Source organism: Pseudomonas sp. MAFF 730105 (genome assembly GCF_055380705.1).
Genome location: NZ_AP018438.1, coordinates 461,374 through 519,044 on the forward strand (window position 1 = coordinate 461,374; position 57,671 = coordinate 519,044).

Here is a 57,671-nt window from a genome sequence, read left to right on the forward strand (position 1 = left end):
AGCGGCCGCCGAGGATGGTGGTGCTGGAGATTCTCGAGCGTCTGCAGCAATTGCCTCCCCGTTAATGCACCACGGGAAATGCGCTATCCTCGCCGTCTCGTCGTTATCCGTCGGGGCGTGGCACATGGCCGCCGAGTGGCGTCATGGCAGGCACCGTGGACTTTTCGTTAATTGCAGGCAGGACGCCTGATTCCATCTTCACCGTGGGGACACATGCAGACACTAAAGGTCGACCTGGGCGAGCGCAGCTACCCGATTCACATTGGCGAAGGCTTGCTGGACCAGCCGCAACTGCTGGCGCCACATATCGCCGGGCGGCAAGTGGCGATCATCTCCAACGAAACCGTCGCCCCTTTGTATCTGGAGCGCCTGACCCGCAGTCTGTCAGCCTTTTCGGTCATTTCCGTGGTGTTGCCCGATGGCGAGGCGTTCAAGAACTGGGAAACCCTGCAACTGATCTTCGACGGCCTGCTGACCGCACGGCATGACCGGCGCACCACGGTGGTGGCCCTGGGCGGTGGCGTGATCGGCGACATGGCCGGTTTTGCCGCAGCCTGCTACCAGCGCGGCGTCGACTTCATCCAGATCCCCACCACCTTGCTGTCCCAGGTCGACTCGTCGGTGGGCGGCAAGACCGGGATCAACCATCCGCTGGGCAAGAACATGGTCGGCGCTTTCTATCAGCCCAACGTGGTGCTGATCGATACCGCTACCCTCAATACCTTGCCGGCCCGTGAGCTGTCCGCAGGGCTGGCGGAAGTCATCAAGTACGGGCTGATCTGCGACGAGCCGTTCCTGGGGTGGCTTGAAGACAACGTCGACCGCCTGCGGGAACTGGACCAGGCTGCCCTGACCTACGCGATCGAGCGTTCCTGCGCAGCCAAGGCCGCAGTGGTCGGTGCCGATGAACGTGAGTCGGGTGTACGGGCCACGCTCAACCTGGGCCACACCTTTGGACACGCCATTGAGACCCACATGGGGTATGGTGTCTGGCTACATGGCGAGGCGGTAGCGGCCGGTACGGTCATGGCCCTGGAAATGTCCGCGCGCCTGGGCTGGATCAGCGAGCAGGAGCGTGATCGCGGCATTCGTCTCTTCCAGCGCGCCGGGCTACCGGTGGTGCCTCCCGAGGAAATGACCGAGGCCGATTTTCTCGAACACATGGCAATCGACAAGAAAGTGATCGATGGTCGTCTGCGTCTGGTGCTGCTGCGCCGCATGGGCGAAGCGGTGGTGACCGACGATTATCCGAAAGAGGTTCTACAGGCCACGCTGGGCGCGGATTACCGCGCCTTGGCTCAGCTTAAAGGTTAATAAGATTCCGATGACTAGTTTGCATGCCGACGAGGCTTTCCTCGGCCATTTCCAATTGAGTCACGACCCCTTCGCTCCACGGGTCCCCGGCTTCAAATTCTTTCCGGCCCAGCGCAAGCCGGTATTGGGTCAGTTGCATCACCTGGCGCGCTACAGCCAATTGCTGCTGGTAGTGACCGGTCCCCAGGGCAGTGGCAAGACCTTGCTGCGCCAGGCCCTGGTGGCCAGCACCAACAAACAGTCGGTGCAAAGCGTGGTGGTCTCGGCCCGGGGTGCCGGTGATGCCGCCGGTGTGTTGCGCCAGGTCGCCCAGGCGTTGAACCTGGCCCAGGCCGAAGTGGGTGCGATTCTCGACCAGATCGTCCAGTTGGCGCTGACCGGGCAGGAAGTCTATCTGCTGGTGGATGACGCCGAGCAGCTCGACGAGTCGGCCCTGGAAGCCCTGCTGGCGCTGGCGGCCGGTGCGCCGGAGGGGCGCCCCCATGTGTTCCTGTTTGGCGAGTCGTCGTTGATCGCCGATCTGGAGCAGTTGGAGCTCGAGGAGGAGCGCTTCCATATCATCGAGCTGGCGCCCTATACCGAAGAAGAAACGCGTGAATACCTGGATCAACGTCTTGAAGGCGCTGGCCGGGGTATCGAACTTTTTACCGCCGATCAGATCTCTGAGATTCACGAAGGCTCCGGCGGCTGGCCTGGCAACATCAACCAGGTCGCTCGGGATGCCTTGATCGAAGTCATGATTGCCAGCCGCTCAGCGGTGAAGCGTCCAACTATGGGGTTCAACATGCCGAAGAAACACGTATTGGCGATTTCCGCCGTCGTCGTGGTCGCGGTCGTCGCCGCCTGGCTGATGCCGGGTCGCAACAAGGCGCCGACGACCGGCGCGCCAGCCAACGAACAGGCACAACTGCCCCTCGGCCAAGGGGCGCCGAAACCCAATGGTGGCGCGCCGGCGGTGGAATTTGCCGGCAGCACCCAGCCGATGCCGTTACCGTTGGTCGGCCAGTCGCAACCGGTCATGCGCGGGCCCCTGGCTGAAGCTGCCGGCGGAATCACCGAGGGTGACGATGGCGCGGCACCACCGATCGACGATGGCGACACGCCGCCGACCGTGACCACCACGGCACCGCCTGCGGGCGTGCCTGCTGGCCCGGCTCCGACACCCGCCCCCGCACCTGCTCCGGCCGCCAAGCCGACTCCGGCTCCGACCCAGGTAGCAACGGCCAAGCCTGCCCCGGCGCCGGCCGCCAAGCCGACGCCTGCCCCGGCCGCCAAGCCTGCTGCACCGGCCAAGGCCGCAGGTGGCAACTGGTACGCCGGCCAGGCACCGAGTAACTACGTCGTACAGATTCTCGGCACCAGCTCCGAAGCCACCGCGCAGAACTTCGTCAAGGAGCAGGGCGGCGAGTATCGTTATTTCAAGAAAGTCCTCAACGGCAAGCCGCTGTATGTGATCACTTACGGCAGCTTTGCCAACCGTGATGCAGCTGTTTCCGCTATCAAGGCCTTGCCAGCGAAGGTTCAGGCTGGTAAACCTTGGCCTCGCACTGTCGCCAGCGTCCAACAGGAACTGGCTGCAACTCGCTGAAGATTCGGCGGCCTTACCCAGGCCGCCTCTCCCGGCAACCTCAACATTTCCGCAAGAGCGAGCGACCTGTCAGGCCGCGCGCCTTGTGGTGTCTGCGTCACAGTAGCGTTTGAGTCGTAGCGGTCGAACCCAAAAAAGTTTTGACTAGCACAGCATATAGCTTTAAACCTTTCACAAATGCGACATGAATTTGCGGCGTTTCGTCGTCAAATTTGTGAGCGTCTGTGTCGGCATGTACAATGACCTCCCTTTTGCCCCCGCAAAGCTGGCGTACGTTCAGCGTGGAGTGCAAGCGGTTGAATTGAAAAGAAATTTGCCTCGATAAGAGGCAGCCTGGTGAGAAAGTGTCTATGAAAGCAGGTCTGTACCAACCAGATGAATTCAAGGATAACTGTGGTTTTGGCCTGATAGCCCATATGCAGGGCGAGCCCAGCCATACCCTTTTACAAACGGCCATTGAGGCCCTGACCTGCATGACCCACCGTGGTGGGATCAACGCCGACGGCAAGACCGGCGACGGCTGTGGCTTGCTGATTCAAAAGCCTGATGAGTTCCTGCGTGCCATTGCCCAGGAAACGTTTGGCGTCACCCTGCCCAAGCAGTACGCCGTGGGTATGGTGTTCTTCAACCAGGACCCGGTGAAGGCCCAGGCCGCTCGCGAGAACATGGACCGCGAGATCCTGGCCGCCGGCCTGCAGCTCGTCGGCTGGCGCAAAGTGCCGATCGATACCAGTGTTCTCGGTAGCCTGGCCCTGGCGCGCCTGCCGCAGATCGAACAGGTGTTCATCGCCGGCGAAGGCCTGAGCGATCAGGAAATGGCGATCAAGCTGTTCAGTTCCCGTCGTCGCTCGTCCGTGGCCAACGCCGCCGACACCGACCACTACATCTGCAGCTTTTCCAACAAGACCATCATCTATAAAGGCCTGATGATGCCGGCGGACCTCACCGCCTTCTATCCAGACCTGAGCGACGAGCGCCTGAAGACCGCGATCTGCGTGTTCCACCAGCGCTTCTCCACCAATACCCTGCCGAAATGGCCGTTGGCCCAGCCATTCCGTTTCCTCGCCCACAACGGCGAGATCAACACCATCACCGGCAACCGCAACTGGGCCCTGGCCCGTCGCACCAAGTTCGCCAACGACCTGATGCCGGACCTCGAAGAGCTCGGCCCGCTGGTCAACCGCGTGGGCTCGGACTCTTCGAGCATGGATAACATGCTCGAACTGATGGTGACCGGTGGCATCGACCTGTTCCGTGGCGTGCGCATGCTGGTTCCGCCGGCGTGGCAGAACGTCGAGACCATGGACCCGGACCTGCGGGCGTTCTACGAATACAACTCCATGCACATGGAGCCGTGGGACGGCCCGGCCGGTATCGTCATGACCGACGGCCGCTACGCCGTGTGTCTGCTGGACCGTAACGGTCTGCGCCCGGCGCGCTGGGTCACCACCACCAACGGTTTCATCACCCTGGCTTCGGAAATCGGCGTCTGGAACTACCAGCCCGAAGACGTCATCGCCAAGGGCCGCGTAGGCCCGGGCCAGATCTTTGCCGTGGACACCGAAACCGGCCAGATCCTTGACACCGATGCCATCGACAACCGCCTCAAGTCCCGTCATCCATACAAGCAATGGCTGCGCAAGAATGCCCTGCGTATCCAGGCGACCATGGAAGACAACGACCACGGCTCGGCTTTCTACGACGTCGACCAGCTCAAGCAGTACATGAAGATGTACCAGGTGACGTTCGAAGAGCGTGACCAGGTGCTGCGTCCGTTGGGTGAGCAGGGCTACGAAGCGGTCGGCTCCATGGGCGACGACACGCCGATGGCTGTGCTGTCGCAGCGCGTGCGCACGCCATACGACTATTTCCGTCAGCAGTTCGCCCAGGTGACCAACCCGCCGATCGACCCGCTGCGCGAAGCGATCGTGATGTCGTTGGAAATCTGTCTGGGCGCCGAGCGCAACATTTTCCAGGAGTCGCCGGAGCACGCCTCGCGGGTGATCCTCAGCTCGCCGGTCATTTCCCCGGCCAAGTGGCGCTCGCTGACCAACCTCGACCGTCCGGGGTTCGCGCGTCAGGTCATCGACCTGAACTACGACGAAAGCGTCGGCCTGGAAGCGGCCATCCGCAATGTGGCCGATCAGGCTGAAGAAGCCGCGCGCGCCGGGCGTACCCAGATCGTGCTCAGCGACCGTCACATCGCGCCGGGCAAGTTGCCGATCCACGCGTCGCTGGCCACCGGTGCGGTGCACCATCGCCTGACCGAAAAAGGTCTGCGCTGCGATTCCAACATCCTTGTCGAAACCGCTACCGCCCGTGATCCGCATCACTTCGCGGTGCTGATCGGTTTCGGTGCCTCGGCGGTGTATCCGTTCCTGGCCTACGAAGTGCTCGGCGACCTGATCCGTACCGGTGAAGTGCTGGGCGATCTCTACGAGGTGTTCAAGAACTACCGCAGGGGCATCACCAAGGGCCTGCTCAAGATCCTCTCGAAGATGGGCATCTCGACCATCGCCTCGTATCGCGGTGCGCAACTGTTCGAGGCCATCGGCCTGTCCGAAGAAGTCTGCGAGCTGAGCTTCCGTGGCGTGCCGAGCCGCATCAAGGGTGCGCGTTTCGTCGACATCGAAGCCGAACAGAAAGCCCTGGCCGCCGAAGCCTGGAGTCCGCGCAAGCCGATCCAGCAAGGCGGCCTGTTGAAGTTCGTCCATGGCGGCGAATACCACGCCTACAACCCGGACGTGGTGAATACCCTGCAAGCCGCCGTGCAGCAGGGCGACTACGGCAAGTTCAAGGAATATACGGCACTGGTGGACAACCGCCCGGTGTCGATGATCCGCGACCTGCTCAAGGTCAAGACCCTGGACACGCCGCTGGACATCAGCGAAGTGGAACCCCTGGAATCGGTGCTCAAGCGCTTCGACTCCGCCGGTATTTCCCTGGGCGCCTTGTCCCCGGAAGCCCACGAAGCCCTGGCCGAAGCCATGAACCGCCTCGGTGCGCGTTCCAACTCCGGCGAAGGTGGCGAAGATCCGGCGCGCTACGGCACCATCAAGAGCTCGAAAATCAAGCAGGTGGCCACGGGCCGCTTCGGTGTGACGCCGGAGTACCTGGTCAACGCCGAGGTGCTGCAGATCAAGGTTGCCCAGGGCGCCAAGCCCGGTGAAGGCGGCCAGCTGCCCGGCGGCAAGGTCAACGGCCTGATCGCCAAGCTGCGCTACGCGGTTCCCGGCGTGACCCTGATTTCGCCACCGCCCCATCACGACATCTACTCGATCGAAGACTTGTCGCAACTGATCTTCGACCTCAAGCAGGTGAACCCGAAGGCACTGGTTTCGGTGAAGCTGGTCGCAGAGGCTGGCGTCGGCACCATCGCCGCCGGTGTGGCCAAGGCCTATGCCGACCTGATCACCATCTCCGGCTACGACGGCGGCACCGGTGCATCGCCGCTGACCTCGATCAAGTACGCCGGTGCGCCCTGGGAACTGGGCCTGGCTGAAACCCACCAGACCCTGCGCGGCAACGACTTGCGCGGCAAGGTCCGGGTGCAGACCGATGGTGGCCTGAAAACCGGCCTCGACGTGATCAAGGCGGCCATTCTCGGCGCCGAGAGCTTCGGTTTCGGCACCGCGCCGATGATCGCCCTGGGTTGCAAATACCTGCGCATCTGCCACCTGAACAACTGCGCCACCGGCGTGGCGACCCAGAACGAGAAGCTGCGCAAGGACCACTACATCGGTACTGTCGACATGGTGGTGAACTTCTTCACCTACGTGGCCGAAGAAACCCGTGAATGGCTGGCGAAACTGGGCGTGCGCTCGCTCGAAGCGCTGATCGGCCGTACCGATCTGCTGGACGTGATCGAGGGCCAGACCGCCAAGCAGCATCACCTGGACCTGACCCCGTTGCTGGGTAGCGATCTGATTCCGGCAGACAAGCCACAGTTCTGCCAGGTCGATCGCAACCCGCCGTTCGACAAGGGTGAGCTGGCCGAGAAGATGGTCGACATGGCCGCTTCGGCGATCAACGACCTGAGCGGGGCCGATTTCAGCCTGGATATCTGCAACTGCGACCGTTCCATCGGTGCGCGGATCTCCGGCGAAATCGCCCGCAAGCACGGCAACCAGGGCATGGCCCAGGCGCCGATCACGTTCCGCTTCAAGGGAACTGCCGGCCAGAGCTTCGGCGTCTGGAACGCTGGCGGCCTGAACATGTACCTGGAAGGCGATGCCAACGACTACGTGGGCAAAGGCATGACCGGCGGCAAGCTGGTCATCGTTCCGCCCAAGGGCAGCGTCTACAGGACCCAGGACAGTGCCATCATCGGCAACACCTGCCTCTACGGCGCCACGGGCGGCAAGCTGTTCGCCGCCGGCACCGCGGGCGAGCGTTTTGCCGTGCGTAACTCCGGGGCCCACACCGTGGTGGAAGGCACCGGGGATCACTGCTGCGAATACATGACCGGTGGTTTCGTCTGCGTATTGGGCAAGACCGGCTACAACTTCGGCTCTGGCATGACCGGTGGTTTCGCCTACGTGCTCGACCAGGACAACAGCTTCGTTGACCGGGTCAACCACGAGCTGGTGGAAATCCAGCGGATCAGCGGCGAGGCGATGGAAGCCTACCGCAGCCATCTGCAACGCGTGCTGAACGAGTACGTCGAGGAAACCGACAGCGAGTGGGGTCGTGAACTCGCGGAAAACCTCGATGACTACGTGCGTCGTTTCTGGCTGGTCAAGCCGAAGGCTGCCAACCTGAAGTCGTTGCTTTCCAGCACTCGTGCCAACCCGCAGTGATATGCGCCTGAAGAGTTTGATGAGGTTTTAACAATGGCTGAACGTCTGAATAACGACTTCCAGTTCATCGATGTCGGGCGCAAGGATCCGAAGAAGAAACTGTTGCGTCAACGCAAGAAAGAGTTCGTCGAGATCTACGAACCGTTCAAACCCCAGCAGTCGGCCGACCAGGCCCACCGCTGCCTGGGTTGCGGTAACCCGTACTGCGAATGGAAGTGCCCGGTGCACAACTTCATTCCCAACTGGCTGAAGCTGGTGGCCGAGGGCAACATCCTCCAGGCCGCCGAGCTGTCTCACCAGACCAATACCCTGCCGGAAGTCTGCGGCCGGGTGTGTCCGCAGGATCGCCTGTGCGAAGGCGCCTGCACCCTGAACGACGGTTTTGGCGCAGTGACCATCGGTTCGGTGGAGAAGTACATCACCGACACCGCGTTCGCCATGGGCTGGCGCCCGGACATGTCCAAGGTCAAGCCGACCGGCAAGCGGGTTGCCATCATCGGTGCCGGCCCGGCGGGCCTGGGCTGCGCCGACGTACTGGTGCGCGGCGGGGTGACCCCGGTGGTGTTCGACAAGAACCCGGAAATCGGTGGCCTGCTGACTTTCGGCATCCCCGAGTTCAAGTTGGAAAAGACCGTGCTGAGCAATCGTCGCGAAGTCTTCACCGGCATGGGCATCGAGTTCCGCCTGAACACCGAGGTGGGCAGGGACGTGACCATGGAGCAACTGCTTGAAGAATACGATGCCGTATTCATGGGCATGGGCACCTACACCTACATGAAGGGCGGCTTTGCCGGTGAGGATCTGCCGGGTGTTTACGACGCCCTGGATTTCCTGATCGCCAACGTCAATCGCAACCTGGGTTTTGAAAAGTCGCCGGAAGATTTCGTCGACATGAAGGGCAAGAAGGTGGTGGTGCTCGGCGGTGGCGACACGGCGATGGACTGCAACCGCACCTCGATCCGCCAGGGCGCCAAGTCGGTGACCTGTGCCTACCGTCGTGACGAAGCCAACATGCCCGGTTCGCGTAAAGAGGTGAAGAACGCCAAGGAAGAAGGCGTGAAGTTCCTCTACAACCGCCAGCCGATTGCCATCGTGGGTGAAGACAAGGTTGAAGGCGTGAAAGTGGTCGAGACCCGTCTCGGCGAGCCGGACGCCCGTGGCCGCCGCAGCCCCGAGCCGATTCCAGGCTCCGAAGAGATCATCCCGGCCGACGCCGTGGTCATCGCCTTCGGCTTCCGTCCAAGCCCGGCGCCCTGGTTCGAGCAGTTCAGCATCCAGACCGACAGCCAGGGCCGCGTCGTGGCCCCGGAACAAGGCCAGTACAAGCACCAGACCAGTAACCCGAAGATCTTCGCCGGTGGCGACATGGTCCGCGGTTCCGACCTGGTGGTGACGGCGATCTTCGAAGGCCGCAATGCGGCTGAAGGGATCCTGGATTACCTGCAAGTCTGACTGCCGTTGATCGTTCCCACGCTCCGCGTGGGAATGCCGCCCGCGACGCTCTGCGTCCCCTTTGGAACGCGGAGCGTCCCTTGAGGCATTCCCACGCAGAGCGTAGGAACGATCACTCAAACATTGCATGACTCCGCGACAAATTGCCCCGATAGATAAAAGGCACGGCTCTTGCCGTGCCTTTTGCGTCGAGCTCTGAGAAAATGCCCGCACTTTTTTTCCGGATGCCGACATGACTGCCCTGAAGAACGACCGTTTCCTTCGCGCCCTGCTCAAGCAACCCGTAGACGTTACCCCGGTATGGATGATGCGCCAGGCCGGCCGCTACCTGCCGGAGTACCGCGCCAGTCGCGCCAAGGCCGGCGACTTCATGAGCCTGTGCATGAACCCCCAGTTCGCCTGCGAAGTGACGATGCAGCCGCTGGATCGCTACCCGCAGCTGGACGCGGCCATCCTGTTCTCCGACATCCTCACCATTCCCGATGCCATGGGCCAGGGTCTGTACTTCGAGACCGGCGAAGGTCCGCGCTTCAAGAAAGTCGTCAGCACCCTGGCCGACATCGAAGCGCTGCCGATTCCCGACCCGCAGAAAGACCTGGGCTATGTCATGGACGCGGTCAGCACCATCCGCCGCGAGCTCAACGGCCGCGTGCCGCTGATCGGCTTCTCCGGTAGCCCTTGGACGCTGGCCACCTATATGGTCGAAGGCGGCTCGTCGAAGGACTTCCGCAAGACCAAGGCCATGCTCTACGACAACCCGCAAGCCATGCACCTGTTGCTGGACAAGCTGGCGCAGTCGGTGACGGCCTACCTCAACGGTCAGATCATGGCCGGTGCGCAAGCGGTGCAGATCTTCGATACCTGGGGCGGCAACCTGTCGGCGGCGGCGTACCAGGAGTTTTCCCTGGCCTACATGCGCAAGATTGTCAGCGGCCTGATCCGTGAACATGACGGGCGCCAGGTCCCGGTGATTCTGTTCACCAAGAACGGCGGCCTGTGGCTGGAAAGCATCGCCGATGCCGGTGCTGATGCCCTGGGCCTGGACTGGACCTGCGACATTGGCAACGCCCGCGAACGGGTCGGTCATAAGGTCGCGCTGCAAGGCAACATGGACCCGACCGTGCTCTACGCCAAACCCGAAGCCATCCGTACTGAAGTCGGGCGTATCCTCGCCAGCTATGGCAAGGGCAGCGGCCATGTGTTCAACCTCGGCCATGGCATTACCCCGGAAGTCGATCCGGAACATGCCGGTGCATTCCTGCGGGCGGTGCATGAGCTGTCGGCGCAATATCACGACTAGGGGCCTACGCGGATCCCACTAAAGCAGCCTGTCCGACCCCGCGTCGGACAGGCTTTTTTGTGTGCGCTGTTTATCTTTTCAACATCAACTAACCGGTTGTTTGGTCGGGCGTGTTTGTTGTTTATGTCGGCTAATGTCTTATGTGTAAGAGATTTCTTTCGTCATGTAAGAAAAATGGATTCAGAGATCCTTCCTTCTACCTAGAGAGATTTACCCTACATAGCAAATTTTAAGTTTTCGATAAGGTTCGGCGCTTGAGAGGTACGGCGCCGAGCACTCCTGCGTGCCTTTCAAGATGACGGTGATACGTCTTCCCCAATCTCGAATGACTAGCCTGGAACTTATATGAAAAACAACTTCAACAAGAGCACAGTATTGACGGGGTGTGCTTCCTCCTTAGTTCTCTTGTCGACCTTGATGGTGTCCCAGGGAACGCTTGCCCATGGCTTCCTTGAAGTACCGCCTTCGCGCGCTCTGTTGTGCCAGAGAGGTGAAAACAAGAATTGCGGTGGCGCGCAATTCGAGCCCCAGAGCACGGGTGAAACCTTCAAGGGGTTCCCAAACGGAGCGGGTGGTGCTCCCCTGCAAGGGCCCTTCGACGGAAAAATTGCCAGCGGTGGGCATCCGCTGTTTTCCGCCCTTGATGCGCAGTCAGCCACGCGCTGGCAGCTGACCGAGATCCGCGACCGCAACATCGCCTTCCAATGGCAATACACCGCCGTGCACCCGGCGACCCGGCATGAGTACTTCATTACCCGCGATGGCTGGAACCCGAACGAAGCGCTCAAGCGTGCTTCGTTCGACAGTACGCCGTTCTGCACCGTGGATGGCGGCAACCAGACCCCGAAACCGGGTGCCAGGCACAACTGCGTCATACCCGACAGCAAGACGGGACATCATGTGATCCTGGCGGTCTGGACGGTGGGTGACACCGACAATGCGTTCTACGACCCGGCGGATGTGAACATCCTGGCTGAAGCCGCGCTGCCGGGCGGTTGGTCGCCGGTGGGCAGTATTGCGTCGTCGACCCCGTTGCTGGTGGGGGACAAGGTCAAGGCGCGGGCGTTCTCCGCCACCGGCGAAAATCACCCCTACAGCGTGACTGTCGGCATTGACTCCGCCGAGGAAGGCAGGCCTGAGAACTGGTCGTTCAAACTGGCCGAAGCCATCAACAAGGCCCATCCCCTGATTCGCGCAGGTATTCGCGACGATGAGGGCAATATCACCCCGGTCCGCGGCAGCAACAACCTCTATGCCCAGAAAGAAAGCGGCGTGAGCCGGTATGAAGTGCAACTGGACATGCAGGAGGACGCTGGCGCGAGCATGACGATTGCTTCCCTGCAGCCGGAATATGTACTCGACAAGGGTCGCGTCAACATGACGTTCGCGGCGCAGACGAACCGCCGGATGAACCTTGAAGCCACATTGCTCGATGAGAAGAACAAGCCGGTCGGTGTCGTGAGCCAATCCGCAGGTGAAGGCAATATCGGGCTGAGCATGGACGTGCGCAGTGCCCCGGGCGCCCACACCCTGGCGCTGGTAGGCACCACCGAGGACGGGCGGACCACTCGCCAGGACACTCGCAGTGTCACCCTGACCGGTGAGGGCGCAGACGTCGAATACGATTTCGTGTTCCCTGAAAACCTCGGTGAATACAGCGCCGGTACGAAGGTGTTGCAGCCCAAGACCAACGAGGTCTTCGAGTGCAAGCCGTTCCCCGCGTCCGGCTATTGCAAGCAATACAGCCCGACGGCGAATGGCTTCGAGCCCGGTGTCGGTGCTTCCTGGCAAAGCGCCTGGGACAAGTTGTAAGTCCTGAGAGGACGGCGCCAGGCAATCCGTAGGGGTTGCCCGGCGTCTTCAAGCGAGAGCGCGGTGATGCATTCAAATTATTCCTTCGCACGGCACGTGGTGTGGCTCGTGCCGCTGCTGCATGGCGTATTTCTGGCCGGGCAGGAGTGGCGTTTTCGCCAGGCATTGGGCCGTGAAGTGCCGGTGGTTGCCGAGTCGCCGGCCGTTCCGGTTGACCGCTCGCCTAACGTCCAGGCCGTGGCGACCGTGCTCGGCCTCACGCCTGCAGGCGTCCAATCGCCCAGCGCCGAGCCGATGACCTTGCAAGCCAGTTTTGTCGTCGCCCAGGGCTTGTCGCGGGCGTTGCTGGCTGACGCTGCGGGCGCGCGCATTTACCGGGTGGGCGAGCGTTTGCCCAGTGGCAGCGTGCTGCGCCGGGTGGAAGCCGATCATGTGACGTTGTGGCGCAACGGGCGTGAAGAACGCCTGGCCCTGCAGCAAGAGGCAAAGCCCTGGCTGCGCCGGGTGGGCCTCGAAGATGAGCGCCCTGCGACGGCTCATTCCTCGCAATACATACGCCCGGTGGCCGGGCATTCAGAGTGATCGAATTCATGAACAGCGTTATCCGCAGCCGTGTATCCCACGCCTTGCTCTGTCTTTCCGTGTTCTGCCCACTGATGTTTGCCGACATGGCACGGGCCGAGGAGGCGCGTTGGCAACTGGCGATGAACAATGCCGAGTTGCGTGACGTGGTCGAAGAGATATCCGCGATCCTGGGCAAGACCGTGGTGCTCGATCCCAGGGTGTCGGGGCGGATCTCCGTCATGTCCCGCGAGGCGTTGGATCGTGAAGGCGTGCGTCGGTTGTTCTATTCGGTACTCGATGCCCACAACTTCACCGTGATCGATGAAGGCGAGCGGATCCTGATCACCCCGGTCGCCGATGCCAGGACCCGGGCCGGCGCCGGCGAGACCAGGGACCCAGCGCCATCACAGTTCGTAACCCGGGTCATCGACTTGCAGTCGAGCATTGCCGCTGATGTTGCAGGACTGATCCGCCCCCTGGTATCGAGTGGTGGCTACATCGGGCCTTCGGTTTCCTCCAACGCGCTGGTGGTGACCGACACGGCCGCCAATGTGCAGCGCATCAGCCGGGTCGCGCAACAGCTGGACTCGGGACACAACCGCAATCATGTGGTGGTGCAGTTGCGTCATGCCAGGGCCGGGGATATCGCGTCGATCCTGGAAGCATCCGGCAGCAAGCGCGAGGGCGACACTGCAGGCTCGGTGATCGCCGACACGCGGGGCAATCGCCTGGTGATCATCGGCGCACCGCGGGTGCGCCAACGCCTGGCCGAACTGGCCCGGACCCTGGACGTTCCGGCCTCCGCGGCCGAGGACAATGCACGGGTCATCCGCTTGCGCCACAGCGATGCCAAGCAACTGGCCGAGGTGCTGGAAGGCGTCGGGCAAGACAAGAAGGCCCCAGCGTCCCAGGCTGGCCTGCGGGAAAGCGCTTCCGCCAACACGTTCATGATCAAGGCCGACGAAAGCCAGAATGCCCTGGTGTTGGTCGCCGAGCCGGCCCAGGTCCGCACCATCGAAAATATCGTCCGGGAGCTGGACCAACCCCGGGCCCAGGTGCTCATCCACGCCGCCATCGTGGAAATTTCCGGAGACATTGCCGAAGCGCTGGGGGTGCAGTGGGGGATCAAGAGTGGCAGCGCGGCGGGGGTCATCAGTTTTTCGGGAACCAACACGCCGATCATCGGCGAGCTGAACCCCAAGGACGTCGATGGCGTGCTCCTACGGTTGGGCGGCGATCGCTTCAGTACGCTGATATCGGCCCTGGCGAGCAATACCCGCAGCAACCTGCTCTCCACTCCCAGCCTGCTGACTCTGGATAACCAGGAAGCGGAGATCATTGTCGGCAAGAACGTGCCGTTCAAGACCGGCTCCTACGCCACCAACAGCAGCGGCGCGGACAATCCCTTTACCACGGTGGAGCGCAAGGACGTCGGCATCAGCCTCAAGATCAAGCCCTACATCAACCAGGGTTCCTCCTTGCGCCTTGAGGTCCAGCAGGAAGTCTCGGACATTGCCCCGTCTGTTGCCGGCGTGGATTCCTCGGACCTGATCACCAACAAGCGTGCCCTGAAGAGCACGATCCTGGCGGACGACGGCGAGATCATCGTGATCGGCGGCCTGATCCGCGACGATGTCCGTTCCCAGGAAAGCGGTGTGCCGCTGTTACGCAGCATTCCGTACCTGGGCGCACTGTTTCGCTGGACCCGCGACACCCAGACCAAGAGCAACCTGATGGTGTTCCTGCGGCCCACCATCGTGCGTGGCAAGGAAGACCTGGCGGATGTCAGCCGCCAGCGCTACGACGCGCTCCGGGAGCTGAGCAAGCCGGGCTCGCGGCAGAACAATTCGCTGTTGCTGCCGCGAGACGCTCGCCAGTTGTTCGAGCCTTCCCTGGAGGCGTCGTCGGCAGATCCGTTGCCGCAGAATCGGGGTGACCTGTGAGCGAGTCCCTGGCCCCGTTGCCCTTCGGTTTTGCCCGGCGCCACGGCGTGCTGCTGGACGGCGAAGGGGCTGCCGTGAGCCTGGTGATGCGCTGCGATGCGCCGCTGACTGCGCTGGCGGAGGTTCGTCGCCTATGTGGCCGGGAACTGCCGATCCAGGTGCTGGAGCCGGCGCAATTCGCAACGCGTCTGGCCTGTGTCTATCGCCAGGGCCAGAGCGCGGCCGAACAGGTGGCTCAGGGTCTGGACGAGGAGCTGGACTTGCTCAGCCTGGCCGATCAACTGCCACAGACCGCCGACTTGCTGGAGCAGCAGGGCGATGCGCCGATCATCCGCTTGATCAATGCGTTGCTCAGCGAAGCGGTGCGCGAACAGGCGTCGGACGTGCACCTGGAAACGTACGAGCAATACCTGTCGGTCCGCATGCGGGTCGACGGCCAGCTGCGGGAAATGCTGCGTCCACGCCGTGAGCTGGCCAGCCTGCTGGTATCGCGGATCAAGGTCATGGCACACCTGGATATCGCTGAAAAACGAGTCCCCCAGGACGGTCGGATGGCGTTGCGGCTGGCCGGGCATGAAGTCGATGTGCGGGTCTCGACCCTGCCGTCGGCCCATGGCGAGCGAGTGGTGTTGCGCCTGCTCGACAAGCAGGCCGGGCGCCTGGATCTGCCGCGTCTGGGCCTGCCGGACGACACCCTGGCGAGTCTGCGTCGGTTGCTCGCCAAACCCCACGGTATCGTGTTGGTGACCGGCCCCACGGGCTCGGGGAAAACCACCAGCCTGTACGCGGCGCTCAGCAGCCTCAACGACCAGAGCCGCAACATCCTCACCGTCGAAGACCCGATCGAATATCACTTGCCGGGCATCGGCCAGATGCCGGTCAACCCGAAGGTCGACATGACCTTCGCCCGTGGCTTGCGAGCCATTTTGCGCCAGGACCCGGACGTGGTGATGGTGGGCGAGATCCGTGATCGCGAGACGGCTGAAATCGCAGTCCAGGCCTCCCTGACCGGTCACCTGGTGTTGTCGACCCTGCATACCAACAGCGCCGTCGGCGCGATCACGCGGTTGGTGGACATGGGCGTGGATGCCTATCTGCTGGCCTCGTCCCTGGCCGGCATCGTCGCGCAAAGGTTGTTGCGGGCCCTGTGTCCGTCCTGCAAGACCTCCTATGTAGCCGACGCCGCCACCTGTCGGCGGCTCGGGCTCGAGGCCGATGTCGGGCCCCGGCTGTTCAGGGCCCGGGGGTGCGATGAATGCCAGGCAGGTTACCGCGGGCGTTTCGGCATTTATGAGCTGGTCAGTGTCAGCAGCCCGCTGTCGCAACTGATTCATCAGGGGGCTACTGAACAGGTGCTGGCGTTCGAGGCGCGCAAGACCTCTCGCAGCCTGTTCCAGGACGGGCGTCAGCGGGTCCTGGAAGGCCTGACCAGTGTCGATGAACTGCTGCGCATCACCCAGGAGGATTAGTGCGATGCCGACTTTCGACTATCGGGCCGAAGACGCCCAAGGGCGGCGCTGCAAGGGGCGCGTGGAGGCCGACAGCGCCCGTCATGCCCGTCAGTTATTGCGCGAACGCGGATTGCTGCCTTGGGAGCTGCGCGAGGGCGAGGCGCAAGCCACCCTGGGTGCCCGCTTCGTCGGGGGGCGCCTGAGTCCGGCCGACCTGGCCTTGTTGACTTTGCAGCTCTCCACGCTGATCCAGGCTGGGCTCCCCCTCGAAGAATCCCTGCGGGCCGTGGCGCAACAGAGCCAGAAACGTCGCGTCGTCCACCTGCTGTCAGCGGTGCGCACTCGGGTCATGGAAGGTCACGCATTGGCCACGGCCCTGAAAGCGTTTCCCCAGGCATTCCCCGAACTGTTCTGCGCCACCGTCGCGGCGGGCGAACAGTCCGGTCACCTTGGCCAGGTGCTGGAGCAACTGGCGACTTACACCCAGGCGCGTCAGGCGTCTCGCCAACGCATTCAATTGGCGCTGGTGTACCCGCTGATCCTGCTGCTGGCCTGCGTTGCGATTGTCGCTTTCCTGCTGGGCTATGTGGTGCCGGATGTGGTGAAGATTTTCATCGACAGTGGCCAGCGGTTGCCCTGGCTCACCCAGGCGCTGATCGCGGTGAGCGATGGGGTGCGCCGCTATGGGGCGCTGATGCTCGTGGTCCTGGCCGGTGGGCTCGGGCTGTGGCGCTGGAGCCTGCGCCAGCCGCTGTGGCGCCTGCGCTGGCATCGCCTGCTGCTCAGGCTGCCGCTATTGGGCGACGTTTTGCGGGCGATGGAAGCCGCCCGATTCGCCAGCACCCTGGCGATTCTGAGCCAAAGCGCCGTGCCCCTGGTCGAGGCCCTGCACATCGCCGCGCAGGTCATCGGCAACCTGACCATCCGTGCCCGCATGGCCGATGTTGCCCGTTCGGTGCGCGAGGGCGGAACCCTGACCCGAGGCCTGGAACTGGGCGGCGATATTCCGCCGCTGATGTTGCACATGATCGCCAGCGGTGAACGGGTCGGCGAACTGGATCGCATGCTGGCCCGTGCCGCCGAACAACAGGAGGCCAGCCTCGCGGCGCGGATTGCGCTGGTGGTGAGCCTTTTCGAACCGGCCATGTTGGTGGTGATGGGCGGCGTTGTGCTGCTGATCGTCATGGCCATTCTCCTGCCTATCTTGAGCCTCAACCAATTGGTGAATTGATCGATGAAACTACAAAACAACCGGCCCGCACGCCTGCAACGCGGCTTTACGCTGATCGAAATCATGGTGGTGGTGGTCATCATCGGCGTGCTGGGGGCCATGGTGGTGCCGCAGTTCATGAGCCGCCCCGATCAAGCCAAGATCACGGCCGCCCGCACCGATATCCAGGCGATTTCCACGGCGCTGGAAATGTACCGGCTCGACAATTTCCACTACCCCTCGACCCGGCAGGGCCTCGATGCACTGAGTAAACGTCCGTCCGGCACACCTGCGGCAAGAAACTGGAACCCACAGGGCTATCTGAAAAGCCTGCCGATCGATCCCTGGGGCACGCCTTATCAGTATCTCAATCCTGGTCCCAAGACCGCCGATGGCAGCTACGACCTGTACTCGCTGGGTGCCGATGGCGAGCCGGGCGGTGACGGCACGGCGGCCGACATCGGCAACTGGGGCGAATGAGCATGGGCCGTCGCTGCAGGGGGTTCACGTTGCTTGAACTGATGGTCGTCATTGTCTTGATCGGGGTCTTGGTGGGTATGGTCAGCCTCGCCATCGGGCCGAGCCCGGCGCGTGAGGCCCGGCAGCAAGCCCAGGACTTCGTCCGTGTGGTGCAGCAGTTGCGCGAGCGGGCGGTGCTGGATGGGTTGGAATACGGTGTGCGGGTACAGCCTCGCGGCTATCAGGCCGTGCGACTCGACGTCGGCGATTGGACCGCGGTGGCGCCCATGCAGCGGTTACCTGAAGGCATCACGCTGGGGCTGGAGCAGGACGGTCATGCCTGGGGCCTCGACGAGACGCCAGGCGCACCGCAATTGCTGATGCTCAGCAGCGATGAGATAAGCCCGTTCAGGTTGCTGGTGAAAGTCGCCGGCCAGCGTATCGCGCGGGTGTCGAGCGATGGTCTGGCGGAGCCTTCGATTGATGAGTGAGTTGCGCAGACCGGCCGCTTGCAAGGGATTTACCTTGCTGGAGGTCATGATCGCCCTGACGATTTTTGCGACGGTGGCAGCGGCAGCGCTGTCGGCCAGCCAGTTCGTGCTCAGGCAAAGTGTCGCGCTCGAGGACCGCCTGTTCGGCGCCTGGCTGGCCGACAACCAGTTGAGCGAGCTGCGCCTGCAAGCCGCCGCTGCGCCGGGCCGCCAGCACCTGACCCGATCCATGGATCGTCGCGACTGGACCTTGCAACAGCGTATCGCCGCGGCCCGCGACCCGCGTCTGCTTCAAGTCGAGATCCAGGTCAGCCGCGCCGACGGCTCGTCCGCCCTACACCAAGTGACCGGGTGGATCCGCAACCGTCATGAATAGACAGTCGGGGTTCACCTTATTGGAACTGGTCATCGCCATCGCCCTCTTTGCGTTGCTCGGCCTCGCCGGTTGGCGCCTGTTCGACGCCGTCGTGCGTACTCAGCAAGGGACCGGTCAGCATGAGCGGGAAATCAGGGCCTTGCAGCGTGCCGTGGGCGTGATCGAGCGCGATGCGTGGCAAGCCGTGGCCGGGTCTGTCGTGCTCGCGCCGGGGCACCTGCAATTGCAGCGCAGCCACTGGCGCAATCCACTGGACCAGCCCCGCAGCGAACGACAGACGGTGAGTTATCGGCTCGAAGGTGCAGCGTTGTGGCGCGACAGCTTTGGCGAGGGAACGGCCACCCTGCAGCGGCAGCAACTGCTCGATGATGTCCGCAGCCTGAGTTGGCGCCTGTTTGATTCGCAACGGGGTTGGCACGGCGAAGCCGCGGGCGACGGCTGGCCGCTGGCATTGGAACTGAACGTGTCGACGGGGCGCTTCGAACAGATCCGTCGGGTCCTGCTGTTGCCGGGAGCGTTGCCATGACGCATCAACGCGGGGTGGCATTGATCAGTATGCTGCTGGTGTTGAGCCTGGCGTTGTTGCTGGTCGGTGGAATGTTGCGCAGCCATCGCCTGTTGTTGCACGGCAGCGCGCAGCAGCTGCAACAGGTCCAATTGCGTCAATTGGGCCTGGCCGCCGAGGCCTGGGCGCGCGCCGTGCTGGAAGACAGCGTGGATACCCAGGCCGGGCCCGTCGACCTGAGCCAGGACTGGGCCCGGCTGGCGCTTGCCCTGGCGCTGGATGACACCGGAATCGACGTTGATATCGAAGACCTGTCCGGGCGTCTGAACCTCAATCCATTGTTGGCCCGCGGGCAGATCGATCAAGTGACCTTGGGACGGTGGGCCCGGTTGCTCACCCTGCTGGATTTACCGGCGCTGTCGTTGCCCCAGGTCGGAGCCGTCCAGGAGTTGAGTCAGCTGCGTCTGTTGCCCGGTATCGACGGTCAGACCCTGCAACGCCTGGAACCGTGGGTGGCAGTGCTGCCCATGGACGCGCAACTGAATATCAACACCGCACCGCAGCGTGTCCTGATGGCCTTGGACGGCATGGACGGCGGCGCTGCAAACGCCGTGATAGCGCGGCGTGCCGACACCCCCTACGCCAGTGTCCAGGCGTTCACTGGCGACCCATTGTTGTCCGGCCTGGGCCTGAGCAGCCATGGCCTGGGCGTGAGCAGCCGCTGGTTCCGGATCACCGTGAACGTGACTCAAGCGAACCGCCACCTGCGCCTGGCCTCGGACATCGAACGTGATCCGGTGACTGGATTCTGGAGTGTTCGCCAGCGCCGTTTTTTACCCATCAGCCCCAGTGAGCTTCCTTGATGAAAACCTGGCTTTACCTGACCGCCGAAGGCATGGGTGCCCCGTGCGCCAATTGGCGTTGCTGTGTGTGGTCGCCCTCGGGTGAACGCCGCTGCCTGCCTTTGCACGAAGCCGCTCGCGAGTTGAGCGGGCGGGTCGTCGATGTGCTGTTGCCGATGGAAATGTGCAGCTGGATGCGTAGCGATCCCTGGCCCTCTCGACGCCAGCCCCGACCCCAGGCCTTGGCATTCGCCATCGAAGAGCAACTGAGCGAGAGCCTGGAGGCGCTGCACATCGGCATCGGTTTACGGGATCGTCAGCAGCGCTATCCGCTGCTGGTGATTCAGCGGGCCCGATTCCAGGCTCTGCTGGCGTTGCTCGACGCCCATGGCATTGATGCCCGGGCGATCCATGTCGATGCTGAGCTGATCGCTGAGGACAAGGCTTTCGGGGTGCGCTGGTTCGGTCGCTGGCTGCTGGGTGGAGCGCTACCGGCGCGGATGGCGCTGTCGGTCCAAGCCTTGGCAACGCTCAAGCCGAATCTGTCCGGGGACATCCACTGGCTGGACGAGGCGACTGACCGCCCCGGCATCGACGAGTGGTTGCTGAGCACCGAGGGACATCTCATCAACCTGTTGCAGGGGGAATTCCGGCGGCGGCGTCAGCGTCTACCCTGGCGCGGTTCGGCGATGGCCGTGCTGGGTGTGTTTGCGCTGACCTGGGCGTTCGATGAAGCCCGCATCGGTTTTCTGCACAGTGAAACCCGTCGCCTGTATGCGCAAGGCGAGCAGCAATTCAGGTCGCTCTATCCCGGGCAGGATCCCAGCGTTGACCTGGCGGCGCAGTTCCAGGCATTGCAGCAGCGTCGCAGTCAAAACCAGGTCACCCAGGTCGGTCGGCTGGCCCGCCTGACTGAACAGGTGGTTGGCGCCAGTCATGTCGAGGTGCAGCAGATCGAGTACCGAGAGCACGAAGGCTGGAAAATCCAACTGACCGCCAACAGCTTCATCGAGCTTGAGCAACTGCGTGAACGCGGGCAGCAAAACGGCCTGCCCATTACCTTGGGCAGCGCCAGCAAGCAGAACAACCGGGTACAGGCGACCCTCACCCTGGAGGACAGTTGATGAGTCTCAGTGGATGGACGCGCCTGAAGCAAGCCTGGGCAAGCATGTCTGGCCGCGAGCAATGGTTGTTGCTGGGCCTCGCCGGGGTGGTCCTGGTGGGGGTGGGTTATGCCTCGATCTGGCAACCTACCCGCCAACGCCTGGAGATAGCTGAGCGGCAGTATCGCCAACAGGCACAACTGAATGCACGGATCCAGCGCGCCGAACCCGACCGGGATACGAGCACCGCTCTGCGCCCGTTGTCGGTACGGGTCAACGACAGTGCGACGGCGGCGGGCCTGGAAATAGCCGAAATGGAGATCGAGGGCGATTCGTTACGGCTCACCGTCACTGGCGATGCCAATCCGCTGCTCCATTGGCTGGATCGCCACGAACGGGACGGTGCGGCTGTGCGATCGTTGGCCTTGGAAGCGCGCGATGGGATGTTGGAAGCGCGGGTGGTGTTGCATCAGTGATTGGCTGGACATGTGCCTGATGCCAGTCAGTTAGAAATCAAACGGCGCAAACCCTGTGGGAGCGAAGCTTGCTCGCGATGGGGCAGACCAACCGACATTGTTGCTGGCTGACTTACCGCAATCGCGAGCAAGCTTTACTCCCACAGGTGGTGTTCAGACCGGCATGTTTCCTGGCAACACCGGCAATTTCGCCAGTTTTACCGCCACCGACAACGCCACCAGCAGCAGCGCGCCAATGAACAGGCCGACACCGTTCCATCCACCCAGGTGCCAGGCCACGCCGCCGGCGGTGCCGGCCACGCTCGAACCGGCGTAATAGCTGAACAGATAGAGCGACGATGCCTGGCCCTTGGCGGTGAGGGCGCGGCGGCCGATCCAACTGCTGGCGACCGAGTGGGCCCCGAAGAAGCCGAACGTGAAGACCAGCATGCCAGGGATCACCAGCGTCAGGGGCGTCGCCATGGTCAGTGCGAGACCGGCCAGCATCAAGGCAATGGTGGCCCAGAGCATCTTGCGTCGACCGAGCTTGTCCGCCAGTGCGCCGACTTTGGCCGAGCTGTAGATGCCCGACAAGTACACCACCGACAGCAGTCCAACGAAGGCCTGATCCAGGTGATAAGGCTCGGCCAGCAGGCGGTAGCCGATGTAGTTGAACAGCGTCACGAAGGCGCCCATCAGCACGAAGGCTTCGAGAAACAGCAACGGCAAGCCAGCATCGCGAAAGTGCCGGGTGAAGCCGTCCAGCAAGCTGCGTGGATGCAGTGAGCGTGGGCGGAAGTTGCGCGACTCGGGCAGGATCCTCCAGAACACCGCCGCGGCGATCAGGGCGAGGCCGCCAATCACCAGCATCGCGGTGTGCCAGCTGACAAAGTCGATCAGCACGCCGGTGATCAAGCGCCCGCACATGCCACCGATGGCGTTGCCGGCGATGTACAGTCCCATCGCCAGGCCGATGTGCTTGGGATGGATCTCTTCACTCAGGTAGGTCATCGCGACGGCGGCCAATCCGCTCAACGACAGCCCCACCAGGGCCCGGAGCAGCAGTACGCCATGCCAGGTCGGCATCATGGCGCTGGCCACGGTGCACAGTGCGGCGGCGAACAGTGCGGTGACCATCACCGACTTGCGGCCGATGCGGTCGGAAATCGGCCCGGTGATCAACAGGCCGACGGCGAGCAGGCCGGTCGCCACCGACAGGATCAGGCTGCTTTGCGCCGCATTGACGGAAAATTCCCTGGACAGCAATGGCATCATCGGCTGCACGCAATACAACAGGGCAAAGGTTGCGAAGCCACCGCAGAACAGCGCCAGTACCGTGCGCATGAACATCGGCGTGCCTTTTTCTATGTAGATGTCCTTCAATTCGGTAACGACGGCGTCCTGCACGCGGGAGGGGATTTCATGGGCCAGTGGCGCGACAGCAGTTTTCACGATGGACCTCGCAAGAGCACGATCAGGCAGGCAATGAAAAAAAGCATATAGCTGACTAACGTTTCTATCCAATATATTGTTCGACCTGTTTAAGACGTTTAGCGACCTATTGGATGGCCCATGGAACTGCGTCACTTGCGTTACTTCATCGCCGTGGCCGAGGAACTGCATTTCGGCCGCGCCGCGCTGGCTTTGGGTATTTCCCAGCCGCCCCTGAGCCAGCAGATCCAGGCGCTGGAGCAGGAGATCGGCGCGCGCTTGTTCGAACGCACCAATCGTCGGGTCGAGTTGAGCGAAGCCGGGCGGCTGTTCCTCGAAGAGGCGCGGCGGGTACTGGCCCAGGTCGACAAGGCCGCCGACGTGGCGCGTCGCGCCCAACAAGGGGAACTGGGTGAACTGAAGATCGGCTTCACCTCTTCGGCGCCGTTCAACTCCACCATTCCCCAGGCGATCTTTTCGTTTCGCCAGCGGTTCCCGGCCGTGCACTTGAACCTGCGGGAGATGAGCAGTACCCAGGTGGCCGATGCGTTGCTGGACGAAACGATCGAGATCGGCATCATGCGGCCCCTGCCGCTGCCCGATGCCTTGAGCGAAATCGAGCTGAGCCGCGAACCGCTGGTGGCGGTGCTCAGTGCCAAGCACCCGCTGGCCCAGAGCAGTGACGAGGGATTGTTTCTCTCGGCACTGGCCCAGGAGCCGTTCGTGTTCTTCCCCCGTAGCTACGGCAGTGGCCTCTATGCACAACTGCTGAGCCTGGCCCGTGACGCCGGCTTCAGCCCCCACTTTGCCCAGGAAGCCGGCGAAGCCATGACCATCATCGGCCTGGTGGCGGCAGGGCTGGGGGTTTCGGTATTGCCGGCGTCTTACCAGCGGATACGGGTCGATGGCGTGGTCTACCGGCCATTGCTCGACCCGGCGGCGGTGTCGGCGGTGTGGTTGGTGCAGCGTAAGGACCAGCGTTCGCCGATGGCGAAGGCGTTTGTGGAGTTATTGGCTAAAAATACCGGTATTTCCGGTTCTGAAAGGACGGCTTGAAAAAGGCCGCCTTTGGGCTAATGCCGATCAGTTAAGCCACAACCCTGTGGGAGCAAGCTTTGCTCCCACAGAGTTTGTGCCGTTTGATCCTTAACTGACTGGCATTACGCCTCTCGGCGCCCTTTTTTCTTAGCCTTCCCAAACCGTCGCAGGGCCATTGGCGTGGTAGTCGTAGAACCCTCGGAGTATCCAGCTATCGCCCTCGCGTTCAAACGCGGCGCGCCATGCGCCTTTGCCACCGCCCGGGGTCAGTTGGGCCATGGTGTACCAGTAATATCGGTTGCTCTTCTTGGTGGTTACCCTTCCCGCGCGAATATCTTCGGTGATGACTCGGACCCTGGTTTTCGCCGCCTCAGAGAAGCTGGCGTAGGACATCTGGGCTTCGGCCAATGGGCTGGTGGTGACGGTGAACCTGTCCGGTGCCGGCGATGGAGTGGGTAGAACCGCAGGGGTGACGGTGGACGGTGTACCTTCCACTTTGTGGGTTCGAGCCTGGGTCACGATCTCGATATCGAACGGTTCGTAGTTGGCCAGTGTACGGCTGAAGTCCGTGATGTCTTCCCCAGTGAGCAGCATGACGTTGCGTTGTGTCCGCCCTTTGTTGGCAATGATATAGGGCACTCGATTGTTTCTGATTTCCGTCAGCAGTCCGGGTTTGTGCCTGCGCAGCTTCTCTTCCCGCAGGGCTGTAATCAACTCGTTATAGTATTCCTCCGAGGCCGTGTATTTTTCCCGGGCTGCCTTTGTTTCCGGATCATTTCCGGGGAATCGCGCCTGCGTCGTGGCATCCAGTCTGGCTTCCACGGCATCCAACATGTCCCGGGTGTCCTTGGCTATTTTGTTCATGGCCGCCTTCTTCCTCCCGCCTGGGGAGGTGAAGGCCATGAATACCGCGCCGGTAATGTTGTCCGTTATAACCGTTGTGTTGACCTTGATCCGGTCTTCGGTAAAGAACATGTTTCTGTGCGCGAGTATCGTGTCGTATATTTTTATTTTTTGCGTCTCGCTCAGGTCAATGTTGGACACGTTTGCTTCGATGTCTCGACTACTGAGGAGGACGATGCTCCATGTATTCATCTTGTCCAATAGTTGCATCTGAATGGCTTTGCGCCTGGACAAGTCGCCCCGCCCCCGGGTCAAGTCATCTATTCGTGCGCGGTAAGCGTTGATGTCGGCTGCACCGACATCCGCCATGCTCTCGCGCAGTATGCGTTCGGACAGTGCTTCAGGCATGGAGTCGAAGATGGCTTTTGCGGTGCTGATCGCTTCATAGGAGGGGTAGCGGTTCATCACCAGCACGCCCTCCACCAACGCATCGCAGGTGCGTTGTCGTGGGGTTTCCGGGGGGCGACTGAACAGGCTCTGGAGCGCGCCACCTCCGTGTAACCGATGTCGCTCCTCAATGCGCCAGCGGTCATTTTCCCACGTGACCGTTCGCTGGTTCGAGCGGTTGTCCGGCGCGTAGATGATCCGTTCGCCGACCTGGATCGCCGTTTTGTAATAGCCGTTCCCAAGCTTCAGGTAACCCTGCCCGTCGGCGCCCCTGTACCGGTGGCGTCCCTCGGCGATCAACCCATGCCCGTTGAAGCCTTTGAGCCGATAGTGTTCCAGCTCTGGATCCGGCATGCGGGGGAGGGAGGACAGGGCCGGGCGTGCCTGTTTCCGACGGCGTCCCGCGCGGGCCATGATCAGGTCCTGCCCGGCTTCGGCGATGACCTCTCCCAACCCGCCGATGAAATCAGTGGCCCATTGACGGACGCTGCCGCCCTCATCATCGATCGCTGATACCGCGGCACCGCCCGCCATGGTCGGCAGGATCGCGCGGCCCAATATGCCGCCCAACCGGCCCACCGGGAACATCGACATGGCGCCCGTGAGCAGCATGACGGCGTTTCGGCGCCCTTCCTGTGCGGACGCGCTGTCGCGTTCGGCATTGGTCACCGTGAGCATTTCCGCGGTTTTCATCCCGTGGGTGATCTGCGTTTCGTGCAGTACCTTGAACAGGTCCGCTTCCACCACCGGCGAGGCGATTTTCTTTGCGAAGTCATTTTGTGCCCGGTCCTTGGTCCAGGCGAAGACGGAACGCGTAACCTTCCTGATCTTCTCCTCGAGCGTCAGGTCCTCCGACATCGGCACCAGGCTGGCTAGCTGCTCGGCCTGTTCCAGCAGCGGCAGGTGCGAGATCAGCCAGCGAGCCATCTGCGGTGTGGCGGTGAGGGTCTGCACCAGGGCGGCTTCCAAGGTTCGGCTGCTGGCCGCATCCACGTCGCGAAACGTTTTGCCGTCCGGTGCCCCTGGTGTGTACAGCGTCAGCGAGGGGCGGCTCGCCAGGGCCTTGACCCCAAACGCCAGTATTTCTTTCAGTACGCTATTGCCCCAGTGCAGTTGACGAACCACCACTTCGTGCCCGCCAACCTTGACGCGTCCTGCCGCCACGGGGCTGTCCAGTGCCGCCAGTACCAGTTTCAGCCCGGTATTGTCGCGGTCGAGTCTCAGGTCGCCGGAGATATGGGCGGCCCAAACCTGGGCTCGCATCTGTTGTGCTTTCAAGGCCATCCATTGCGCCTGGGTTTGCCGGGCTACAACTTGCAGCTCGGTCGGCAACCGGGCGCCGACATTGGCCCTTTCGATGACCTCGACAATCTGCGCGAAACTCAGCGGCCCTTCTATGGCGGGCCGAGGGGCATTGCGTTCATCCAGGGTCAGGTTGGACATCGCCCACTCTGTCAGGGAGCGGCGGTCGTCGATGATCCCGCTGACGCTGCCTTGGGATATTCCGGACCCAAACGGTGACCCGCCCGTGGGGGCATGTGGATCGACCAATTGCTTCCTGATGCTCAGTGACACGTCTTCAGGATCGACCGGCGGGTATTTCTCGCGGATGACACCGGCCAACAAGGTGCGGGTCCGGGCATGCAGGGCATCCGGGGTGGCCAGCGTCACGGGGTCTGGTGCCGGGACCGTTTCCACCAGGGTTGTCTGCACCGCCTGGGTCGCCTCCCACCACGCCAGACGGTCGCCACCGGTGACGTGGGGGTTGGCGTGCAACCAGTCATCGAGTTTTTTCAGGCTAAGCCGCAGTTCACGTTCATCCAGGGCGGCAGCCAGATCCAGTCGATTGCCCAATTCCGCCATTGCATCCAGCCTGCTCATCCAGACGTCGATCTCCTCCGCTTCCGCAGGGCCATTGAGAAAAACGTTGCCGACGGCGTTCCTTTGCGCCGTCCGCAGTTCGCTGACCAGGCGGACGAGAAAGTGCTCGGCAATCGGTGCCGTTTCGATCTCGCCTCCGGGTTCGCTGTCTTCCAGCAGGCTGGCCTTGAGTGCTGCAAGGTCCTCGTGAATGTGCAGCGGTTCGCCCGGGCGGTACAGCACCGCGCCACCCGACTCGCTGACGTTGTCATGTTGGGTCAGCACCACGGCCATGGGAACTGGCACGCTGACAGCCCACCCTGGCGGGATCAGGCTCAGGCTATGGACGCCGGGCCGCTGGTATTCCGGGAATTGCCCACGAGACGCCGCGTCTGGCGCCAACAAGGCGCGCTCCACCAAGGCCTTGTGCATCGCCGGGCGCAACGTGCCGTCCAGCTTGTGGAGGTCCGCCTGGGCCTTGAGCTGTACGGCCCATTCATCGGCCAGCCAGATGCTGACGCTACGACCCTGACTGAAATCGGTGGGTTCGGCCCAGAAGTCGTCCAATGCCTGGGTCAACAGTTGTGTGCACGAGTCGGGCGTGATGCTGATCAGGCGCTTGAGGTTCTCCAGGGCTGCGGGCGTAGGCGCGGCGTAATACTGATCAGTGACGAAGTCTATGTTGCTCGACTCGTCGAAGAACGCCTGCGTATCCAACCGACCCGCGATCGCCTGAACAAAAAGCGTGTCGAGGCGCACCGTGGTCTTGGCCCCGTCCTGTTGTCTGCATACGAAGATGTCTTTGGCAGTGAGGTTGCCGGACAGGGCGGGGAAGGCGCTGCGAAATTCATTATCCAGATACCTTGCCAGCACCTTCGAGGCACGTGGGACGGCGTCGTTCAGGCGGATCATCTGTTGCTGCGAGGTTTCCAGCAGGCTGATCAGCGGGGTACTCGGGTTTGTCGGGCTATCAGTCCGTGAGGGGGTGTTTTCCAACATGTGCTCTTCCTGAGAAATTTTCGGAAGAACAACCTATTGAAGATGGACGATGACTGGGTGGTAGATAGATACCGCACGTGGCGGTGTCGGGCGGGGTAGGAGGGACAGTGGCCCCTCAAGAAACCTGTACCGGATACATATCCCTTGTGGGAGCCAAGCTTGCTCGCGATAGCGGTGGATCCGTTGGCATCGCTGTCGACTGTCCTGCCACCATCGCGAGCAGGCTCGCTCCCACGGTGGAATATCAGTGAGCCAAACGCCTGCGCCTGGCACAGAACCCTTGTGGGAGCGAGCCTGCTCGCGATGGCGGCGGGCCGGGCGGCATCAATGCCCGAGGGCTTATTGCACCTTCGACAGATCCCCCTTCAATGCAACGCCTGCCATGATCGCGCCGGCATGGCATTCATAGGTCGCAGGGTCTTTGCGCTCGTTGCTCTTGTAGAAGCTGACGATGTTGGTCACGGCGTTGGCGCCTGCATTCTTGGCTGCCTGGTGCAGGCTGATCAGCGCCGATTGCAGCACCCATTCGCAGGCTGCTTCGTCGGATTTGTTGAAGGCGTTGGTTTTCTTGTTAGTCACCGCACCGGGGCTGACCACGGTGACGTTACCGGCCGGTTTGTTGCCCGCCAGGTAGAATTTCACGCTGCCGTTGATCTTGCCGGTGCGGATGGCTTCGGCGACGACCTTGTCGAAAGGCAGGTACAGCGCGGTATCACGGGCCTGGCTGAGAGTCGGCAGGGTGCTGAGCAACAGGGCGGCGGTAACGGCGATTTTCTTCAGCGACATCAGGGTCTCCTTGACCAGAGGAACGGGCGTCAGTGCCAGCGACGGAAGATCAACGAAGTGTTGACCCCGCCAAAGGCGAAGTTGTTGTTCATCACGTACTCGTTGCTCATCGACCGAAACTCGTTGCGCAGATAATCGAGCTGGCCGCATTGAGGGTCGACTTCGTCGAGATTGCAGGTATGTACATACCGGTCGCGGTTCATCATCTCGATGCTGAACCAGGACTCCAGCGCCCCGCAGGCGCCCAAGGTATGGCCCAGGAAGCTTTTCTGCGAACTGATGGGCATGCGTTCACCGAACAGGCTGCTGGTGGCGAGGGTTTCGGCAATGTCGCCCTGTTCGGTGGCGGTGCCGTGCCCGTTGACGTAGCCGATGGCGGAGGGTTCGAGGCCCGCATCTTCCAGGGCCAGCTCCATGGCCCGGCGCATGGTGACCAGCTCGGGACGGGTAGCATGCTGGCCATCGGCGTTGCTGCCGAAGCCGACGATTTCGGCGTGGATTCGCGCACCGCGGGCCAGGGCATGTTCCAGCTCTTCAAGGACCAGCATGCCGGCACCTTCGCCGATCACCAGGCCATCACGGCCCTTGTCGTAAGGGCGTGGGCTGGTCTGTGGTGCATCGTTCTTCAGGCTGGTGGCGTAGAGCGCGTCGAAGACCATCGCTTCGGTCGGGCACAGTTCCTCCGCGCCACCGGCAATCATCAAAGGCAGGCGCCCGAACTTGATCGCCTCGTACGCGTAGCCGATGCCATGGCTGCCACTGGTGCAAGCGCTGGAGGTGGGAATCATCCGTCCGGTAAGGCCGAAGAAAATGCTGATATTGGCCGCCGTGGTATGGGGCATCATCCGCACATAGGAGTTGGCGTTCAGGCCTTCGGCCACGCTGTTGAGCAGCATGTTGCCGAACGCCTTGACCTCGTCGGTGCTGCCGGTCGACGAGCCGCAGGATACGCCCATGCGTCCGTCCTTGATCGACTCGTCGCCCAACAGGCCGGCGTCGGCCAGGGCCTGTTCCGCCGCGGCGACCGCCAGCCGCGAAACCCGGCCCATGCTGCGCAGTTGCTTGCGTGTCCAGTGGGCCGGGACCTTGAAATCATCGATGGGGCCGGCCAGGCGGGTGTTCAGCTCAGTGAATCGGTCCCACTCGTCCATGCGCCGGATGCCGCTGCGGTTGGCGGCGAAGTTGGCGGCGATGGTCTCCCAATCGCTGCCCACGGAGGTGATGCCGGCCATGCCGGTGACGACAACGCGCTTCATCAGCACAAGCCTCCGTTGACGGCCAGGACCTGCCGGGTGATATAGCCGGCTTCGGCGGACATCAGAAAGTTCACCGCGCTGGCCACTTCTTCCGGCGTGCCCATGCGCTGGGCGGGAATCATTTTCATCAGTTCTTCCACGGGGACGTTTTCATCGAGCATGGCGGTGTCGATCAGCCCTGGCGCGACGCAATTGACGGTAATCTTGCGCTTGCCGAGTTCGATTGCCAACGCCTTGGCCGCCCCGATCAGTCCGGCCTTCGAGGCGCTGTAATTGACCTGGCCACGGTTGCCGATCAACCCCGACACCGACGTGATGCAGACGATTCGTCCGGCGGCGCGACGACGGATCATCGGCATCATCACCGGATGCAGCACGTTGTAGAAACCGTCGAGGTTGGTGCGCATCACCGCGTCCCAGTCTTCTTCACTCAGGGCTGGAAACGCACCGTCGCGGGTCAGACCTGCATTGAGCACCACGCCATAGTAGGCGCCGTGGGTTTCGACGTCGGCCTCGAGAATGGCCTTGCAGGCGGCACGGTCGGACACGTCGAACTGCAGGACCCGGGCCTGGCGACCGAGGGCCTGGATCTCGGCCTGGACGGCATCGGCCTCAGCACGGCCGCTGCGGCAGTGCAGCACGATGTCATGCCCGGCCTGGGCCAGGCGCAGGGCGATGGCGCGGCCGATGCCACGGCTGGAGCCGGTGACCAATACGGATTCAGTCATGGCTGGTTTCCTGTTGCGGATGGTTCATGGAGGTAGTGGGCGGACTTGGGTGGACGGAACACGTTCAACCGGGCTGTGGCATGTATGCCGGGCGCTTCGATATGGCACTCGAACACACCCATGCCGTTGTCGTCTTCCAGCGAGCGCATACCGCGGATGTCCAGCTCGGTACCGACTGGAAAACAGTCGACGTTGCATTCGAACTTACGGGTGCCGAGCAAAAAACCCAGCTCAACGGCGTCGCCACGTCGGCGCGCATGGCAACCGGCAAACGCGGCGACGCTCTGGGCCATCAACTCGATGCCGACCCAGGCCGGCAGGCCACCGTCGTCACGGTTGAACAATCCCCCGGGTTTGACGATGGCGTGGGTATGGATCTGCTCGTCATCGAATGCCACGACGCGATCGATGAGAATCATGTCGCCTGCGTGGGGCAGCAGTTCGGCGAGTGGCCAGTCAATCATGGGGCATCTCCGATAATCAGGCTGACGTTGTTGCCGCCGAAGGCAAACGAATTGCTCATCAGGCGACGGGGGGCGGTCGGATTCAGGCGGCTGTCGGCGCGGGTCCAGGCCAAGGCCGGCAGGTCGGGATCGGCCTGACCGTCCCAGACATGAGGCGGCAGAGCCCCGGTGGGGTTTTCGGCGCTCAGGCTCAACCAGCAGAAGGCCGCTTCCAACGCTCCGGCCGCACCCAGGGTGTGGCCGGTCATGGGCTTGGTGGACGAACACGGCACCCCGTGCGGAAACAGGCCGGCCACCGCATGGCTTTCCATGGCGTCATTGTGTTGCGTGGCGGTGCCGTGCAGGTTCAGGTAGTCGATCTGGCTGGCCTCGAGACCCGCGCAGAGCAAGGCTTTTTCCATGGCTTGGCGGGCGCCGCGACCGCTGGGCTCCGGGGCGGAAATATGATGGGCATCGGAGCTGGCGCCATCGCCGAGCAAGGCAATCGGCGTTCCATTGCCTGGTGTCTTGCTCATCAGAAACAGCACGGCCGCCTCGCCGATGTTGATGCCGTTGCGGTTTACCGAAAACGGATTGCAGCGCTCGTTCGACACCGCTTCCAGCGCCGAAAAACCGTTGAGGGTCAGCTTGCACAGGCTGTCCACCCCGCCGCAGAGCACCGCATCGCACAAGCCCAGGTCGAGCAGGCGCCGGGCGCTCATCAAGGCACGGGCGCTGGAGGTGCAGGCGGTGGAAATCACATAGGACGGACCACTCAGGCCGAGCCAGTCGGAGAGGAAATTGGCCGGCGCGCTGAGTTCCTGCTGCTGGTAGTCGTAGCCGTCCGGGAAGCGCTGTTCGCGCAGGTAATGGGCGATGCCCTGACTGGCCTCGTCGATACCCGAGGTGCTGGTGCCCAGGACTATGCCGATGCGCGCACGGCCATAGGCCTGGATGGCCCGGTCGATCTCGGGCCGGATCTGCAACCCGGCCTCCAGCAGCAACTGATTGTTGCGGCTGCCATGGGCGGCCAGGGTCTCGGGGATGCGAGCCAGTTCACCTGTTACCGAAGCAACCGGCAAGGCGCGCTCGGCCACCCACCCGGCTTCGATACGCAGGCCCGAGCAATCGCCGGCGAACAGGTTGCGCGCCACTTCATGTTTATCGCGGCCCAGGGCACAGATCACGCCGAGGGCATTCAAATAGGCGGTCATGGAGTGCTCTCGGTCAGCGGCGTGATGCGGTAGTGGAGGCCTTGGGGCAGGCTCAGTTGGAAATCCAGCGGCTGCTTGTAGCGCACCTGCCAGCGGGAATCCAGGGTTCGTTGCGCGGTCTGTTGCCGGGCGGTCGGATAATTGCCGGACAGCTCGGTTTCAGGGGTCAGGGCGAACAGCAGCGCGGCGAACAGCTCCCGGGCTTCGGCGTTGGGGGGCAGCAGGCCGTCGGCTTGCCACTGGCCATCGACCAGGCGTTGGCGGGCCAGGGGAATACCCAGCGGGTCCATCATCGACCAGCGAATGCCGGCGTCTTCGCGCTGGATCACCAGCAGCCAGTCCTGGCGCTGCCCGGCCAGTTGTCGCTCGATGTGCAATTGCAGCGGCAGCGCCAGGGTGGGGGTGTGCTGGGGCAGTGGCGCATGACTGGCGCAGGCTCCGAGCAGCAACAGGCAGCCGACCAGCAGGCCATTGAGGCAGGCGCGGATCATTTGCCAACTCCTTCGACGGGCTTGCGGGCCACGACGTTGACCAGGGTTTCTTCCCGCTCGCCGAACGGCCTGGGGCGGCGCAGGCCAAAACGTTCCAACAGACCGAAGTCCCTGGCGCGGCTCCACCACAGATAGGGATAGGACACATTGTCGGCTTCGAAGCGGAACCCTTGCTGGCGGATCATCTCCAGGTATTGCGCGGCACTTTTCTGTACGTGCATGGGATGACGGAACAGCCAGCGGATGACCCAGGTATCGATGTAGGCCTCGGTGGATTCGGCGAACATCAGGTAGCCGCCGGGCTTGAGCACGCGATAGAACTCGGCCAGGGCCTTTTCCTGCTCCACCAGATGATGGAAGGTCTGGTGACAGAACAACAGGTCGACGCTGGCGTCCGGTACCGCCAAGGTTGCGCAATCGCTGCCGATCAGTTCCACGGTCATGCCCTGGCGGGCCGCTTCTTCGGCGCTCAACGCCAGGCTATGGGGATCGGCATCGACCCCGATCAACCGCTGTGGCGCGAACACCTGGCGCAGGTACTGGAACGATTTGCCCTGGCCGCAACCGGCGTCCAGCAGCACCGGGGCGGTGGGCAACGGCGTACTGAACAGGCTGCGCAGGTCGTTGATCGCCACGCGCAGCACATGGTGCTGCCAGGTGCGGCTGCGCAGGAACCAGAAGCCGAAGCGGGTTTCTTCGACGTAGTTGTCGCTCAGGTAGTTCTCACTCATGTGCCGGGCTCGCACAGATTTCCGAGAGCATGCGCAGGCGTCGCTTGGGTTCGCTGACGAACGGGTTGCGTTGATCCCAGGCATACCCTGCCAGGATCGAGCTGATCATGCGGCGGATGTCGGAAGAACCTTCGGTATAGAAGATCACGTCCTGGAAGGTGCCGGCGTACCAGCCCTCGACGTAGCAGCGGAAGGTGTCGACGCCACGCTTGAGCGGTTCGGCGAACTCGCTTTGCCAGTCCACGCTTTCACCTTGCAGCTGACGATGCAATACGCCGGCCGCCATGCTTGCCGAGCGCATGGCGATGGTCACGCCGGAGGAGAACACCGGGTCGAGAAATTCCGCGGCGTTGCCCAGCAGGGCGAAGCCTTGGCCATGCAAGGTTTTGACATTGGCCGAGTAGCCGCCGATGGTCCGTGCCGGGGTATCCCACACGGCGTTGTCCAACACTCGGGCGAGGCTTGGAGTCTCGTCGATGAACCCCCGCAGGCAGGCGTCGAGGTCGTCGGTGCGGCCGGCAAAATGCTCTGCCGCCGCGACCACACCAACCGAGCAGCGCCCGTCACTGAACGGAATGGTCCAGAACCAGATATCGCGTTGGGTCGGGTGGGTGGTGATGAGGATTTTCTCCCGGTCGAAGGCCGGGGTATCGATGCGGTCCTCGACATGGGTGAATACGGCCTGGCGCACCGGGAAGTTCGACGGTGCCTCAAGGTCCAGCAAGCGTGGCAGGACTCGACCATAGCCGCTGGCGTCGAGGACGAACTGGGCCTCGATCCGGTACTCGCTGCCATCCTCGCGCCGTACACCCAGTTGCGGTTTGGCGAGCTTGAAATCGACGCTGGCGATGGCTTCGCCATAACGGATCTCCACCCCTTGCAGGGCGGCTTGATCGGCCAGCAGCTTGTCGAAGTCGGCGCGCTGTACCTGGAAGGTGGTGGGCTTCCCTTCGCTGAAGGTGTCGCCGAAATCGAAGGCGCTATAGCGCTCACCCCAGGCGAAGGCCGCGCCGTTCTTGCGCTGGAAACCTGCGGCCTGCACCGCGTCGAGCATGCCGGCCTCTTCGACGAAGTCCAGGCAGTGGGACAGCAGGCTCTCGCCGATGGAGAACCGGGGAAAATGCTGGCGTTCGATGACCAGCACATCGTGCCCCTTGCGCTTGAGCAGCGCCGCCGCGATGGCGCCGGACGGCCCTGCGCCGATGATGACGACCTGGCGACGTTCCATTTCAATTGCAGACATTTGGACTCCTTGCCAAGGCAGCGATGTTCGAGTGAGAGTGGTGCGTAATCGTCATTGGGCGGGTTCCAGCACGGGTGGTGCATGCTCCTGGTGCCCGGCCCACGGCGCCAGCATGAAGCTGAACGCCAGCCCCAGGCTCACCGCCAGGCCAAAATTGCTCACTGCCGGCGTACTGGAAAGCGCCAGCAGGCCGAACGACAGCCAAGTAGTGACCGCCGCGAGCAGGGTGCCCAGCAGGCTCACCGCAGCACCGCCGATCTGCTCGCGCATCAGGATCGCGTAATCGACGCCGATGGCCGTCACCAGCAGCAGCCCGAACAGGCTGAACAGGGTCAACGGCTGCCCCAGCCAGCCCAGGCTCGCCAGGCTGCACAGCGCGGCGAGCAGCGGCAGGGCCACGATCCGCAGGGCTGCCCAGACGCCGAACGGCCAGATCAACAGCAGTACGATCAGCACGCAAGAGGCCAGTTTCAGCTCGGCGGCGCTGATCTGCGTGGCGGCGAACACCCGATTCAGATCGCCCAGGCGGTCCACCAACTGCACGCCGGGCAGATCCACCGCCTGCAAGCGCAGCAGCGCGGCGTCGTTCAAACCCTGCAAGCTGATCATGGCAGCCACGCCTTGCTCGGTCGGGCCGAGCCAGAGCATGCGATATGGCTCGGCCAACGGACCGGTCAGCGCGGCATCGATGTCTTCCACCGGCAAGGCCTGTAGTTGGGTCAGCTCTGCCTGCAAGGCGGCGACCGGCACGCCCAGGTCCAGCAGCGGTTGCCAGAACGCCGGGAGCCGGGCCAGGGCTTCACGGACTTTCTGCTGTTCGGCCGGCGGGCTGACCAGTTGGTTCAGTGACAGGTAGCCCTGGAGTTTTTCCAGGCCGACCAACTGGTCCAGCCGCTCGTTGAGAGCGGTCTGGCGTTCCAGCAGTTGGGATTGATTGTCGGCGCGAATCAGGAAGAACTGGCTGGTGGGTTGGAAACCGGTGATGCGCGCGATGTCGCGGGCCTCGTCGGTCAGATGCTGGGGCGTGCCGATCCATTGGCGGATGTCGTTTTTCGTGCTCAGGTGCCAAAGCCCTCCGGCGCAGAAGATCAGCAGCAGCGCCAGCAGGATTGGCGTGGGAACCCGCGCCAGCAGTGCTTCGCGGACCTTGAGCAGTTGTTCGCAGAAGCGCAGCGGCCACTGGGCAGGACGCAGGTCCGTGCCCTTGAGCAGCGCCGGCAGCAGGCAAACCGCGGTCAGGTAGGCGCCGACCAGCCCGGCGGCGGAAAATACCGCGATCTGGGTCAGGGCCGGGAAGGGTGTCCAGGCCAGGGCCAGGTAGCCGATGCAGGTGGTCGCCAGGCTCAGGCTCAGCCCCGGCAAGGTCAGGCGCAGGGCTGGCCAACTGCGCCACGGCTTGAGGCTCCAGCTCTTGGACAGGTAGTGCAGCGGATAGTCCACCGCTACGCCGATCAGGCTCGAGCCCAGCACCAGGGTCATGACATGCATGCGCCCGAACAGTGCCACGCAGGCCACCGCGCCAAACAGCATGCCGACCAGTACCGGCATGAACGCGAGCCATACCCGCAGGCGTCGGAAGGCCAGCAACAGCAGCAGCAGAATACCCACTGTCGCGCCACCGCCAACCCAGGTGATTTCCTTTGATGCCTGTTGCTGGCCGCTGGCGGCGTACAGCAAGCCACTGGCCGCTAACAGTTGCCCTTGGGCCTGGCCTGCCTGGTCGCGGCTGCGTTGCAGCAGATCGGCCACTTGCAGCGGCAGGTTCATGTCGAAGGCGTTGCCTTGGGTGCGGGCCCGTAGCATCACCCAGCTTTTGCCATCGGCATCGGCAATCAATGCACCGCTGCCTACGTCCAGCTGTATCGCGCCGCGTTGGGGCTGGCTGTTCTGGATACGCCCGGTCAGGCCCAGCCAGTCATCCTGGCTCGGTACCAGGCTGAAGCCGCTGAACGGGTCGAACAGCGCCTGTACCCGCTGCTGGATGAACGCCTGGGGCTGGTCGATCAATTGCTGGCGGTCCGTGGCCGAGAGCATCGCCAGCCGTCCGTTCAGCAGTTGCGTGCGCAGCGCCGGCAAATCGGCTTGCAGCGTCCACTGCACCTTATCGAACAGGCCACTGGCCTGCCATTGCTCGCCAAGGGTTTGCGCCAGGGCGATGGCTTGCTGACGGTCGGCGTGACCGACCAGCACCAGCACCTCGCGATTCAGCGGCTCCTGCATGCGTTGCTCAGCCACAAGCTCCAGGGCATCGGGGGACGTGCCCGGCACCAGTTCCATGAGGTTGACCGACAGTGGCGCACCGTTGCGCCATTGCCAACCGGCGAGCGCCAGCACCGCCAGCAGCAGTATCAGGAACAGCCGTGGCAACCTGCGTTCACTCGGCAAAGTCGTGTCGCTCCGCTTCGCTCAAGGGTTGCGTGGCGACGCTGTCCTGCATGCGCAGCACCGTGCTGTCGCCCTGGGTTTCAAGCAGCTCGATGCGCTGCACCAGTTCGCCACCGTCGATGTTGATCTGGTTGAACACCTGTTTGAGCAACACCGAGCGCGGGGTCAGGGTCAGCTTCCACCGCTGCGGCTCACCCGACAGGCTGAGCTCGAAATCCCGCAGCAGACCACTGCTGTCGCCCTGCAAGACGGCCAGGAACAACCGGTTCTGTTCGGCGCCGGCACTCTTGTTCGGTAGCATTTGCCAGGCGTTGCCGTCCCTTCGGGCGATGCCTTGGGCGGTAATGCGGTAGTCCTGTTGCAGCGGCGTCTGTAGCAGCCACAGCAGGCCTTGTTGTTTCGCCAGAACGAAATGCCCCTTGCTGATGAGCGGTTGGGGCAGGGCGCGCAGGTGCTTTTCCTGGATGAACTGGCCGTGGATGGCATCCGGGCGGGCCAGCTGTTCGCTCAGTTGCTGCAAGTCGAAGGCCTGGGCCAGGGGCGACAGGCAAAACAGCAGCAACCAGAGGGGCAGGCGTTTCATGACAGTTTCCTTTCGACGGCGTCGACAAACACCTTGGGCGAGGCCAGCAGCATCTCGCGGGTCGTGATGTCCACGGCCACCTGCACCGAGCTGGCGCGGGTCAGGCGTTCGCCGGTGAGCGTGTCGCTGATCAGGTAGTTGATCTTCAACCGGTTCTCCCACTCCACCAGACTGGCACGCACGGTCAGGGCCTGACCGAACACCGCGCTGCGCACGTAGCGCAGTTGCAGGTCGATCACCGGCCATGCGTACCCGGCGGCGAGCATGTCGTTGTAGTTGTGGCCGATCTCATCGAGCAGGGCGCAGCGGGCCATTTCCAGGTATTTGACGTAGTGGCCGTGCCAGACCACGTGCATCGAATCGACATCGAAAAACGGTACGACAATCTGCGTCTCGACATGCAGCACGCCCTGGCTACGCATGCAGCCTCCAGTGTTGCTCGGCGATGCGTTGCAGGCACAGGCGCAGTTCGCCTTCCAGGGCGCGGTCTTCGATGACCGGCGGGAAATCCCCGGCCAGTTGTTCGTGCATGGCGGCCAGGGCCGGCGGCAACGGTCGCGCGTCCTCGGCACGGCTGCGTAGCCACACGCCCTGGTTGGCCGCCAGCAGCGTCGCGGCGGCGACTTGTTCGGTCAGCTCCAGCACGCGGATCGCATCCCGGGCGGCGATGGTGCCCATGCTGACCTTGTCCTGGTTGTGGCACTCGGTGGAGCGCGAGAACACGCTGGCTGGCATCGTGTTTTTCAGGGCTTCGGCGGTCCAGGCGCTGGCGCCGATCTGCACGGCCTTGAAACCATGGTTGAGCATCGCCCGCTCGGCGCTGGCGCCGGACAGGTTGCTCGGCAGGCCATGGTTGTAGCGCTCGTCCACCAGCAGGGCGAGTTGCCGGTCGAGCAGATCGGCGACGTTGGCCACCAGGTTTTTCAGGCTGTCCATGGCGAAGGCGATGTGCCCACCATAGAAATGCCCGCCGTGCAGCACCCGCTCGGCTTCGGCATCGATGATCGGATTGTCGTTGGCGCTGTTGAGTTCGGTTTCGATGAACGCGCGCAACCAGTTCAGACTGTCGGCCAGCACGCCGAGCACATGGGGCGCGCAGCGCAGGGAATAGCGGTCCTGCAGGCGATGCAGCGGCGCGGTCGGTGCGTCGATCGCCAGGTCCTTGCGCAGCCACGCGGCGACCTGCATCTGCCCGGGGTGTGGCTTGGCGGCGAACAGGCGCTCGTCGAAGTGCTCGGGGTTGCCTTGTAGGGCGACGACGTTCAGCGCGGTGATGCGGGTCGCCAATTGCAGCAGGTAGTCGGCCCGGGCGAAGGCCAGGCAGGCGAGGCCAGTCATCACGGCGGTGCCGTTCATCAGGGCCAGGGCTTCCTTGGGCCTCAGCACCAGCGGGGTCCAGCCCAATTCGCGGTGTACGTCGGCGGCCAGCCGGCGTTCGCCACGGAACATCACCTCACGTTCGCCGGAGAGCGTCGCGGCCACATAGGACAACGGCGTCAGGTCGCCGCTGGCGCCCACCGAACCTTCTTCCGGAATCAGCGGCAGGATGTCGTGCTCGAGAAAAGCCTGGAGACGTTCGAGCAGTTCAACCCGTACTCCGGAGACGCCGTGGCACAACGACTGCAAGCGCGCGGCCAGCACCGAGCGGGTGGCCTGGGCATCCAGCAGCTTGCCCAGGCCGCAGCCGTGGAACGTATACAGGTGGCGCGGCAAGGCCTCGACGTGGTGCAACGGCACGGCTACCACGCAGGAATCGCCGTAACCGGTGGTCACGCCGTAGATCACCCCTTCCTTGTCCAGCAGGGAATCGAGAAATTGCGCACCCTTGGCAATGCGCTGGCGGAACGCCGGATCATCCTGCAGTTGCGTCGGCGCCTGACGGTTGGCCAGGGCCAGCACGTCTTCGATGCGCAGGGGGCGTTCGCCGAAGGTTACCGGCTCAAGAGTGGGCATCGTCATCGATCTTCCAGAAAGGGTAAAAGTTGAACCACTGTTGGGGCCCCTGGAGGCAGTACTGCGCCAGGCACTCGGCATAGCGACCGGCCCAGTGGGCGATCACTTGCTCGCGTTCGGTGCGTTTCCACACCACCGCGTCGGCGAAGGGCTCGAGGGTGACGCGATAGCGCCCCTCGTGCTTGAGGCACATCAGCAGGTTGACCGGGCATTTCAACAGGCCGGCCATCAGCCAGGGTCCCTGGGGAAACGCGGCCGGGTGGCCCATGAAGTCCACGGTCACGCTGCGTCCGCCGTGCAGCGGCACGCGGTCGCCGGCAATCGCCAGCCACTCGCCGCGCTCCAGGCGCTCGCTCAGTTGCAGCATCACCGCCGGATCCAGTTCGCTGACCTGGATCAGCCGCAGGTGCGTGGCGCCGGCTTCGCCCAGCAGGCGATTGAATTGTTCGGCGTGCTTGGTATGCACCAGCACATTCATGGTGACTTTTTCGCCCAGTTCGGCCAGGGCCCGGCACATTTCCAGGTTGCCCAGATGCGCTCCCACCAGCATCTGGCCGCGAGCGCCACGCAGATGATTGCGCAGCAATGCCGTATCGACGATTTCGATCTGGTCGATGCTCAGTTTGCCGTTCCACACGTCGAGTTTGTCCAGCAGCGAGTCGGCAAACGCCATGAACTGCCCGAAGACTTTGCCGTGGGTAGGGCGCAATTCGATGCGGCCGCTCCAGTCGGCCAGGCGCTGCTGATATTGCCAGGCTGCCCGGCGAGCGCTGCGACCGAAAATGAAGAAGTACAGGACGATGCCGTACAGCACCGGGCTCAGCAGGCGACGGCCCAACACCTTGGCAGCGAACGCCGTGAGTTTCATCAGCCAGAAACTGCCGCGCTCCTGGCGGTCGGCCCAATGCGTTTTGTCAGCCTGGAGACTCATGTCCGCCACCGTCGCCACAGAATCAGGGGAGCACGTACCAGCATGCCGAAGAACAAACGGGTGTGCATGCTGGAAATCAGCACGTTGTCGTGGAACAGACGGAAGTGCGAAACCCCGTCCTGGGGGTAGTGGACCCGGGTGCGCAGCCAGCACATCGGTTGGTTACGCCAGGCCAGTCGTACCAGGATGTCCGAATCGAAATCCATGCGCTTGCCAATGTTCGCCGAGTTGATCAGCGCCAGGGTCGCTGGCAGGGGGTAGACCCGAAAGCCGCACATGGAGTCGCGGATCTGCAAGGACAGGCTGTTGATCCAGACCATGACGTGGGTCAGGTAGCGAGCGTACAGGCGGCCTTTCGGCACGCTGGCGTCGTATTGCGGGTAGCCGCAGATCACCGCGTCCGGGTGGGCGCGGGACTGGTCGATGAAGGTTTTCACGTCGTCGAGGTCGTGCTGTCCATCGGCGTCCACCTGCAAGGCATGGCTGAAGCCCAGGCGCGAGGCTTCCCGCAGGCCGGTCATGACGGCGCCCCCCTTGCCCTGGTTGACCGCCAGCCTGACCAGGTGAACCCGCTCATCCACGGCCAGCCGCTCCAGCACCGCCGCGCAGGCCGGGCTGCTGGCGTCATCGACCAACACACAGGGCAGGCCATTGGCGAGCAATGCCTGGACCACAGTCGAGATGGCGGTTTCGTGGTTGTAGACGGGGATGACGGCGCAGGGGTTATGCATGTCTTTTGCCTTCCACCGAGCCCTTGTGGCGAGGGGATTCAGCGAAGCGTCGCACCGCCCCGCTGGGTTGCGCAGCGACCCCAAGTCCTGTGAAGCACCACAATTCGTTGGCGAGTGCTTCGCACTCGAGCGGGGATAAATCCCCTCGCCACAGGACGGTGTGAGCATTAGTCATGGGCTGCCCCCAGCACAATCCGCCCACTGGAGCACGCTGCCGTATCGTTGCGGTAGGCGAAGTACAGCTTGCCGCGCTCGCGCTCGAAGCGCAGGTGCAACTGGACTTCATCGCCGGGGCGTACCAGTTGCTGGAACTTCAGCACTTCCATCCCGACGAAGCGCGGCGGCAGGTCCAGCAGTTGCCGGCCCAGGTTCAGGGCCCAGTCGACCTGCACCACGCCGGGCAGTACCGGGGCGGTGGGAAAGTGGCCGCTGAAGTACGCCAGGTCCGGCGGCACGACCAATTGCAGGCTCCATTCGCCGTCGGTCTCGATCTGCTCCAGCACGTCGGGAGCCTTTGGGCGCGGGGCCGCCAGCAGGGCTTCGACCTCGGCCTGGGGCAGCTTGCCTTGAGCGTTGAGTGGCAACTGGCGCAGCCAGCGCCAGCGCCGTGGCAGGGCCAGTGTTTCGCAATGCCCGCTCAGGTGGCGACGCAAGGTTTCGGTCACGGCGCGACGACCCTGGTTACGTAATGCATGGAGGCCGGTTTCGCTCAGTACCAGCAGAGCGCCAAGGGATGCACGATTTTCCCGCACTACCCCCAGCCGCGCTTCGCTCACCCAGTCGTGGGCCACCAATGCCTGTTCCAGCATCGGCAGGGAGATGCGCTTTTCTTCGAGCTTGACGATGCGATCCAGGCGTCCGAGCAGTTCGAAGCGCCCATCGGCGTCAATCCGTGCGGCGTCGGCGGTATGTTCCACATGGGCGGGAGGCAGATAAGGCGAAGCGACCAGCAAGGCACCGTCGCTGTCCTGGCTCAGTTCGACACCGGCAAAGGGCTGCCACCGTTCATCACTCTGGCGCCAGGCGATACCGCCGGTTTCCGAACTGCCGAATATTTCCGTCGGCCATTGGCCCAGGCGCTGCTGCAGGCTTTGAGCGGCCTCGGCCGGCAAGGCGCCACCGGAGGAGAACACCCGGCGCACGCTGCTCAAGGCCGTCCAGTCGAGGTTGTCGCCCATGCGCTTGAGCAGTGCCGGGCTGGCGACCCAGGCGAAGACCGGGTGCTCGCGGCTGGCGCGTTGCAGGTCTTCGGGAAACGCCAATTGCCGACGCATGAACGGCCGCCCTGCGCACAGCGGCCACAGGACCCGGAACAGCAGGCCGTAGATGTGCTGGGCGGCGACGCTGCCAATCATGCAGGCGCGGCCCAGGTCGGCGCCCCATAATTGCTCCAGGGCCTGGACCTCGTTGCTCAACTGGCGCAGGTTTTTCTCGATGCGCTTGGGCTCGCCGCTGGAGCCGGAGGTGCACAGACTCAACCAGCATTGGTCAAGGTCCAGCTCGACAGGCTCCAGGGGAGCCTGTCGCAAGTCGCCTGGATGGGTGTCGCCAGGTTGGTCGGTCAGCCACAGGTCGACCTCGGCCGACCAGCGCTGGCGGGTCTGGGCCTGCAGGTCGGCGGGAAGCAGGACGCGCACCCCGGCACGCCAGGCACCGAGCAGGGCGACGGCCAGGTCGGCGGCGTCTTCCAGGTGCACGGCCATACGCTGTACACCGCGGGCGTGCAGGCCTGCGGCCAGGCACAGCGCTTCGTCCCGCAGTTGCGAATGACTGAGTGCCGGATCGACGGCGACTGCGCGCTCCGGCTGAGCCTTGAGCAACATCTGCTCAAGTTTTATCCAATTCATGGGCGGCCTCTTACCCTTTGTCGTATGAGCCATTCAATGGCAAACAGCAGCCCCATCAACCCGTAGGAAATCAGACCGGTGTACAACATCCACCAGCTCAGCGGCGCCCAGAGCGTCAGGACGGCGGCGAGCAAACCGTTACAGAGGAAAAACACACTCCAGACCACCGTGACCTGGCGGGTATAAACCACCGCTTTTGCCGGCAATTGCGGTTCACGCAGGCGGGCTATGCGCTCGATCATCGGCGGGCCGTATTTCAGGCTCAGGGTGAACATCCCGAGCATGAAGGCACTGATCAGTACCGGATACCAACGCAGCAGGAGCGGGTTATCGAACAGCGCGAGCAACCCGCAGAACACGATCGCCGCGACCGCCATCCACAGATTGCCAGGCTCACCTTTGCCGAGTCCTCGGTTAACGAGCAATGCCCGGGCCAGCCACAAGCTACCCAGCAGCAGGCCGAACTGCCAAGGGGCGAAGTGCTCCATGCCGAAATACACCGCAAAGGGGTACAGCAGGCCCGCCAATAGCAGGCCAAGGCCAATCAGCCGGCTCATGCGGCCGGTTGGACCAGTCGATAGACCGCCTCGACCACGTCGTTGACGGTGCGTACCGTCTTGAATTCTTCTGCGGCGATTTTCTTGCCGGTCTGGCGCTTGATGTGATCGATCAGGTCGACCGCGTCGATGCTGTCGATTTCCAGGTCCTGATACAGGTTCGATTCCAGCGTCACGCGCTCAGGGTCCAGTTCGAAAAGCTCCACCAGGGCATCGCGCAGGGTGTTGAAAATGTCGTCACGAGTTTGCATGGTCCGGTCTCAAGCGCGTTTTGCAGTGACGAAGGCCGCAAGGCTTGCCACATTGCTGAAATGGTTGCGGGTGTCCTTGGCGTCGGCATCTATTTTGATGCCGTACTGTTTCTGGATCGCCAGGCCAAGCTCCAGGGCATCCACCGAGTCCAGGCCCAGGCCTTCGCCGAACAGGGTCTGGTGGTCGCCGATGTCGTCTACCTCGATGTCCTCCAGGCCGAGGGCGTCGATGATCAGCTGTTTGATGTCACGGTGCAGATCGCTCATCTTCGGCGAGCTCCTTGATGAAATAGTGATGCAAAAAATCGTTGAGCCTGCGCGAAGCAAGAGGCGGGGGGCCGAGCGTGGCGAACGCCTTTGGATCTATATCGGCCCCCACATGGAAACTGAAGTGCACGCGGCGTTGGGGGATGCGATACCAGGGTTCGGCCTTGGTCAGGGTGGTCGGGCTGACCTTGATGGTCACGGGTGTGAGGATTTTCGCACCTCGCAGGGCGATAGCCGCAGCGCCCCGATGAAAGGCCGGCGCCTGGCCGGGCTGGGTACGCGTACCCTCGGGGAACACGATCAGGGTCTGGCCATCTTTCAGGGCATCGCTGGCGGCGTCGAGCATGTCCATGCTGCCGTCGTTGCTGATGTATTGGGTCGAGCGCAACGGGCCGCGGGTGAAGGGGTTGTCCCAGAGGCTTTGCTTGACCACGCAATTGGCATCGCGCACCAGCCCGATCAGAAACACCACGTCGATCAGCGACGGATGGTTGGCGATGATCATCTGTCCGGGCCGGCCAAGTTTTTCTGCGCCGTCGATCTGATAAGTGAGCACGCCGGTGCGGGCCATGAACCGGATGAAGAACCAGAACAGCCGTCCAACCGTGCGCCGGGCCCGTTGCCGATGGACCTGGGCATCGCCGGGCCACCAGGCCAGCAGCGGAAACACCAGCAACCGCAGGCACAGCCCGCCCAGCCCGAACAGGGCGAAGCTTGCAGCGGTCGCGAGCAGGCGCCAGTAATAGGCGTCGCGATGCTTGCCCGTCACCGGTTGCGTTGCCAGGTCCATACACGATTCTTCCAGGCATGTTGGCAGGTGGTTTCGTCGTTCAACAGCGTACGCAGCAGATCCAGGGCATGGGGCCAGTCGCTGCCGGACGGTTGAACCTGTGGGGTGGACAAGGCCAGTTGCCAGTCTTCGCCCCGGGTCAGCAGCAGCCCCATCGCATAGGGAAACGGCACGTCGTCAACCCAGGGTGCATAGACCTGGGGCGGTTGTTCTTCGGTGATGACCAGCAGCACCGCCGGTGCACCTTCATTCAACAGCGCGGCGGCTTCCAGGACACCATGCTCCAACCCGTCGCCCGTGGCGGCCAGGGCCGTCATTTCGCTGGTTTCGTTGCGCATGATCGACCACAGGCCGATCACTGCGTTGTGCACCGACAGGCTGAACTGGGTGGGCGACAACGGTTGGTCGGCTGCCAGGTCCTTGAGAATCTCAAATGTGCGTGGGGTTTCACCGTGGCGGGAAATAAAGACCAACGGCAGGTTCGGCCGGCCTTCGGCCAGGGGCCAGCCGACACTGAAGGCCATCCGCGCCAGGCGACTGAGGCGGCGGCGCTGCATGGCCGGCAGGAACGAGACATCAGGGGCGGCGTCGTTGGCGGGCAATATCACCGGCTGTTGGCTCCAGGCCTGCCAGTCGTCCACGCTTTCGAGCCCAGGGGCCCATGCGCGCCATTGGGCGATATTGAAATTGATCAAAAAATTCATCCCACCCCTGCGGGCTTTTTATTGTCACGGTTCAGTGGTTTGACCCGCGTCCAACCCAGCATGGCCTTGCGACCCAAATGGCGCGCATTATCCCGGTGCCGTTGGCTTGTAGCAAACAATGGTTACATTAAAACGGGAAAACCTGACGGTGGGTTCGTCCCGGCTCGGCCAGCTCATTATCGCGATTGTGACGAACCTGTCTGTCGGCTGCTTCCGTCATCCTTCGCGCGAATTGACGCTGCTTTACCGGAAAAAGCCACTAACGCTGTAGTCCATCCATGCTGAAGGTAGCGAAGCGGTGTCATCGCCTACTACACTCGGGAATCTTTGATACACGGAGGTTTTGACATGCGGCGCGTGGTATTCAATCAGAAAGGTGGGGTGGGCAAGTCCAGCATCGCCTGCAACCTGGCGGCGGTCAGCGCCAGCGAAGGGTATCGCACGTTGTTGGTGGACCTGGACGCACAGGCCAATTCCACTCAATACCTGACCGGTCTCACCGGCGACGACATCCCCATGGGCATTGCCGACTTCTTCAAGCAAACCCTGTCCTCCGGACCCTTCTCGAAGAAGAACAAGGTCGATATCTACGAAACGCCGTTCGATAACCTGCATGTCATCACCGCCACTGCCGAGCTGACGGATCTGCAGCCCAAGCTTGAGGCGAAGCACAAGATCAACAAGCTGCGCAAATTACTCGAAGAGCTGGACGAGGATTACGATCGGATCTACCTGGATACGCCACCAGCCCTGAATTTCTATGCGGTTTCAGCGCTGATTGCGGCTGATCGGGTGTTGATCCCTTTCGATTGCGACAGTTTTTCCCGCCAGGCGTTGTATGGCCTGCTGGCGGAAATAGAAGAGCTCAAGGAAGACCATAATGAGGGCCTGGAGATTGAAGGCATCGTGGTCAACCAGTTCCAGGCCCGGGCCAGCCTGCCGCAGCAGATGCTCGACGAACTGATCGCCGAGGGCTTGCCGGTACTGCCGGTGTACCTGAGCAGTTCGGTACGCATGCGTGAATCCCACCAGGCCAGCCTGCCGCTGATTCATCTGGATGCGCGGCACAAGTTGACCCTGCAGTTCGTGGAGTTGCATGGGTTGTTGGAAAACGCCTGACTGAGAGGTTGTTTCAGGCACCTATGTGGGAGCGAGCCTGCTCGCGATAGCGGACTGACAGGCACATCGATGTTGAATGTGTCTGCGCATCGCGAGCAGGCTCGCTCCCACAATGGAGTCGCGTCAGATCCCCTGGCTGCGCAACCAGCTCATCAGTTGCGGCAAGGGTAACGCTCCGCTTTGCCGTGCGACTTCCTTGCCATTCTTGAACAGGATCAGGCTGGGAATCGAACGAATTCCCAATTGCGCCGACAGTTGCGGATTGGCTTCGCTGTCGAGTTTGGCCAGTCGGCATTTACCAGTCAGTTGTGCGGCGGCCTGTTCGAACACTGGCGCAAAGGATTTGCAGGGGCCGCACCAGTCCGCCCACACATCCACCAGCAACGGCAGGTCGCCCTTGACCTGGCTGGAATAGTCGGCCTGTTTGAGTTCGAACGGCTTGCCCAATAACACCGGAGCTTTGCAGCGCCCACACTTGGGCTGGTCGGCCAGACGTTCGGCAGGTATGCGATTGAGCCCGTTGCAATGGGGGCAGGGGATCAGCATCGGGTCAGACATGGTGAGCTCCATAAGTCGGTCATGATGTTGATCTGGTGTCGCCGAGGCGGTTTATCAAGGTTGCCATTCATCAGATGCGCCGCACTGACACCCTTCGATGCCCTCAAAAAGACCACAACGCATCTGTTCGCAACCCAAGGAGGTCCCATGAGCCATCCTCGAGAACCTGTCACGCACGCACCGCAGGACAACCCCAACGATGACGGCTGGGTGCTCGGCACCGCCGGTCGCGACGAAGACCCGAACGCCGCTCCCGCCTATGCCATTGATCGCCGTCACGAACGAGACGAACTGACCCCCGAAGACGCCCGCGGCCTGCCCGGCTATCCCGAGAAAAAAACGCCGGCCAAACCCACTGACAAGGATGCCACCGAGGCAGAGCCGGGAATCGAGACGCCTGAGCAGGGGAACGATAAGGTCGGGTGAGACAGCTTTTGTGGCGAGGGGATAAATCCCCGTTGGGCTGCGAAGCACTCCTTAAAACCGATCAAGTCTTGTCAGGCTGCGTGCAATTGCAGCTTTTTGGGGCCGCTTCGCAGCCCAGCGGGGATAAATCCCCTCGCCACAAAAGCGCGTTTGGCTGAAAGCCGATTCCAGCTATTGAGCTGGGTCACGACGAGCAACTGATCTCCAGATGCTTGCCCCACTCCGGCGGCCGTTGCGCATAGCTGTCCATGCCCGGTTGCTCCTCGAACGGACGGCTCAGCACCTGGTGCAGACGGCGGACTTCTTCGTAGTCGCCTGACTCGGCGGCATCGATGGCGTTCTGTGCCAGATAGTTGCGCAATACATACAACGGGTTCACCGCGTGCATGCGGATCCGGCGCTGTTCCTGATCGACGCTGCCTTCACGGCCGACGCGGGCGATGTAAAGCGCGCCCCAGGCGTCGAAGCCCATAAGGTCGACGAAGTCGTCCCGCAGCCTGGTGACGGCTTGTTCAGGCGATTGATCGCCTAACCGGCGGAAGAACAGGCTGTAGTCGACGCCGCTGTTCTGCATCAGTTGCAGCAGGCGCTCCACCAACTTCTGGTCATCTTCCTCCGCAGTTGTCAGGCCGAGGCGACGGCGCATCAGGTCCAGGTAATGGGCCTGGTAAAGCGGCAGGTACAAGCCCAGGGTCTCGCGCAGGGCTTCGACGCTGATGAACGGCGTCAGGGCCTGGGCCAGGGCGCTGAGGTTCCACTGGCCAATGGGTACCTGGTTGCTGAAGGAATAGCGACCCTGGTCATCGGAGTGGTTGCAGATGAAGTTGGCGTCGAAGTCATCGAGGAAGGCAAACGGCCCGAAGTCGAAGGTGATGCCCAGAATCGACATGTTGTCGGTGTTCATCACGCCATGGCAGAAACCATAGGCCTGCCATTTCGCAATGAGTTCGGCGTTGCGTTCGACGATTTCGCGGAACATCGCCAGGTACGGTTCCGGCTGTTCACGGCATTCGGCGAAGTGCAGGTTCAATACGTGCTCGGCGAGCGCGGCATGCAGCTCGGGTTTCTTGGTGTAGTAGAAATACTCGAAATGGCCGAAACGCACGTGACTCGGTGCCAGGCGCAGCACCATGGCGGCGCGCTCCTGTTTTTCGCGCCATACCGGGGTGTCCGAGCCGATCACGCACAAGGCACGGGTGGTGGGGATGCCCAAGGCGTGGAGCGCTTCGGATGCCAGGAACTCGCGGATCGAGGAGCGCAACACGGCCCGTCCGTCGCCCATCCGTGAGAACGGCGTCTGGCCCGCGCCCTTGAGGTGAAGGTCCCAGTGTTCGCCGGCTTCGTTGTACACCTCTCCCAGCAGCAAGCCTCGTCCGTCACCGAGTTGCGGGTTGTAGTGGCCGAACTGATGTCCGGAATACACCATCGCCCGAGGCTCGGTTTCGGCCCACAACTTATGCCCGCCGAACAGTTCGGCGAACAACGGCGCCTGGGCTTCGGCCGGGTCAAGATCCAGCAGTGCCATGGCGCCCGGGCTGGCGACGACCAGCCGTGGGTTGTCGATGGGTTCAGGCAACACATGGGCCGAAAAACCGTCCCCCAGGCGGGCGAAGCGGTTATCGAAGGACAAGGTTTCCAGCGTTTTCATGGCCGTCTCCGGCGCGATGCCTGCTGGCACCCCGCGATCAGTCGAGTGTGTCCTGGGGCGGCTCCGCTACCGGCTTGATGCTGGTCACCGACGAAGGCGCGGGCGTGATGGTTTTTTTCTCGGGCTCGGCGGGCACCAGCTTGTATTCCTGGCCGTTAAGGTTTTTCAGGTAGATTTCCATCTGCCGGAAGGAGATGTTGATGTGCTCCTTCTTGAACTCACGGTTGATGAAACGGTTGATCTCGTCCAGCACCGGGTTGCGGTCGCCGAGATCGCGCACGTGCATGCGCAACTCGTGGTCCAGGGTGCTCTCGCCGAAGTTCAGGAAGTACACGATCGGTTCCGGTTCCTTCAGTACCCGAGGGTTGTCGCGGGCGGCCTTGAGCAGCAGTTCCCGGACCCGATCCAGGTCCGAGCCGTAGTCCACGCCCAGTTTCAGGGTTACCCGGGTGACGGTGTCGGTCAACGACCAGTTGATCAACTGCCCGGTGATGAAGGTCTTGTTCGGGACGATGATGTCCTTGCGGTCGAAGTCGGTGATGGTGGTCGCACGGATGCGGATCTTGCTGACCGTGCCCGACAGGTTGCCGATGGTAATGGTGTCGCCGATCCGTACCGGACGCTCGAACAGGATCATGATCCCTGAAATGAAGTTGGCGAAGATCTCCTGCATGCCGAAGCCCAGGCCCACCGATAGTGCGGCCACCAACCATTGCAACTTGTCCCAGCTCACGCCCAGGGTGGACAGGGTGGTGACGAAGCCGACGCCGGCGATCACATAGGACAGCAGCGTGGTGGTGGCGTAGGCGCTGCCTTGGGCCAGGTTCAGTTTCGACAGCACGAACACTTCCAGCAGGCCCGGCAGGTTGCGCGCCAGGGCGAAAGTGATGCCGATGATGATCAGCGCACCGAGCAAGTCGCCGATGCTGATGGGCACCATGCTCATGTTGACGCCGGTGCCGCTGGTGTATTCGTAGAGGGTCACGTTGTCCAGGTACGAGAACACGCTGATCAGGTCCGACCAGACCCAGTACAGCGCGGCGATGAAGCCGCCCAGCAGGGCCAGGCGGATCAGCCGCAGGGACTGCTCGTTGACCTTCTCGATATCCAGGGTCGGCTCCTCGACCACTGCTTCGCCATCGCCGGCTTCCTTGGCCGCCTGGCGTTTGGCCAGGGCGCGCTGGTAGGCCAGGCGTCGGGCCGCCACCGACAGGCCGCGTACGAAGGTGGCCTCGATCACCAGCCAGAACATCAGCAGGTACAGGGTATTGATCAGCCGGTCACTGAGCTTCAGTGCGGTGTAGTAGTAGCCGAAGCACACCGCCACGAACAGCGCGATGGGCAGCGCCGTGAAAATCACCCCGACGGCCTTGCGGAACAGGGAGGTATTGCGGTGGGTCGGGCTGCTGAGCAACAGGCGGCTGAGCAGCCAGGCCATCAAGGCATAACAGGTCAGTACCACTGGCATGCCCAGCACGTCGTCGGCCAGGGTCGAAGGCTGCAACTCGGCCACCGCTACCACGGCTACCAGCGCCAGTACCACCAGCCCGAGCCGACGGATCCAGCCCTGGAGGAACTCGACCTGGGGTTTCTCCCAGCGGAAATGCAACTCGGCCACGCCGCCGGGCGCCAGAATGCGATAGGCGGTATAGAACACCAGCCAGGCCTGGCCGATCTGCAACAGCGCCGCGCCGAGGTTGGCGTTCTGGCCGCGGGCATCGATTTGCAAGGCAAAACCGCACAGGGCCAGCGCCAGGGCGACCGGCATCGCCAGCAGGATGTTGATCAGGATCGCCTGGGGGGTGTGCCACTGGCTGTCGCGTTTGAAATGGCCAACGTCCTGGTGAACCTTGTTCAAGCGGGCATAGAGGTGCTTGCGCCGCCACAGCAGTGCACCGATCAGCAGCGCCAGGGGGAGGAACAGCAGCGGCCGCTGTGTCAGGCCGTCGGCCAATTCACTGAGGCTCGAGGTCCAGGGCAACGAGTCGACCTGTTTTTCCAGGCGAGCCGGCACGCCACGCATCCATTCGAAATCCAGCGGTTTGTTGCTGGGAATCCAGAACATCTGTTCTTCGAGTGTCGCTCGCAGGTTTTGCGCGGTGCTGAGCAATTGTTTCTGGTTGAGCTGCAGGGTGATGGACTCGTTGAGCACCGCGCTCAATTCGCGGCTCAAGCGTTCCAGCAGGTCGACGCGGGTCAGGGCCAGGTCCAACAGGGTCTTGCGCAACTGCGGTGTGACTTGCTCCGACGGCTGGGACGCCAACAGGCTGTCCACGTAGGTGCTCGGGTTGTTCAGCAGCTCCCGTTGCTGGCTGACTTCGAACTGATACAGGCGGATGTCGGCGATCTGGTCGGCGAGGTTCTGGTCCAGCTTCAGGCGCGGCAGAGTCTGGCGCTGCTTGTAGAGGATCTTGGAGAGCAACAGGCTGCCTTTGAGCACGCTGATCTGCTCATCCAGGGCCGCGTCAGTCTGGGTGACGCTGTCCAGCAGTTGCTTGGTCTGCAGGTTCTGCTGGGTCACTTCGTTGAGGCGGTCGGTACTCTTGAGCAGGTAGTCGGAGAGCTTCAGGTTGGTCGCGCTTTCGGTTGCCAGCAGGCTGCTGCCGCCGGCCTTCTGGGCTTCGATGGACTGCTGGGTCACCGTCTCCTGGGATTGGGCCAGGCGCTTCTGGTTGATCAGGTTCTGCAGGTCCTGGATTTCCTGCTCCATGCGGGCGATTTTTTCCATCAGCAGGTCGTGCTGACCGTTGCCCAGGTCCTGCAGTTGGCTGTTGCCGGCCAGTTCCTGGCGACGCAACGGGATCAGTGCGTTGAGGGCCGCCAGTTCGGCGTTGAGCTGGTCGCGCTGTTCGGCGCTCAGGGGCTTGCCGGCGTCCCTGCCGGCCTTGAGGATGCTATTGATCTGCTGGATGCGGGTCTGGCTGCTGGCGATTTCGGCCTGGGCGCGCTCGGGGCGGGTCTGGGCGGTGATGATCAGGCTGTTGGCGTCGGCGAGGGCCTTTTGCAGGTCGCTCTGCTGAGTGGAGCGTTCCGTCAGCATTTGCTCGAGCTGGGGAATCGGCAGGTTGGCATAGCGCTGCGCCACGGGTACCACGGCGGTGTTCTTGAGCCGCGCCAGTTCACGCTGGTTTTCAATGTTCTGCTTCGGCGCGCTGGCCAGCTGTTGCTTGAGGGCGAGCAGCTTGCGTTCGTAGTCGGCCTTGCTGGCGAGCTGGGCCAGGGTGTCTTGCAGTACGGCTTGCAAGGCTTTCTGGTCGGCTTCCGGCAGCTTGCGGTCGGCGATCTTGTCCAGGCTGGCCTGCACCGAGTCGCTCGTGGGCGGTTCAGCAGCTTGCAGCGTGCAGACGGAAAGACTCAGGCCCAACAGGGCGATGGCGAAGAAGGAGCGCAGGGTAGGCATAGAGACCGGACGAGCAAATTAAAGAATGGGAGCAGTTTAGAGGAACAAGCCGGGACCCGGGCGACTTCCTTCGGGGAATCTGACGCCCACTTTGCCGATCTTGTTCCCGTCCATGGCCGCGACGGTCCACAGGGTGTTGTTCCAGTCCACCTGGTCGCCGACCACTGGTGCGCCACCGACTTTCTGGGCAATGAAGCGGCCCAGGGACATGTCCGGATCGATGCCGTCCAGTTTCAGCCCGTACAGGGCGGCAACCGCGGCCAGCTGGGCGTCTCCTTCGAGCACGAAGTCGCCGAAGAAGCGCAGATCCAGGCCTCGTTGCGGCGCCTGGCTGAAGAGTTTTCCAAGGGCCGGCAGGTCATGTTCATGGCCGATCACGCAGAGCAAATCATCGGTTTCCAGCACCGTACTACCCGACGGATGGAGCAGTTGCTGGCCACGAAACAGCGCCGCGATACGGGTGCCATCGGGCATTTTCAGGTCCCGCAGGGGCGAACCGATGCACCACTTTTCCGCCCCGAGGCGATAAATGAACAGTTCCCACTCGCTGGTGACGTGAACCTCCAGCGCTGCCCGGGAAATCGGCAAGGGCTCCGGTGGGACGGTGACATGCAGCAGCTTGGCAACCCAGGGCAGGCTCGTGCCCTGGACCAGCAACGACACCAGCACGATGAAGAACGCCAGGTTGAAGTAGAGCTGGGCATGGGGCAGGCCGGCCATCAGTGGGAACACCGCCAGGATGATCGGCACCGCGCCACGCAGGCCGACCCAGGAGATGAAGGCTTTTTCACGACCATGGAAGGCCTTGAAGGGCAGCAGGCCGACGATGACCGACAGGGGCCGCGCGAACAGGATCATCCACAACGCCAGGCCGAGGGCGGGCAGGGCGATCGGCAACAGGTCATGGGGCGTCACCAGCAGGCCCAGCACCAGGAACATGCCGATCTGCGCCAGCCAGGCCATGCCATCGAGCATGTGCAGGATGCCGTGGCGACTGCGCACCGGGCGATTGCCGATGACCAGGCCGCACAGGTACACCGCCAGGAAACCGCTGCCGTGAAGGGCGTTGGTCAGGGCGAACACCGCCAGGCCGCCGCTGATGACGAGAATCGGGTAGAGGCCGTTGGCCAGGTTGATCCGATTGACCAATTGCAGCATCAACCAGCCACCGCCCAGGCCGAGCACCGCACCGATGCCGAACTCACGCACCAGATGCCCCACCAGGTTCCATTCCAGGTCGGTCTGGCCGCTGGCGAGCATGCCGATCAGGGTCACGGTCAGGAACACCGCCATGGGGTCGTTGCTGCCAGACTCGATCTCAAGGCTGGCGCTGACCCGCTCGTTCAGGCCTTTGCCGCCCAGCAGCGAAAACACCGCCGCGGCATCGGTCGAGCCGACAATGGCGCCGATCAGCAAGCCTTGGATGAGATTCAGCTTGAACAGCCACGCCGCCGCCAGGCCGGTCAATCCGGTGGTGATCAACACACCGATCGTCGCCAGCGACAGCGCCGGCCACAGGGCCACCCGGAAACTCGAAACCCGGGTACGCAAGCCACCGTCCAACAGAATGACGGCCAGCGCGAGGTTACCGACCAGATAGGCCGTGGCGTAGTTGTCGAAAAGAATACCGGCACCATCGACACCGGCGACCATGCCCACGGCGAGGATGATCACCAGGATCGGAATGCCCAGGCGGGACGAAAGAGAACTGACCAGGATGCTCGCACCCACCAGCAACGCGCCGATCAAGAACAGGCTGTTGATGGTCGTCGCAGTCAAAGGCAGTACTCCGGGAAAACTGAAAGACGGGCACAAACTGACCATGCAGTCTGCGTGCCAGCGATTCTAACCTGTTGAAATGCGATGCTGTCAAAAAAGCTTTTGGATTGAGGGGCGTTGAACACGCCTTTCGCTAGTCAGTCGCGGATATGGGCGGTGATGTCCTTTGTGGCGAGGGGATTTATCCCCGCTCGAGTGCGAAGCGCTCGCTCTGGGTCTATGCGACAGCTCAGTATCTGGGGGGTGCTTCGCAACCCAGCGGGGATAAATCCCCTCGCCACAAAAGCGGGTCGATCCTTCATCTATAGAGGAGGATCGACCATTGAGGGTCAGAGACTGAACCGTCCCACCATGCTGTTCAGGTCCACCGCCAGGCGCGACAGTTCGGCACTGGCGGCGCTGGTCTGGTTGGCGCCGGTGGCCGATTGCACCGACAGGTCGCGGATGTTCACCAGGTTGCGGTCCACTTCACGAGCCACCTGGGCCTGTTCTTCGGCGGCGCTGGCGATCACCAGGTTGCGTTCGTTGATTTCGACGATGGCGGTGTTGATGGTGTCCAGGGACAGGCCGGCGCCGCGGGCGATGTTCAGCGTCGACTCGGCGCGTTCGGTGCTGTTGCGCATCGAGTCCACGGCCTGCTCCGTGCCGTTCTGGATGCTGCCGATCATGCGTTCGATTTCGCTGGTCGATTGTTGGGTGCGATGGGCCAGGGCGCGCACTTCATCCGCGACCACGGCAAAGCCGCGACCGGCTTCACCGGCACGGGCGGCTTCGATGGCGGCGTTCAGGGCCAGCAGGTTGGTCTGGTCCGCCAGGCCACGGATCACGTCCAGCACCTTGCCGATGTCGCGGGACTCATCGGCCAGGTTGCCGATCAGCGTGGCGGTGCCTTGCACGTCGGCGCTCATGCGTTCGATGGCGCTGACGGTTTCCTGCACCAGGTCCCGACCGTCGCCAGCGGAAGAGGTAGCGTTCTTCGAGGCCTCGGAGGTGCTGACCGCATTGCGCGCCACTTCTTCCACGGCGCTGGTCATTTCATTGACTGCGGTAGCGGCCTGTTCGATTTCGTTGTTCTGCTGGGTCAGGCCGCGGGCGCTTTCGTCGGTGACACTGTTGAGCTCTTCGGCGGCGGAAGCCAGCTGGGTCGCCGAGCCGGAGATCCGCTGCAGGGTGTCGCGCAGTTTTTCCTGCATGGTCGACATCGCCCGCAGCAGGCGACCGGCTTCGTCATTGCCATCCACGGTGATCGGTCGGGTCAGGTTGCCCTTGGCGATTTCCTCGGCGGCACTCAGGGCGCTGCCAATCGGGCGGGTAATGCTGTTGGTCAGCAGCCAGGCAAACAACAGGGTCAGGCCGGTGGCGATGACCAGTAGCGCGACGACCCAGTTGAAAGCTGTCGAGTACTGTTGCGTCGCACCTTGGTTGAGCGCTTCGGCTTGCTGATTGTTGATTTCCATCAACCGGTTGATGACAACATTGATGGCGTCGGAATTACTCAGCAGCTCAGTGTTGAGCAGTGTGCGCAATTCATCGATCTGATTGTTGCGTGACAGTGTCTTCATCCGCTCTTCGAGCTGACGATACTGACCCAGCAATTGCACGTACTGGTCATAAGCGGCCCGCTCTTCAGGGGCGCTGATGAGTTTTTCATAGGCGGTCTGGGCCGCGCGGATCTGCTGGTTGCGTTGTTCGAACAGCTCAAAGGTTTTCTGTTGGATATCCGGCTCGCGGTTGACCAGCAAGCGATAGGACAATACGCGCAGGCGCAGGGTGAGCTGGGTGAATTCGTCCAGGGCCTGGATGCTGGGCACGCTGTTCTCGACGATGTTTTCGCCGGAACTGCGGATTTTGCTCATCTGGGTCAGGGCGAACACCCCAAGCGCCAGCATCAGGGCGCCGATCAGGGCAAAACCCAGGAACGCCCGCGGCGCGATATTCATATTACGTAGGGACATGGAAGGTACCGGGAAGAAGCGCGTCCGTGCGGGCTATGGCTGGTGTCACTGACTTATCGGTCATGGGATTGAAGTCTTGAGGCTGCTGCGTGCTTTTGTCACACAGCCACATCGTCGGTGCGACGAAGGGCAGGAACCAGATTCCCCATTCGCAGTCTCTACAACTCGCCAGCGAAGCACCGTCGTCCTGCAAGCCATGGCATCGGCGGTGACTTTTCTTTATCGTACGCGCCCCTGAAAAAGCCTGGAAATCAATATGTTGGAAACATCCCTCAGCCAGCTGGAGCAACTGGTCAATGACCTGGTGCAACAGAATCGTCACCTCACCGGCCTGAACGAAACCCTGAGCGCGGAACTTGCCAGGGCCAAGGATGAAAATGAAAGCCTGCAATTGAGCCTGATGGAACAGGAAGAACTCCACGGCACTACCGCCGCCCGTATCCAGGCCTTGATCGAGCGGGCCAGCACCGGTCCTGTCAGCGCATGAAGCACCGTGCCGATGGGGTGACGGTCGTCTCGATCCTGGGAGAAGACTATTCGATCAAGGCGCCGGCCGGGCAGGAACAGACCCTGTTGGACGCCGCTGCAATGCTCAAGGCTGCCCTGGCCGATA

At 62.8% G+C, this 57,671-nt stretch carries 50 protein-coding genes and 1 pseudogene (2 of these 51 only partly in view); 23 read left to right on the forward strand and 28 right to left on the reverse strand.

Going from position 1 to position 57,671, the window contains the following annotated elements; translation table 11 throughout:
• From aroK to gspM, 18 genes are all read left to right on the forward strand, one after another.
• Positions 1-65, forward strand: the final stretch of a protein-coding gene (gene aroK, locus PCOSP_RS02050) for a shikimate kinase AroK (protein WP_041020548.1). It extends 454 nt beyond the left edge of the window; only the last 65 of its 519 coding nucleotides appear in the window; its start codon lies beyond the left edge, outside the window; its stop codon occupies positions 63-65.
• Between the two features lie 148 nt (positions 66-213).
• Positions 214-1,314 (forward strand): 3-dehydroquinate synthase, encoded by a 1,101-nt coding sequence (aroB, locus tag PCOSP_RS02055; protein WP_139646515.1) that lies wholly within the window; start codon positions 214-216, stop codon positions 1,312-1,314.
• A gap of 10 nt (positions 1,315-1,324) precedes the next feature.
• On the forward strand, positions 1,325-2,902 hold the full coding sequence (locus PCOSP_RS02060) for an AAA family ATPase (protein ID WP_139646517.1): 1,578 nt from the start codon (positions 1,325-1,327) through the stop codon (positions 2,900-2,902).
• Positions 2,903-3,252: 350 nt separating this feature from the next.
• Entirely contained in the window at positions 3,253-7,701 is a 4,449-nt protein-coding gene (gene gltB, locus PCOSP_RS02065) for a glutamate synthase large subunit (protein WP_175361851.1), read from the forward strand.
• Positions 7,702-7,734: 33 nt separating this feature from the next.
• Entirely contained in the window at positions 7,735-9,153 is a 1,419-nt protein-coding gene (locus tag PCOSP_RS02070) for an FAD-dependent oxidoreductase (protein WP_024779900.1), read from the forward strand.
• A gap of 232 nt (positions 9,154-9,385) precedes the next feature.
• Positions 9,386-10,453, forward strand: a complete 1,068-nt coding sequence (gene hemE, locus PCOSP_RS02075; RefSeq protein WP_139646520.1) for a uroporphyrinogen decarboxylase — start codon at positions 9,386-9,388, stop codon at positions 10,451-10,453.
• A gap of 345 nt (positions 10,454-10,798) precedes the next feature.
• Entirely contained in the window at positions 10,799-12,265 is a 1,467-nt protein-coding gene (gene gbpA, locus PCOSP_RS02080; protein WP_464710202.1) for an N-acetylglucosamine-binding protein GbpA, read from the forward strand.
• Between the two features lie 66 nt (positions 12,266-12,331).
• Entirely contained in the window at positions 12,332-12,847 is a 516-nt protein-coding gene (locus PCOSP_RS02085) for a type II secretion system protein N (RefSeq protein WP_464710203.1), read from the forward strand.
• 8 nt (positions 12,848-12,855) lie between these two features.
• Positions 12,856-14,772, forward strand: a complete 1,917-nt coding sequence (gene gspD / locus PCOSP_RS02090) for a type II secretion system secretin GspD (protein ID WP_464710204.1) — start codon at positions 12,856-12,858, stop codon at positions 14,770-14,772.
• Complete coding sequence (gene gspE, locus PCOSP_RS02095) at positions 14,769-16,241, forward strand: type II secretion system ATPase GspE (RefSeq protein ID WP_464710205.1); 1,473 nt, start codon at positions 14,769-14,771, stop codon at positions 16,239-16,241. Before gspD ends, gspE begins: the two co-directional genes overlap by 4 nt.
• A 4-nt stretch (positions 16,242-16,245) precedes the next feature.
• On the forward strand, positions 16,246-17,454 hold the full coding sequence (gspF, locus tag PCOSP_RS02100; protein WP_175384604.1) for a type II secretion system inner membrane protein GspF: 1,209 nt from the start codon (positions 16,246-16,248) through the stop codon (positions 17,452-17,454).
• Positions 17,455-17,457: 3 nt separating this feature from the next.
• Positions 17,458-17,913: a type II secretion system major pseudopilin GspG gene (gene gspG, locus PCOSP_RS02105; RefSeq protein ID WP_464710206.1), complete on the forward strand. Its 456-nt coding sequence runs from the start codon at positions 17,458-17,460 to the stop codon at positions 17,911-17,913.
• A gap of 2 nt (positions 17,914-17,915) precedes the next feature.
• Positions 17,916-18,383: a type II secretion system minor pseudopilin GspH gene (gene gspH / locus PCOSP_RS02110; RefSeq protein WP_464710207.1), complete on the forward strand. Its 468-nt coding sequence runs from the start codon at positions 17,916-17,918 to the stop codon at positions 18,381-18,383.
• Complete coding sequence (gspI, locus tag PCOSP_RS02115; protein ID WP_139646534.1) at positions 18,376-18,759, forward strand: type II secretion system minor pseudopilin GspI; 384 nt, start codon at positions 18,376-18,378, stop codon at positions 18,757-18,759. Before gspH ends, gspI begins: the two co-directional genes overlap by 8 nt.
• A complete protein-coding gene (locus tag PCOSP_RS02120; RefSeq protein ID WP_464710209.1) occupies positions 18,752-19,285 on the forward strand; it encodes a type II secretion system protein GspJ in 534 nt (177 codons plus the stop codon). The genes gspI and PCOSP_RS02120 overlap by 8 nt, the downstream gene beginning before the upstream one ends.
• Positions 19,282-20,127, forward strand: coding sequence for a type II secretion system protein GspK (locus tag PCOSP_RS02125; RefSeq protein ID WP_464710210.1), 846 nt, complete (start codon positions 19,282-19,284; stop codon positions 20,125-20,127). The genes PCOSP_RS02120 and PCOSP_RS02125 overlap by 4 nt, the downstream gene beginning before the upstream one ends.
• Positions 20,127-21,230: a type II secretion system protein GspL gene (gene gspL, locus PCOSP_RS02130; RefSeq protein ID WP_175384608.1), complete on the forward strand. Its 1,104-nt coding sequence runs from the start codon at positions 20,127-20,129 to the stop codon at positions 21,228-21,230. The genes PCOSP_RS02125 and gspL overlap by 1 nt, the downstream gene beginning before the upstream one ends.
• Positions 21,230-21,685, forward strand: a complete 456-nt coding sequence (gene gspM, locus PCOSP_RS02135) for a type II secretion system protein GspM (protein WP_464710212.1) — start codon at positions 21,230-21,232, stop codon at positions 21,683-21,685. Before gspL ends, gspM begins: the two co-directional genes overlap by 1 nt.
• Positions 21,686-21,838: 153 nt before the next feature.
• Here gspM and PCOSP_RS02140 read toward each other — a convergent pair whose 3' ends face one another.
• Positions 21,839-23,116 (reverse strand): MFS transporter, encoded by a 1,278-nt coding sequence (locus tag PCOSP_RS02140; protein ID WP_139646544.1) that lies wholly within the window; start codon positions 23,114-23,116, stop codon positions 21,839-21,841.
• Between the two features lie 120 nt (positions 23,117-23,236).
• On the opposite strand from PCOSP_RS02140, the gene PCOSP_RS02145 reads away from it, so the two are divergent.
• Positions 23,237-24,151 (forward strand): LysR family transcriptional regulator, encoded by a 915-nt coding sequence (locus tag PCOSP_RS02145; RefSeq protein ID WP_139646546.1) that lies wholly within the window; start codon positions 23,237-23,239, stop codon positions 24,149-24,151.
• Between the two features lie 129 nt (positions 24,152-24,280).
• Here PCOSP_RS02145 and PCOSP_RS02150 read toward each other — a convergent pair whose 3' ends face one another.
• From PCOSP_RS02150 to PCOSP_RS02250, 21 genes are all read right to left on the reverse strand, one after another.
• Positions 24,281-28,282 carry a dermonecrotic toxin domain-containing protein gene (locus tag PCOSP_RS02150; RefSeq protein WP_464710213.1) on the reverse strand — a complete coding sequence of 1,334 codons (4,002 nt, stop codon included), beginning with the start codon at positions 28,280-28,282 and terminating at the stop codon, positions 24,281-24,283.
• Positions 28,283-28,621: 339 nt separating this feature from the next.
• Positions 28,622-29,068 (reverse strand): excinuclease, encoded by a 447-nt coding sequence (locus tag PCOSP_RS02155; protein WP_464710214.1) that lies wholly within the window; start codon positions 29,066-29,068, stop codon positions 28,622-28,624.
• 29 nt (positions 29,069-29,097) lie between these two features.
• The gene (locus PCOSP_RS02160; RefSeq protein ID WP_033034765.1) at positions 29,098-30,324 is read right to left on the reverse strand and encodes a beta-ketoacyl-ACP synthase; all 1,227 of its coding nucleotides are present in this window, start codon (positions 30,322-30,324) and stop codon (positions 29,098-29,100) included.
• Positions 30,324-31,052, reverse strand: a complete 729-nt coding sequence (gene fabG / locus PCOSP_RS02165) for a 3-oxoacyl-ACP reductase FabG (protein ID WP_139646916.1) — start codon at positions 31,050-31,052, stop codon at positions 30,324-30,326. Before fabG ends, PCOSP_RS02160 begins: the two co-directional genes overlap by 1 nt.
• Positions 31,049-31,516, reverse strand: a complete 468-nt coding sequence (locus PCOSP_RS02170; protein ID WP_139646914.1) for a hotdog family protein — start codon at positions 31,514-31,516, stop codon at positions 31,049-31,051. Before PCOSP_RS02170 ends, fabG begins: the two co-directional genes overlap by 4 nt.
• The gene (locus tag PCOSP_RS02175) at positions 31,513-32,709 is read right to left on the reverse strand and encodes a beta-ketoacyl-[acyl-carrier-protein] synthase family protein (protein ID WP_464710215.1); all 1,197 of its coding nucleotides are present in this window, start codon (positions 32,707-32,709) and stop codon (positions 31,513-31,515) included. The genes PCOSP_RS02170 and PCOSP_RS02175 overlap by 4 nt, the downstream gene beginning before the upstream one ends.
• Positions 32,706-33,200, reverse strand: a complete 495-nt coding sequence (locus tag PCOSP_RS02180) for a DUF3261 domain-containing protein (RefSeq protein WP_175384611.1) — start codon at positions 33,198-33,200, stop codon at positions 32,706-32,708. Before PCOSP_RS02180 ends, PCOSP_RS02175 begins: the two co-directional genes overlap by 4 nt.
• A complete protein-coding gene (locus PCOSP_RS02185; protein WP_464710216.1) occupies positions 33,197-33,931 on the reverse strand; it encodes a class I SAM-dependent methyltransferase in 735 nt (244 codons plus the stop codon). Before PCOSP_RS02185 ends, PCOSP_RS02180 begins: the two co-directional genes overlap by 4 nt.
• Positions 33,924-35,174: an NAD(P)/FAD-dependent oxidoreductase gene (locus PCOSP_RS02190; RefSeq protein WP_464710217.1), complete on the reverse strand. Its 1,251-nt coding sequence runs from the start codon at positions 35,172-35,174 to the stop codon at positions 33,924-33,926. Before PCOSP_RS02190 ends, PCOSP_RS02185 begins: the two co-directional genes overlap by 8 nt.
• 51 nt (positions 35,175-35,225) lie before the next feature.
• A complete protein-coding gene (locus PCOSP_RS02195; RefSeq protein WP_139646907.1) occupies positions 35,226-37,559 on the reverse strand; it encodes an MMPL family transporter in 2,334 nt (777 codons plus the stop codon).
• On the reverse strand, positions 37,549-38,142 hold the full coding sequence (locus PCOSP_RS02200; protein ID WP_175384612.1) for an outer membrane lipoprotein carrier protein LolA: 594 nt from the start codon (positions 38,140-38,142) through the stop codon (positions 37,549-37,551). The genes PCOSP_RS02195 and PCOSP_RS02200 overlap by 11 nt, the downstream gene beginning before the upstream one ends.
• Positions 38,139-38,564, reverse strand: coding sequence for an acyl-CoA thioesterase (locus PCOSP_RS02205; protein WP_139646903.1), 426 nt, complete (start codon positions 38,562-38,564; stop codon positions 38,139-38,141). Before PCOSP_RS02205 ends, PCOSP_RS02200 begins: the two co-directional genes overlap by 4 nt.
• Positions 38,557-40,101: an HAL/PAL/TAL family ammonia-lyase gene (locus tag PCOSP_RS02210; protein WP_175361827.1), complete on the reverse strand. Its 1,545-nt coding sequence runs from the start codon at positions 40,099-40,101 to the stop codon at positions 38,557-38,559. The genes PCOSP_RS02205 and PCOSP_RS02210 overlap by 8 nt, the downstream gene beginning before the upstream one ends.
• Complete coding sequence (locus PCOSP_RS02215) at positions 40,082-41,026, reverse strand: LpxL/LpxP family acyltransferase (protein WP_464710219.1); 945 nt, start codon at positions 41,024-41,026, stop codon at positions 40,082-40,084. The genes PCOSP_RS02210 and PCOSP_RS02215 overlap by 20 nt, the downstream gene beginning before the upstream one ends.
• A complete protein-coding gene (locus PCOSP_RS02220) occupies positions 41,023-41,757 on the reverse strand; it encodes a glycosyltransferase family 2 protein (protein WP_464710220.1) in 735 nt (244 codons plus the stop codon). The genes PCOSP_RS02215 and PCOSP_RS02220 overlap by 4 nt, the downstream gene beginning before the upstream one ends.
• 167 nt (positions 41,758-41,924) lie before the next feature.
• A complete protein-coding gene (locus PCOSP_RS02225) occupies positions 41,925-43,604 on the reverse strand; it encodes an ApeI family dehydratase (RefSeq protein WP_464710221.1) in 1,680 nt (559 codons plus the stop codon).
• Positions 43,601-44,161 carry a COG4648 family protein gene (locus PCOSP_RS02230; protein WP_139646893.1) on the reverse strand — a complete coding sequence of 187 codons (561 nt, stop codon included), beginning with the start codon at positions 44,159-44,161 and terminating at the stop codon, positions 43,601-43,603. Before PCOSP_RS02230 ends, PCOSP_RS02225 begins: the two co-directional genes overlap by 4 nt.
• Complete coding sequence (locus tag PCOSP_RS02235) at positions 44,158-44,412, reverse strand: acyl carrier protein (protein WP_024779866.1); 255 nt, start codon at positions 44,410-44,412, stop codon at positions 44,158-44,160. Before PCOSP_RS02235 ends, PCOSP_RS02230 begins: the two co-directional genes overlap by 4 nt.
• A 9-nt stretch (positions 44,413-44,421) precedes the next feature.
• Positions 44,422-44,679 (reverse strand): phosphopantetheine-binding protein, encoded by a 258-nt coding sequence (locus PCOSP_RS02240; RefSeq protein ID WP_024779865.1) that lies wholly within the window; start codon positions 44,677-44,679, stop codon positions 44,422-44,424.
• Positions 44,660-45,469, reverse strand: a complete 810-nt coding sequence (locus PCOSP_RS02245; protein ID WP_139646892.1) for a lysophospholipid acyltransferase family protein — start codon at positions 45,467-45,469, stop codon at positions 44,660-44,662. The genes PCOSP_RS02240 and PCOSP_RS02245 overlap by 20 nt, the downstream gene beginning before the upstream one ends.
• Positions 45,445-46,173: a beta-ketoacyl synthase chain length factor gene (locus PCOSP_RS02250; protein ID WP_175361823.1), complete on the reverse strand. Its 729-nt coding sequence runs from the start codon at positions 46,171-46,173 to the stop codon at positions 45,445-45,447. The genes PCOSP_RS02245 and PCOSP_RS02250 overlap by 25 nt, the downstream gene beginning before the upstream one ends.
• A 348-nt stretch (positions 46,174-46,521) precedes the next feature.
• On the opposite strand from PCOSP_RS02250, the gene PCOSP_RS02255 reads away from it, so the two are divergent.
• Positions 46,522-47,292 carry a ParA family protein gene (locus PCOSP_RS02255; protein ID WP_175361822.1) on the forward strand — a complete coding sequence of 257 codons (771 nt, stop codon included), beginning with the start codon at positions 46,522-46,524 and terminating at the stop codon, positions 47,290-47,292.
• Positions 47,293-47,415: 123 nt separating this feature from the next.
• On the opposite strand, the gene trxC is transcribed toward PCOSP_RS02255, so the two are convergent.
• Positions 47,416-47,850, reverse strand: a complete 435-nt coding sequence (gene trxC, locus PCOSP_RS02260; protein ID WP_139646886.1) for a thioredoxin TrxC — start codon at positions 47,848-47,850, stop codon at positions 47,416-47,418.
• Positions 47,851-47,997: 147 nt separating this feature from the next.
• Here trxC and PCOSP_RS02265 point away from each other — a divergent pair, with 147 nt between their 5' ends.
• Positions 47,998-48,276, forward strand: coding sequence for a hypothetical protein (locus tag PCOSP_RS02265; protein ID WP_024779860.1), 279 nt, complete (start codon positions 47,998-48,000; stop codon positions 48,274-48,276).
• Between the two features lie 184 nt (positions 48,277-48,460).
• Here PCOSP_RS02265 and selO read toward each other — a convergent pair whose 3' ends face one another.
• The 5 genes and pseudogenes from selO to PCOSP_RS02290 all read right to left on the reverse strand — a co-directional run.
• The gene (gene selO, locus PCOSP_RS02270; protein WP_175361821.1) at positions 48,461-49,924 is read right to left on the reverse strand and encodes a protein adenylyltransferase SelO; all 1,464 of its coding nucleotides are present in this window, start codon (positions 49,922-49,924) and stop codon (positions 48,461-48,463) included.
• A gap of 37 nt (positions 49,925-49,961) precedes the next feature.
• A complete protein-coding gene (gene mscK / locus PCOSP_RS02275; protein WP_464710222.1) occupies positions 49,962-53,324 on the reverse strand; it encodes a mechanosensitive channel MscK in 3,363 nt (1,120 codons plus the stop codon).
• Positions 53,325-53,360: 36 nt separating this feature from the next.
• Complete coding sequence (locus PCOSP_RS02280; protein ID WP_139646879.1) at positions 53,361-55,103, reverse strand: potassium/proton antiporter; 1,743 nt, start codon at positions 55,101-55,103, stop codon at positions 53,361-53,363.
• 329 nt (positions 55,104-55,432) lie between these two features.
• A complete protein-coding gene (locus tag PCOSP_RS02285) occupies positions 55,433-56,305 on the reverse strand; it encodes a methyl-accepting chemotaxis protein (protein WP_464711855.1) in 873 nt (290 codons plus the stop codon).
• 30 nt (positions 56,306-56,335) lie between these two features.
• A pseudogene (locus PCOSP_RS02290) lies at positions 56,336-57,058 on the reverse strand (MCP four helix bundle domain-containing protein); the annotation flags it as partial.
• Positions 57,059-57,314: 256 nt separating this feature from the next.
• On the opposite strand from PCOSP_RS02290, the gene PCOSP_RS02295 reads away from it, so the two are divergent.
• Complete coding sequence (locus PCOSP_RS02295; RefSeq protein ID WP_041024593.1) at positions 57,315-57,545, forward strand: hypothetical protein; 231 nt, start codon at positions 57,315-57,317, stop codon at positions 57,543-57,545.
• Positions 57,542-57,671, forward strand: the 5' portion of a protein-coding gene (locus PCOSP_RS02300; RefSeq protein ID WP_139646875.1) for a cell division protein ZapA. The gene runs 173 nt beyond the window's last position; the window shows 130 of its 303 coding nt (coding positions 1-130); the start codon lies at positions 57,542-57,544; its stop codon lies off the right edge, out of view. The genes PCOSP_RS02295 and PCOSP_RS02300 overlap by 4 nt, the downstream gene beginning before the upstream one ends.

Bases quoted from the DNA above. Each gene is read 5' to 3' on its own strand.
- aroB (WP_139646515.1), top strand. From the start codon at position 214: ATGCAGACACTAAAGGTCGACCTGGGCGAGCGCAGCTACCCGATTCAC.
- PCOSP_RS02060 (WP_139646517.1), top strand. From the start codon at position 1,325: ATGACTAGTTTGCATGCCGACGAGGCTTTCCTCGGCCATTTCCAATTG.
- gltB (WP_175361851.1), top strand. From the start codon at position 3,253: ATGAAAGCAGGTCTGTACCAACCAGATGAATTCAAGGATAACTGTGGT.
- PCOSP_RS02070 (WP_024779900.1), top strand. From the start codon at position 7,735: ATGGCTGAACGTCTGAATAACGACTTCCAGTTCATCGATGTCGGGCGC.
- hemE (WP_139646520.1), top strand. From the start codon at position 9,386: ATGACTGCCCTGAAGAACGACCGTTTCCTTCGCGCCCTGCTCAAGCAA.
- gbpA (WP_464710202.1), top strand. From the start codon at position 10,799: ATGAAAAACAACTTCAACAAGAGCACAGTATTGACGGGGTGTGCTTCC.
- PCOSP_RS02085 (WP_464710203.1), top strand. From the start codon at position 12,332: ATGCATTCAAATTATTCCTTCGCACGGCACGTGGTGTGGCTCGTGCCG.
- gspD (WP_464710204.1), top strand. From the start codon at position 12,856: ATGAACAGCGTTATCCGCAGCCGTGTATCCCACGCCTTGCTCTGTCTT.
- gspF (WP_175384604.1), top strand. From the start codon at position 16,246: ATGCCGACTTTCGACTATCGGGCCGAAGACGCCCAAGGGCGGCGCTGC.
- gspG (WP_464710206.1), top strand. From the start codon at position 17,458: ATGAAACTACAAAACAACCGGCCCGCACGCCTGCAACGCGGCTTTACG.
- gspH (WP_464710207.1), top strand. From the start codon at position 17,916: ATGGGCCGTCGCTGCAGGGGGTTCACGTTGCTTGAACTGATGGTCGTC.
- gspI (WP_139646534.1), top strand. From the start codon at position 18,376: ATGAGTGAGTTGCGCAGACCGGCCGCTTGCAAGGGATTTACCTTGCTG.
- PCOSP_RS02120 (WP_464710209.1), top strand. From the start codon at position 18,752: ATGAATAGACAGTCGGGGTTCACCTTATTGGAACTGGTCATCGCCATC.
- PCOSP_RS02125 (WP_464710210.1), top strand. From the start codon at position 19,282: ATGACGCATCAACGCGGGGTGGCATTGATCAGTATGCTGCTGGTGTTG.
- gspL (WP_175384608.1), top strand. From the start codon at position 20,127: ATGAAAACCTGGCTTTACCTGACCGCCGAAGGCATGGGTGCCCCGTGC.
- gspM (WP_464710212.1), top strand. From the start codon at position 21,230: ATGAGTCTCAGTGGATGGACGCGCCTGAAGCAAGCCTGGGCAAGCATG.
- PCOSP_RS02145 (WP_139646546.1), top strand. From the start codon at position 23,237: ATGGAACTGCGTCACTTGCGTTACTTCATCGCCGTGGCCGAGGAACTG.
- PCOSP_RS02150 (WP_464710213.1), bottom strand. From the start codon at position 28,282: ATGTTGGAAAACACCCCCTCACGGACTGATAGCCCGACAAACCCGAGT.
- PCOSP_RS02155 (WP_464710214.1), bottom strand. From the start codon at position 29,068: ATGTCGCTGAAGAAAATCGCCGTTACCGCCGCCCTGTTGCTCAGCACC.
- PCOSP_RS02160 (WP_033034765.1), bottom strand. From the start codon at position 30,324: ATGAAGCGCGTTGTCGTCACCGGCATGGCCGGCATCACCTCCGTGGGC.
- fabG (WP_139646916.1), bottom strand. From the start codon at position 31,052: ATGACTGAATCCGTATTGGTCACCGGCTCCAGCCGTGGCATCGGCCGC.
- PCOSP_RS02170 (WP_139646914.1), bottom strand. From the start codon at position 31,516: ATGATTGACTGGCCACTCGCCGAACTGCTGCCCCACGCAGGCGACATG.
- PCOSP_RS02175 (WP_464710215.1), bottom strand. From the start codon at position 32,709: ATGACCGCCTATTTGAATGCCCTCGGCGTGATCTGTGCCCTGGGCCGC.
- PCOSP_RS02180 (WP_175384611.1), bottom strand. From the start codon at position 33,200: ATGATCCGCGCCTGCCTCAATGGCCTGCTGGTCGGCTGCCTGTTGCTG.
- PCOSP_RS02185 (WP_464710216.1), bottom strand. From the start codon at position 33,931: ATGAGTGAGAACTACCTGAGCGACAACTACGTCGAAGAAACCCGCTTC.
- PCOSP_RS02190 (WP_464710217.1), bottom strand. From the start codon at position 35,174: ATGTCTGCAATTGAAATGGAACGTCGCCAGGTCGTCATCATCGGCGCA.
- PCOSP_RS02200 (WP_175384612.1), bottom strand. From the start codon at position 38,142: ATGAAACGCCTGCCCCTCTGGTTGCTGCTGTTTTGCCTGTCGCCCCTG.
- PCOSP_RS02205 (WP_139646903.1), bottom strand. From the start codon at position 38,564: ATGCGTAGCCAGGGCGTGCTGCATGTCGAGACGCAGATTGTCGTACCG.
- PCOSP_RS02210 (WP_175361827.1), bottom strand. From the start codon at position 40,101: ATGACGATGCCCACTCTTGAGCCGGTAACCTTCGGCGAACGCCCCCTG.
- PCOSP_RS02215 (WP_464710219.1), bottom strand. From the start codon at position 41,026: ATGAGTCTCCAGGCTGACAAAACGCATTGGGCCGACCGCCAGGAGCGC.
- PCOSP_RS02220 (WP_464710220.1), bottom strand. From the start codon at position 41,757: ATGCATAACCCCTGCGCCGTCATCCCCGTCTACAACCACGAAACCGCC.
- PCOSP_RS02225 (WP_464710221.1), bottom strand. From the start codon at position 43,604: ATGAATTGGATAAAACTTGAGCAGATGTTGCTCAAGGCTCAGCCGGAG.
- PCOSP_RS02230 (WP_139646893.1), bottom strand. From the start codon at position 44,161: ATGAGCCGGCTGATTGGCCTTGGCCTGCTATTGGCGGGCCTGCTGTAC.
- PCOSP_RS02235 (WP_024779866.1), bottom strand. From the start codon at position 44,412: ATGCAAACTCGTGACGACATTTTCAACACCCTGCGCGATGCCCTGGTG.
- PCOSP_RS02240 (WP_024779865.1), bottom strand. From the start codon at position 44,679: ATGAGCGATCTGCACCGTGACATCAAACAGCTGATCATCGACGCCCTC.
- PCOSP_RS02245 (WP_139646892.1), bottom strand. From the start codon at position 45,469: ATGGACCTGGCAACGCAACCGGTGACGGGCAAGCATCGCGACGCCTAT.
- PCOSP_RS02250 (WP_175361823.1), bottom strand. From the start codon at position 46,173: ATGAATTTTTTGATCAATTTCAATATCGCCCAATGGCGCGCATGGGCC.
- PCOSP_RS02255 (WP_175361822.1), top strand. From the start codon at position 46,522: ATGCGGCGCGTGGTATTCAATCAGAAAGGTGGGGTGGGCAAGTCCAGC.
- trxC (WP_139646886.1), bottom strand. From the start codon at position 47,850: ATGTCTGACCCGATGCTGATCCCCTGCCCCCATTGCAACGGGCTCAAT.
- PCOSP_RS02265 (WP_024779860.1), top strand. From the start codon at position 47,998: ATGAGCCATCCTCGAGAACCTGTCACGCACGCACCGCAGGACAACCCC.
- selO (WP_175361821.1), bottom strand. From the start codon at position 49,924: ATGAAAACGCTGGAAACCTTGTCCTTCGATAACCGCTTCGCCCGCCTG.
- mscK (WP_464710222.1), bottom strand. From the start codon at position 53,324: ATGCCTACCCTGCGCTCCTTCTTCGCCATCGCCCTGTTGGGCCTGAGT.
- PCOSP_RS02285 (WP_464711855.1), bottom strand. From the start codon at position 56,305: ATGTCGACCATGCAGGAAAAACTGCGCGACACCCTGCAGCGGATCTCC.
- PCOSP_RS02295 (WP_041024593.1), top strand. From the start codon at position 57,315: ATGTTGGAAACATCCCTCAGCCAGCTGGAGCAACTGGTCAATGACCTG.